The organism is Streptomyces sp. NPDC002754, from assembly GCF_053592315.1.
This window is the reverse complement of the sequence record NZ_JBSFVM010000001.1, coordinates 1-56174: the sequence shown is the minus strand read 5'-3', so window position 1 is coordinate 56174 and position 56174 is coordinate 1. Positions and strand designations below refer to the sequence as shown.

The 56174-nt window shown below is 71.8% G+C and carries 51 protein-coding genes (1 of these 51 running past the window's edge); 25 read left to right on the top strand and 26 right to left on the bottom strand.

The genetic code is table 11. The annotated features are described in order from the left end of the window. Window positions 1–138, bottom strand: the beginning of a protein-coding gene (locus ACWD2L_RS00255; RefSeq protein ID WP_351330469.1) for a hypothetical protein. Its footprint begins 150 nt before the window's first position; only the first 138 of its 288 coding nucleotides appear in the window; its start codon is at window positions 136–138; its stop codon lies beyond the left edge, outside the window. Window positions 139–150: 12 nt separating this feature from the next. Further along, on the bottom strand, window positions 151–1551 hold the full coding sequence (locus tag ACWD2L_RS00250) for an MFS transporter (protein ID WP_351330471.1): 1401 nt from the start codon (window positions 1549–1551) through the stop codon (window positions 151–153). Between the two features lie 390 nt (window positions 1552–1941). Between ACWD2L_RS00250 and ACWD2L_RS00245 the strand changes: the two genes are divergently transcribed. Both ACWD2L_RS00245 and ACWD2L_RS00240 read left to right on the top strand, forming a co-directional pair. After that, entirely contained in the window at window positions 1942–3339 is a 1398-nt protein-coding gene (locus ACWD2L_RS00245; RefSeq protein WP_351330473.1) for an MFS transporter, read from the top strand. Beyond that, entirely contained in the window at window positions 3336–4556 is a 1221-nt protein-coding gene (locus ACWD2L_RS00240; protein WP_351330475.1) for an FAD-dependent monooxygenase, read from the top strand. Before ACWD2L_RS00245 ends, ACWD2L_RS00240 begins: the two co-directional genes overlap by 4 nt. A gap of 93 nt (window positions 4557–4649) precedes the next feature. Here the strand turns inward: ACWD2L_RS00240 and ACWD2L_RS00235 are convergent, their stop codons facing one another. From ACWD2L_RS00235 to lnt, 4 genes are all read right to left on the bottom strand, one after another. Continuing rightward, the gene (locus ACWD2L_RS00235) at window positions 4650–6572 is read right to left on the bottom strand and encodes a helix-turn-helix domain-containing protein (RefSeq protein ID WP_351330476.1); all 1923 of its coding nucleotides are present in this window, start codon (window positions 6570–6572) and stop codon (window positions 4650–4652) included. A 137-nt stretch (window positions 6573–6709) separates the two neighbouring features. Further along, the gene (locus ACWD2L_RS00230) at window positions 6710–7498 is read right to left on the bottom strand and encodes a 3-hydroxybutyrate dehydrogenase (protein ID WP_351330477.1); all 789 of its coding nucleotides are present in this window, start codon (window positions 7496–7498) and stop codon (window positions 6710–6712) included. 55 nt (window positions 7499–7553) lie between these two features. Next, on the bottom strand, window positions 7554–8033 hold the full coding sequence (locus ACWD2L_RS00225) for an NUDIX hydrolase (protein ID WP_351330479.1): 480 nt from the start codon (window positions 8031–8033) through the stop codon (window positions 7554–7556). 51 nt (window positions 8034–8084) lie between these two features. Continuing rightward, a complete protein-coding gene (gene lnt, locus ACWD2L_RS00220; RefSeq protein WP_451186885.1) occupies window positions 8085–9722 on the bottom strand; it encodes an apolipoprotein N-acyltransferase in 1638 nt (545 codons plus the stop codon). A gap of 194 nt (window positions 9723–9916) precedes the next feature. On the opposite strand from lnt, the gene ACWD2L_RS00215 reads away from it, so the two are divergent. Further along, window positions 9917–11002, top strand: coding sequence for an O-antigen ligase family protein (locus ACWD2L_RS00215; protein ID WP_351330481.1), 1086 nt, complete (start codon window positions 9917–9919; stop codon window positions 11000–11002). Between the two features lie 19 nt (window positions 11003–11021). On the opposite strand, the gene ACWD2L_RS00210 is transcribed toward ACWD2L_RS00215, so the two are convergent. Together ACWD2L_RS00210 and ACWD2L_RS00205 are read right to left on the bottom strand one after the other, a co-directional pair. After that, window positions 11022–11585: a hypothetical protein gene (locus tag ACWD2L_RS00210; RefSeq protein ID WP_351330483.1), complete on the bottom strand. Its 564-nt coding sequence runs from the start codon at window positions 11583–11585 to the stop codon at window positions 11022–11024. Window positions 11586–11660: 75 nt separating this feature from the next. Beyond that, window positions 11661–12485 (bottom strand): glutamate racemase, encoded by an 825-nt coding sequence (locus ACWD2L_RS00205; protein ID WP_351330485.1) that lies wholly within the window; start codon window positions 12483–12485, stop codon window positions 11661–11663. Between the two features lie 59 nt (window positions 12486–12544). On the opposite strand from ACWD2L_RS00205, the gene ACWD2L_RS00200 reads away from it, so the two are divergent. Further along, window positions 12545–13708 (top strand): glycosyltransferase, encoded by a 1164-nt coding sequence (locus tag ACWD2L_RS00200; protein ID WP_351330487.1) that lies wholly within the window; start codon window positions 12545–12547, stop codon window positions 13706–13708. 18 nt (window positions 13709–13726) lie between these two features. Here the strand turns inward: ACWD2L_RS00200 and ACWD2L_RS00195 are convergent, their stop codons facing one another. After that, on the bottom strand, window positions 13727–14923 hold the full coding sequence (locus ACWD2L_RS00195) for a TerD family protein (RefSeq protein WP_351330488.1): 1197 nt from the start codon (window positions 14921–14923) through the stop codon (window positions 13727–13729). Between the two features lie 266 nt (window positions 14924–15189). On the opposite strand from ACWD2L_RS00195, the gene ACWD2L_RS00190 reads away from it, so the two are divergent. The 4 genes from ACWD2L_RS00190 to ACWD2L_RS00175 all read left to right on the top strand — a co-directional run bounded on the left by ACWD2L_RS00190 (window position 15190) and on the right by ACWD2L_RS00175 (window position 19889). Then, entirely contained in the window at window positions 15190–15630 is a 441-nt protein-coding gene (locus ACWD2L_RS00190; RefSeq protein ID WP_351330490.1) for a DUF6643 family protein, read from the top strand. 77 nt (window positions 15631–15707) lie between these two features. Further along, window positions 15708–16532, top strand: coding sequence for an MOSC domain-containing protein (locus ACWD2L_RS00185; protein ID WP_351330491.1), 825 nt, complete (start codon window positions 15708–15710; stop codon window positions 16530–16532). A gap of 184 nt (window positions 16533–16716) precedes the next feature. After that, entirely contained in the window at window positions 16717–17322 is a 606-nt protein-coding gene (locus tag ACWD2L_RS00180) for an Rv1733c family protein (RefSeq protein ID WP_351330493.1), read from the top strand. Window positions 17323–17483: 161 nt separating this feature from the next. Next, entirely contained in the window at window positions 17484–19889 is a 2406-nt protein-coding gene (locus tag ACWD2L_RS00175) for a right-handed parallel beta-helix repeat-containing protein (protein WP_351330495.1), read from the top strand. On the opposite strand, the gene ACWD2L_RS00170 is transcribed toward ACWD2L_RS00175, so the two are convergent. After that, window positions 19859–22264, bottom strand: coding sequence for a hypothetical protein (locus ACWD2L_RS00170; RefSeq protein ID WP_451186881.1), 2406 nt, complete (start codon window positions 22262–22264; stop codon window positions 19859–19861). The two genes, ACWD2L_RS00175 and ACWD2L_RS00170, sit on opposite strands and share 31 nt — an antisense overlap. 237 nt (window positions 22265–22501) lie before the next feature. Between ACWD2L_RS00170 and ACWD2L_RS00165 the strand changes: the two genes are divergently transcribed. Next, complete coding sequence (locus tag ACWD2L_RS00165; protein ID WP_351330496.1) at window positions 22502–23353, top strand: DeoR/GlpR family DNA-binding transcription regulator; 852 nt, start codon at window positions 22502–22504, stop codon at window positions 23351–23353. Window positions 23354–23477: 124 nt separating this feature from the next. Continuing rightward, window positions 23478–23960, top strand: a complete 483-nt coding sequence (locus ACWD2L_RS00160) for an SRPBCC family protein (protein ID WP_351330498.1) — start codon at window positions 23478–23480, stop codon at window positions 23958–23960. 132 nt (window positions 23961–24092) lie between these two features. Here ACWD2L_RS00160 and ACWD2L_RS00155 read toward each other — a convergent pair whose 3' ends face one another. Beyond that, window positions 24093–25244: a PLP-dependent cysteine synthase family protein gene (locus ACWD2L_RS00155; RefSeq protein ID WP_351330499.1), complete on the bottom strand. Its 1152-nt coding sequence runs from the start codon at window positions 25242–25244 to the stop codon at window positions 24093–24095. A 322-nt stretch (window positions 25245–25566) separates the two neighbouring features. Here ACWD2L_RS00155 and ACWD2L_RS00150 point away from each other — a divergent pair, with 322 nt between their 5' ends. Then, complete coding sequence (locus ACWD2L_RS00150) at window positions 25567–25881, top strand: hypothetical protein (protein WP_351330501.1); 315 nt, start codon at window positions 25567–25569, stop codon at window positions 25879–25881. A gap of 207 nt (window positions 25882–26088) precedes the next feature. Further along, window positions 26089–26601 carry an ATP-binding protein gene (locus tag ACWD2L_RS00145; RefSeq protein ID WP_351330502.1) on the top strand — a complete coding sequence of 171 codons (513 nt, stop codon included), beginning with the start codon at window positions 26089–26091 and terminating at the stop codon, window positions 26599–26601. A 41-nt stretch (window positions 26602–26642) separates the two neighbouring features. On the opposite strand, the gene ACWD2L_RS00140 is transcribed toward ACWD2L_RS00145, so the two are convergent. Genes ACWD2L_RS00140 through ACWD2L_RS00130 form a run of 3 tightly spaced genes read right to left on the bottom strand, consistent with a single transcriptional unit; the run spans window position 26643 to window position 30321 of the window. Then, window positions 26643–29204 (bottom strand): ABC transporter permease, encoded by a 2562-nt coding sequence (locus ACWD2L_RS00140; RefSeq protein ID WP_351330503.1) that lies wholly within the window; start codon window positions 29202–29204, stop codon window positions 26643–26645. Further along, the gene (locus tag ACWD2L_RS00135; protein ID WP_351330505.1) at window positions 29201–29983 is read right to left on the bottom strand and encodes an ABC transporter ATP-binding protein; all 783 of its coding nucleotides are present in this window, start codon (window positions 29981–29983) and stop codon (window positions 29201–29203) included. Before ACWD2L_RS00135 ends, ACWD2L_RS00140 begins: the two co-directional genes overlap by 4 nt. Further along, window positions 29980–30321, bottom strand: a complete 342-nt coding sequence (locus ACWD2L_RS00130) for an SHOCT domain-containing protein (protein ID WP_351330507.1) — start codon at window positions 30319–30321, stop codon at window positions 29980–29982. The genes ACWD2L_RS00135 and ACWD2L_RS00130 overlap by 4 nt, the downstream gene beginning before the upstream one ends. A 302-nt stretch (window positions 30322–30623) precedes the next feature. On the opposite strand from ACWD2L_RS00130, the gene ACWD2L_RS00125 reads away from it, so the two are divergent. Together ACWD2L_RS00125 and ACWD2L_RS00120 are read left to right on the top strand one after the other, a co-directional pair. After that, entirely contained in the window at window positions 30624–31283 is a 660-nt protein-coding gene (locus ACWD2L_RS00125) for a DUF998 domain-containing protein (protein ID WP_451186878.1), read from the top strand. Continuing rightward, complete coding sequence (locus tag ACWD2L_RS00120; RefSeq protein WP_451186876.1) at window positions 31237–31650, top strand: TetR family transcriptional regulator C-terminal domain-containing protein; 414 nt, start codon at window positions 31237–31239, stop codon at window positions 31648–31650. Before ACWD2L_RS00125 ends, ACWD2L_RS00120 begins: the two co-directional genes overlap by 47 nt. A 27-nt stretch (window positions 31651–31677) precedes the next feature. Here ACWD2L_RS00120 and ACWD2L_RS00115 read toward each other — a convergent pair whose 3' ends face one another. The 3 genes from ACWD2L_RS00115 to ACWD2L_RS00105 all read right to left on the bottom strand — a co-directional run bounded on the left by ACWD2L_RS00115 (window position 31678) and on the right by ACWD2L_RS00105 (window position 34570). Next, complete coding sequence (locus ACWD2L_RS00115) at window positions 31678–32937, bottom strand: ROK family protein (RefSeq protein WP_351330510.1); 1260 nt, start codon at window positions 32935–32937, stop codon at window positions 31678–31680. 67 nt (window positions 32938–33004) lie between these two features. Beyond that, on the bottom strand, window positions 33005–33649 hold the full coding sequence (locus ACWD2L_RS00110) for an alpha-ketoglutarate-dependent dioxygenase AlkB family protein (protein ID WP_351330511.1): 645 nt from the start codon (window positions 33647–33649) through the stop codon (window positions 33005–33007). Between the two features lie 45 nt (window positions 33650–33694). Continuing rightward, a complete protein-coding gene (locus ACWD2L_RS00105) occupies window positions 33695–34570 on the bottom strand; it encodes a polysaccharide deacetylase family protein (RefSeq protein ID WP_351330513.1) in 876 nt (291 codons plus the stop codon). Between the two features lie 290 nt (window positions 34571–34860). Here ACWD2L_RS00105 and ACWD2L_RS00100 point away from each other — a divergent pair, with 290 nt between their 5' ends. The 3 genes from ACWD2L_RS00100 (at window position 34861) to ACWD2L_RS00090 (ending at window position 38142) form a co-directional block, all read left to right on the top strand. Further along, window positions 34861–36516, top strand: coding sequence for a putative glycoside hydrolase (locus tag ACWD2L_RS00100; protein WP_351330514.1), 1656 nt, complete (start codon window positions 34861–34863; stop codon window positions 36514–36516). Window positions 36517–36860: 344 nt separating this feature from the next. Further along, window positions 36861–37433, top strand: coding sequence for a VOC family protein (locus ACWD2L_RS00095; protein WP_351330515.1), 573 nt, complete (start codon window positions 36861–36863; stop codon window positions 37431–37433). A gap of 40 nt (window positions 37434–37473) precedes the next feature. After that, entirely contained in the window at window positions 37474–38142 is a 669-nt protein-coding gene (locus ACWD2L_RS00090) for a TetR/AcrR family transcriptional regulator (protein ID WP_351330517.1), read from the top strand. A 48-nt stretch (window positions 38143–38190) separates the two neighbouring features. Here ACWD2L_RS00090 and ACWD2L_RS00085 read toward each other — a convergent pair whose 3' ends face one another. Together ACWD2L_RS00085 and ACWD2L_RS00080 are read right to left on the bottom strand one after the other, a co-directional pair. Continuing rightward, a complete protein-coding gene (locus ACWD2L_RS00085) occupies window positions 38191–39042 on the bottom strand; it encodes a class II fructose-bisphosphate aldolase (RefSeq protein ID WP_351330518.1) in 852 nt (283 codons plus the stop codon). 34 nt (window positions 39043–39076) lie between these two features. Then, window positions 39077–40009, bottom strand: coding sequence for an SIS domain-containing protein (locus ACWD2L_RS00080; RefSeq protein WP_351330520.1), 933 nt, complete (start codon window positions 40007–40009; stop codon window positions 39077–39079). 157 nt (window positions 40010–40166) lie between these two features. On the opposite strand from ACWD2L_RS00080, the gene ACWD2L_RS00075 reads away from it, so the two are divergent. The 3 genes from ACWD2L_RS00075 to ACWD2L_RS00065 all read left to right on the top strand — a co-directional run bounded on the left by ACWD2L_RS00075 (window position 40167) and on the right by ACWD2L_RS00065 (window position 43131). Then, on the top strand, window positions 40167–40946 hold the full coding sequence (locus tag ACWD2L_RS00075; protein ID WP_351330522.1) for a DeoR/GlpR family DNA-binding transcription regulator: 780 nt from the start codon (window positions 40167–40169) through the stop codon (window positions 40944–40946). Between the two features lie 125 nt (window positions 40947–41071). Continuing rightward, a complete protein-coding gene (locus tag ACWD2L_RS00070; RefSeq protein ID WP_351330523.1) occupies window positions 41072–42316 on the top strand; it encodes an MFS transporter in 1245 nt (414 codons plus the stop codon). A 71-nt stretch (window positions 42317–42387) separates the two neighbouring features. Continuing rightward, a complete protein-coding gene (locus ACWD2L_RS00065; RefSeq protein WP_351330646.1) occupies window positions 42388–43131 on the top strand; it encodes a maleylpyruvate isomerase family mycothiol-dependent enzyme in 744 nt (247 codons plus the stop codon). Window positions 43132–43152: 21 nt separating this feature from the next. Here the strand turns inward: ACWD2L_RS00065 and ACWD2L_RS00060 are convergent, their stop codons facing one another. The 3 genes from ACWD2L_RS00060 to ACWD2L_RS00050 all read right to left on the bottom strand — a co-directional run bounded on the left by ACWD2L_RS00060 (window position 43153) and on the right by ACWD2L_RS00050 (window position 45889). Then, window positions 43153–43818 (bottom strand): response regulator transcription factor, encoded by a 666-nt coding sequence (locus tag ACWD2L_RS00060; RefSeq protein WP_351330525.1) that lies wholly within the window; start codon window positions 43816–43818, stop codon window positions 43153–43155. Continuing rightward, on the bottom strand, window positions 43815–45062 hold the full coding sequence (locus ACWD2L_RS00055) for a sensor histidine kinase (RefSeq protein ID WP_351330527.1): 1248 nt from the start codon (window positions 45060–45062) through the stop codon (window positions 43815–43817). The genes ACWD2L_RS00060 and ACWD2L_RS00055 overlap by 4 nt, the downstream gene beginning before the upstream one ends. A gap of 101 nt (window positions 45063–45163) precedes the next feature. Then, complete coding sequence (locus ACWD2L_RS00050; protein WP_351330529.1) at window positions 45164–45889, bottom strand: TetR/AcrR family transcriptional regulator; 726 nt, start codon at window positions 45887–45889, stop codon at window positions 45164–45166. 149 nt (window positions 45890–46038) lie between these two features. Here ACWD2L_RS00050 and ACWD2L_RS00045 point away from each other — a divergent pair, with 149 nt between their 5' ends. Further along, a complete protein-coding gene (locus ACWD2L_RS00045; RefSeq protein ID WP_351330531.1) occupies window positions 46039–46497 on the top strand; it encodes a nitroreductase family deazaflavin-dependent oxidoreductase in 459 nt (152 codons plus the stop codon). A gap of 3 nt (window positions 46498–46500) precedes the next feature. Here the strand turns inward: ACWD2L_RS00045 and ACWD2L_RS00040 are convergent, their stop codons facing one another. Beyond that, window positions 46501–47739, bottom strand: coding sequence for a geranylgeranyl reductase family protein (locus tag ACWD2L_RS00040; RefSeq protein WP_351330533.1), 1239 nt, complete (start codon window positions 47737–47739; stop codon window positions 46501–46503). Window positions 47740–47882: 143 nt separating this feature from the next. On the opposite strand from ACWD2L_RS00040, the gene ACWD2L_RS00035 reads away from it, so the two are divergent. Then, window positions 47883–49244: a dipeptidase gene (locus ACWD2L_RS00035; protein ID WP_351330535.1), complete on the top strand. Its 1362-nt coding sequence runs from the start codon at window positions 47883–47885 to the stop codon at window positions 49242–49244. A 99-nt stretch (window positions 49245–49343) separates the two neighbouring features. After that, window positions 49344–50081 carry an MBL fold metallo-hydrolase gene (locus tag ACWD2L_RS00030; RefSeq protein WP_351330648.1) on the top strand — a complete coding sequence of 246 codons (738 nt, stop codon included), beginning with the start codon at window positions 49344–49346 and terminating at the stop codon, window positions 50079–50081. On the opposite strand, the gene ACWD2L_RS00025 is transcribed toward ACWD2L_RS00030, so the two are convergent. Further along, a complete protein-coding gene (locus ACWD2L_RS00025) occupies window positions 50051–51046 on the bottom strand; it encodes an NUDIX hydrolase (protein WP_351330536.1) in 996 nt (331 codons plus the stop codon). The genes ACWD2L_RS00030 and ACWD2L_RS00025 overlap by 31 nt on opposite strands. 637 nt (window positions 51047–51683) lie before the next feature. On the opposite strand from ACWD2L_RS00025, the gene ACWD2L_RS00020 reads away from it, so the two are divergent. Next, window positions 51684–52112 carry an STAS domain-containing protein gene (locus ACWD2L_RS00020; protein ID WP_351330537.1) on the top strand — a complete coding sequence of 143 codons (429 nt, stop codon included), beginning with the start codon at window positions 51684–51686 and terminating at the stop codon, window positions 52110–52112. A gap of 75 nt (window positions 52113–52187) precedes the next feature. On the opposite strand, the gene ACWD2L_RS00015 is transcribed toward ACWD2L_RS00020, so the two are convergent. Further along, the gene (locus ACWD2L_RS00015) at window positions 52188–53150 is read right to left on the bottom strand and encodes an ROK family protein (protein ID WP_351330539.1); all 963 of its coding nucleotides are present in this window, start codon (window positions 53148–53150) and stop codon (window positions 52188–52190) included. Between the two features lie 149 nt (window positions 53151–53299). Here ACWD2L_RS00015 and ACWD2L_RS00010 point away from each other — a divergent pair, with 149 nt between their 5' ends. After that, window positions 53300–54337, top strand: a complete 1038-nt coding sequence (locus tag ACWD2L_RS00010) for a LacI family DNA-binding transcriptional regulator (RefSeq protein WP_451186870.1) — start codon at window positions 53300–53302, stop codon at window positions 54335–54337. Window positions 54338–54602: 265 nt separating this feature from the next. Here ACWD2L_RS00010 and ACWD2L_RS00005 read toward each other — a convergent pair whose 3' ends face one another. Then, entirely contained in the window at window positions 54603–55901 is a 1299-nt protein-coding gene (locus tag ACWD2L_RS00005; RefSeq protein WP_351330650.1) for a DUF6986 family protein, read from the bottom strand. Window positions 55902–56174 lie beyond the last annotated feature (273 nt).

The window sequence follows — 56174 nt, the reverse complement described above, 5'->3', positions numbered from 1 at the left end:
GGGTTCGGTCGTGTTCTCCTCGTGCCGGCGGGTGGTGGTCTTCAGACGGATCTCCGGGGCTGCCTGCCGCCACAGCCGGTACAGCGGTCCGGTCGGGATCGAGAGCTGGAGCGCCACGGGGGCGAGCTGACCGTCCACCGCCCGTCGCGTCTACTGGCTCGCCCTGCTCGCCCCAGACTCCGCCGCATCACGCACCGCTGCCCCCTCCCCGGCGGTCCTGACCTCGCTCAGGTCGCGTCCCCGTGTCTCCTTCAGGATCGCGACCGTGATTGTCGTGACCAGTGCCGCAGCGGATACGTACACGGCGATCGGCGTGGAGGAGTCGAAGTCCTTCAGGAGTTCGACGGCGATGATCGGGGCGAGCGCGCCGGCGATGATCGAGGCGAGCTGGGAGCCCATCGAGGCCCCCGAGTAGCGGACCTTGGTGTCGAACATCTCCGAGATGAACGCGGCCTGCGGCCCGTACATCGCGCCGTGCAGCACCAGGCCCACGGTGACGGCGAGCGTGATCACACCGAACGACTTCGAGTCCACGAGCCCGAAGAAGGCGAACGCCCACCCCGCCATGCCGACGGACCCGATCAGGGTCACGGGCCTGCGTCCGACCCGGTCCGACAGCGCGCCCCACAGCGGGATGGTCACGAAGTGGATGGCAGAGCCGATGAGGACGGCGTTCAGAGCGGTGCTCTTGGAGAGTTCCAGGTGCGTGGTGACGTAGACCAGTACGAAGGAGGTGAGTACGTAGTACGAGATGTTCTCGCCGAAGCGGGTGCCGATGGCTCCGAGGACACCGCGCCAGTTCTTGCGGAAGACCTCCACGACCGGCGGCTTCTCCTCGACGCCCCGCTCCGCCGCGGCCTCCGCCTTCGCCTGGGCCTCCAGGAACACCGGGGATTCGCTGACCGAGACACGGATCCACAGGCCGATCATCACCAGTACTCCGGAGAGGAGGAAGGGGATGCGCCAGCCCCAGGACTGGAACGCCTCTTCCGACTGGACCGCGGCCAGCAGCGCAAGGACACCCGTGGCGAGCAGGTTGCCTCCGGGTGCGCCGGACTGCGGCCAGGAAGCCCAGAAGCCGCGGTGCTTGTCGCCGCCGTGCTCGGAGACGAGGAGCACCGCGCCGCCCCATTCGCCGCCCAGCGCGAAGCCCTGGATGAGGCGCAGGAGCGTGAGCAGTACGGGCGCGCCGACGCCTATCGACTCGTAGGTGGGCAGCAGGCCCATCGCGAAGGTGGCGCCGCCCATCATGAGCAGGCTGATCACCAGAAGCTTCTTGCGCCCGATCTTGTCGCCGAAGTGGCCGAACACCACTCCGCCGAGCGGCCTGGCGGCGAACCCGATCGCGTAGGTGACGAAGGCGATCAGGGTGCCGACGAGCGGGTCGCTGTTGGGAAAGAACAGCGTGTTGAACACGAGCGCCGCTGCCGAGCCGTAGAGGAAGAAGTCGTACCACTCGATGGTGGTGCCGATGAGGCTCGCGGCCACGATGCGGCCGATGCCGCCGGAACGGGCCTGGTCGGCCGTTCCTGCGGTCTGGGTGTCATTCATGAAGGTCACCAGTTTCACTTGCGGGGACGTGGCGATCGGGACGGCGGGCGGACGGCTTCGTGTGCCGGGCCGGCGGCTGAGCGGCGGACTGTGCGGCGGGGGCGGGAGCGGGCGAGCGGGTCTGCTCGTGTACGCCTCACGGCCGGAAACCTAAGGTCGCTGCGCTCCGACATCCATGTGTCGGCCCACTACACCGCGGGGCTTCGCAGTGGGTTCGGGGGCTACATGGCGGGGTGTCTGCTCCCCCGCGCCTCCACCCCCTACCGGGGTAGCACCTTCAACTTGGCTCCCCGGTATGACGCCTGACGCGTGGTCGGCACCACACACTCCTCGTCATCAGCACGGCGAACGCGCCGCCTCCCCCACCCGGCAATGAACGAAGGGACGCCCATGACCACGACCCTGGCGCCACCGGTCCCCATCGGGAAGACCGCAGTCGGGGCCCTCGGCCTGCTGGCGGTCGCCACAGGTGCCCTGGAGTCGGTGGTGACACCGACGCTCCCGCTTCTGCAACGTGAGTTGGACATGAGCCCCTCCGAAGGAGCGCTGCTCAGCATCGTGCTCCTGATCACCGGCGCGCTCATCACACCCGTCGCGGGCAAGTTCGGCGACCGCTACGGAGGGAAGCGGGTCCTCACGCGGCTCATGGCCGTCGTCTCGGCCGGTGGCCTGGTGTCCGCCCTGGCGCCGAACCTGCCCGTGCTGCTGCTCGGTCAGGTACTGCAGGGCGCCATGGTGGGCGCGCTGCCCCTGTCGTTCATCGTGGTGCGCAAGCATCTCCCTGCGGGAGAGTCGAAGGTGGCCATCGGAGTGGTCAGCGGGCTGTTCGTCGGCGGCGGGATGGCGGGAACACTGGCGGCGGGCCCTGTGGCCGAAGGCCTGTCCCGGCATTGGATGTTCGCGCTGCCGACGATCGCGGTCATGGGTTCCACGCTGCTGGTGAACAGACTGATGCCACATGATTCACCGGGACGGCAGGACGGTGCGGGGATCGACTGGCCCGGCCTTCTTCTCCTGAGCGGGACGCTGGTCACCCTCATGCTCGTCCTCGCGACGGCACCCGACATCGGTTCGCGGCCACTCGTGCTCGGCGCCCTCCTCCTGGTCCTGGCCGGGCTGGTGGCCGGATGGACAGCCGTGGAGCGCCGTGCGGTCTCACCGATGGTGGACCTGCGCATGCTGGCCCGGCCCGCGGTGTGGAAGTCCTGCGTACTGACGTTCGTGATCTGCGTCGGCACCTCGGTGGCGGTCTATCTCGTTCCGCAACTGTTCGCGGTGCCCACCGACGCCTACGGATTCGGGGCCAGTGCCACCCAGATCGGCCTCTTCCTGCTACCTGGCGCCCTGGTCGCCTCGCTGGCCGGGCCCATCGGTGGGATGGGTGCGCGGCGGTTCGGCTCGCGTGCGGTGGTCACCACCGGAGTCGTCATGATGGCCGCCGCGTTGCTTGCCCTGGCAGCCGTCCACACCGACACCTGGCACCTCGTCGCCGGCAAGGCACTGATCGCCCTGGCCAACGGGCTGTGCGTCACGGCGATGGTGACCAGCACCGCCACCTCCGTCGACCAAGGCGACACCGGCATCGCCACCAGCCTGGTCCTGGTGACCCGCGTGATCGGCTTCGCCGTGGGTGCGCAGTTCGCGGGTGCGCTCCTCACCGCCCGGACCCCCTCCGGGTCGGATGTGCCGGCCGAATCGGCCTTCGTCACCGGCTTCATCGTCGCCGGCGTCGTCACGGCGCTGTCCCTCTTCGTCACACGCACCATGAGCAAAGGAGCCAACGCATGACCCGCACCGAGGAGCCGACCGGCACACGAACCGCACCGAGGCGCACGGCCCTCGTCTCCGGGGCCAGTATCGCGGGCCCCACCCTCGCGTTCTGGCTGAACCGCTACGGATACTCGGTCACGGTGGTGGAGAAGGCGGCCACGCTGCGAAGCGGCGGCTACCCCATCGACGTGCGCGGCACCGCACTTGAAGTCGTCCGCAGGATGGGCATCCTGCCGCAACTGCGCGACGCGCACATCGACTTGCGCCGTCTGACCTTCTTCGAAGGAGACGGCAGCCAGGTGGCCTCGGTCCACCCGCACGACGTCACCGGTGGTGTCGCGGGGCACGACCTGGAGGTACGACGCGGGGATCTGACCGACGCCCTCTACACAGCGGTCCGGGACGACGTGGAGTTCATGTTCAACGACTCCATCGCCGCCCTCGACCAGTCGGACCACGGAGTCGATGTCACCTTCCACGGGGGCAGCAGGCGCACGTTCGACATGGTGTTCGGCGCGGACGGGATGCACTCGCGTACACGGGAGTTGCTGTTCGGCCCCGAAGAACAGTTCCATCGGTACCTCGGCTACTGCTTCGCCGTGTTCCCCATACGCAACACCTTCGGGCTCTCCCACGAGACCGTGATGTGGAACGCCCCGGGCAGAGCCGCGGCGCTGTATGCCGCGGGGGACGACGACGAAGTGCACGCCTTCTTGAACTTCGCCCGGCCGAACCCACCGTTCGACGCCTTCAGGGACCCGATAGCCCATCGCGACCTTGTCGCCGAGGTGTTCGCCGACGCCGGATGGCACGTCCCGGACATGCTGGCCGCCATGCGCGACGCCGACGACGTGTTCTTCGACGCGGTCGGGCAGATTCACCTGCCCCGCTGGTCCAGCGGCAGGGTCGCACTCCTCGGCGACGCCGCGTACGCTCCCTCGTTCCTCACCGGACAGGGCACCAGCCTCTCTCTCGTGGGCGCGTACATGCTTGCCGACTCCCTGGCGGACAACGGCCACGTCACGGGCTTCGACGCCTACGAACACCACACCCGTGAGTTCGTGACCATGAACCAGGCACTGGTCGGCAAGGGCGGCGCCACCCTCTTCCCGACGACACCCCAAGCTCTGGAGCGACGCAACGACAGACTGCGCAGCCTCACCACCATGCCCTCCCCGGAGAGGCGACCGGCCCACTCCGCCCTCACTCTGCCCGAATCGAGGCCCATGCCGTGAGCCACTGACCCAACGGACACCAAACCGAACGGACACCAACTGGCCACGCGACCACCTCCACCATCGCCTTCGCGCTCGGCCTCGCGGGCGGGGTCAGGCTATGTCGGGGGCGGACAAGCGGTGCAGGCGCAAAGCGAGCTGGATCTCCAGTGCGCGCTCCGGCGACTGCCAGTCATCGCCGAGGAGCCGGCCCACCCGCTCCAGACGCTGAGCGACCGTGTTCACGTGCACGTGCAGCGCGTCCTTGGTACGGGCCGGACTCATGCCGGACGCGAAGTAGGCGTCGAGGGTGCGCAGCAGATCGGTCCCTTTGCGCTCGTCGTAGGTGACGATGTCGCCGATCGTGCGGGCGACGAAGCCGCCGACGTCCCGGCTGTCGGCGAGCAGCAGTCCGAGGAAGCCGAAGTCCTCGGCCGCCGCACCCTGCCCCGTTCTGCCGAGCAGCCGCAGCGCGTCGAGGCAGCGCTGCGCCTCGGCGTACGCGGCGGCCACCGTCCCGACCGGGTCGGTGACCGGCGCCGATGCGCCCACGGTGACGCTGTCGTGGATCGCCTCGGAGAGCCGGGCCGCGACCTGGGACGCCAGCTCCGACGCGGCGGTGGTGTCCGCCGGGAGCAGCAGGACGGTGCCGCCGTCGCGCGCCGCGGCGAGGCCGTGCCGGGTCGCCGCGAGGTGGTTGGCCGCGGACCACAGGCGGCGGCGCGCGGCCGCCTGCTGCTCGGCGCCGTCGGTGCTCTCCAGGCGGGCGGCGAGCACCACATGGGGCGCGTCGAGGTCGGCGTGCAGCCGCTCCGCTCTCTCGCGCAGCAGCCGCGGGTCCCGGTCACGCCCGTCCAGGAGGTCGTCCAACAGCTCGCCGCGCACCCGCTGTTCGGCCTCGGCCGCGGAGCGCCGGGCGAGCAGCAGCAGCGAGGTGACCATGGCGGCGCGCTCCAGGGTGCGCTGGTCGACCGGGTCGAGGCCGGGGTGGCCGCGCAGCACGAGCGCGCCGAGCAGCTCACCGCCCGCGGCGACGGCCGCGACCCAGTCATCGCGGTGGCGCACCGCGTGCCCGTCGGCGCGGGACGCTTCGAGGGCGTGGTCGGGCGCCGCCTCCGCCTCCGTGAACTCCACGGTGCCGTCGAGGACTTGGGAGACGGCCGCGGCCACGTCGTGCACTCCGCCGCCGCGCAGCACCAGCTCGGCGAGCCGGTCGTGCACGTCGGACGCGCGCTCGATGACGCCGCTGCGATCGCGGATGATCTCGTTGGCGCGCTCCAGCTCGTTCAGCGCCTGCCGGGTCTCGCTGAGCAGGTTCGCGGTGTCGATGGCCGCGGCGGCGAGCGCGGCGAACGACCCGAGGAGCGCGATCTCCTCACGCTCGAAGACCCGCGCGCGCCGATCGGAGGCGAACAGCACCCCGATCACCTGCGCCCCCAGCATGAGCGGCACACCGAGGATGGCGACGAGCCCCTCGTCCCCCACGCCCGCGTCGATGCTGCGGGTGTGCTGGAAGCGCACGTCGTGCCCGTAGTCGTCGGTGACATACGGCCGCGCGGTCTGCGCGACGAGGCCGCCGAGCCCCTCCCCCATGCCGAGGCGCAGCTGCTGGAAGCGCGCCGCCACCGAGCCCTCGGTGACGCGCATGCAGGTGTCACCCCTGACCGGGTCGTTCAGCGTCAGATACGCGACGTCGGTGCCGAGCAGCGAGCGGGCCCGCTGGACGATGGCCTGCAGCACCGCGTCCAGGTCGCGCAGGCCCGCGAGGTCGTGCGCGGTCTCGAACAGCGCGGACAGCTCGGCCTCGCGGCGCCGTCTGCCCTCCATCTCCGCCCGTACGCGCAGCGCGAGCGCCTTGGCCGCCTCGAGCGCCGCTATCCGCTCGGGCGCCCGGCCCTCGGCCCGGGCGAGCAGCACGGGCTGTTCGTAGGCATCGGCTGAGGCGCCCCTGGCGAGCAGTTCCAGGAACGGGGCCTGCGGGTCCTCGGTGGTCACCGGGCCGGAGGCGGCGGATGAGTGCGGTTGGTGGCGCGACATGCGGACAAGGATTACCCGTCGAACGGTCGGGCCTGCCAGCCCTGTGGACAACTCGCGTCTTCTCGAAATCGCGGCCACCCGATCGAGGGACCGCAATACTCGTGAAACCCATCAACACCGGACAAATGAACCGGAGTTCAGTGGGCGGACCAGCCGCCGTCGAGAACGAGAGAGGTGCCGGTCATGAACGAGGCATGCGGCGTGCACAGATACGCGACCGCCTCGGCGACCTCGGAAGGTTCGATGAGCCGTTTGATCGCGCTGTCCTGCAGCATCACCTCGCCGAGCACCCGCTCCTCGGGGATGCCGTGCGCGGCGGCCTGGTCGGCGACCTGCTGCTCGACGAGCGGCGTGCGCACATAGCCGGGGTTCACGCAGTTCGAGGTGACACCGTGCGCCGCGCCTTCCAGCGCGGCGGTCTTCGACAGGCCTTCGAGCCCGTGCTTCGCGGCGACGTACGCGGACTTGTAGGCGGAGGCCCGCAGTCCGTGCACCGACGACACGTTCACGATGCGGCCCCAGCCCTGCCCGTACATGTGCGGCAGCGCACCGCGCAGCAGCCGGAACGGGGCCTCCAGCATCACGGTCAGCACGGTGTGGAAGACCTCGGGTGGGAACTCCACGATGGGCCGCACCAGTTGGATCCCGGCGTTGTTCACGAGGACGTCGGTGCCGACCGCCGCCTCCTCCGCGGCGTCGAGGTCGGTCAGGTCCAGGACGTACGGCTCGACGCCTTCGGCCTCCCCTGCCAGTGCCTCGAGCCCCGCCGCGTCCCGGTCCACGGCTCTCACCTTGGCGCCCGCCGCGGCGAGGCGCAGGGCGCAGGCCCGGCCGATGCCACTGGCTGCGCCGGTGACGAGTGCGGTGCGCCCGCCGAGATCCAGTTCGGGGGCGGCGGGTGCGGTCAGCGGGGTGTGCGGCGTCATGACTGGCACCCTAGGCAGCCGATCGGCGCCGCCCGATATGGGCGGCACCCATACTTCAGCGTTCGGTCATGGTCTCGAACCATGTGGGTCCCTCCGACTGGGCCTGCTTGATCCGGAACAGCGAGAACTCCTCCAGCGGCGGCAGCGCGTCCAGGGCGAACCAGGCGACGTCCAGCGACTCGTCGTCGTTGACACGCGCCGCGCCGCCGGTGGCCCGGCAGCGGAAGGCCGTGTCCATGAACTGGCACCGGTCGCCGTTGGGATACGTGATCGGCTGCAGCGCCTGCACGAGCACGACCCGCTCGACGACGCATTCGACTCCGGTCTCCTCGAAGACCTCGCGCGCGGCGACGTCCGCGGGCTGCTCGCCCGGCTCGGGGATCCCGCCGATGATCGACCACTTGCCGGAGTCGGCGCGCCGCCCGAGCAGCACCCGGCCCTCGTCGTCGAAGACGATGGCACTGACCCCCGGCAGAAGCAGCAGCTGGTGGCCCGCGGAGGCCCGGATCGTACGGATGAATTCAGGAGTCGCCATGCCGACGAGCCTACCTGTGCGCCCCAACGAACCGGCAGGCCACAAGCCCCATCAGGCGTCCGAGCGACGCCCCGCGCGGGCCCGCACGACGGCCCAGCCGAGGCCCCCGACGCCGATCGCGACGAGCAGCGCCTCAGGCCACGCGCCCACGCGCGTGGCGAGCGTTTGCGAGGTGCGCTTGGGGACGTCGGCGAGCAGGGTGGCGGGCTCGAACATGCCGGTCTGCTGCTCGAGCGAGCCATCGGCCGCGATCACGGCACTGACCCCGCTGGTGACCGGGACCATCACGGCCCGTCCGTGCTCGACGGCCCGCACGCGGTCCATGGCCAGCTGCTGGTAGGTCATCTGGCTGCGCTCGAACGTCGCGTTGTTGCTCGGCACGGACAGGATCTGCGCGCCCTCGCGGACCTGGTCGCGCACCGTGTCGTCGAACGCGGCTTCGTAGCAGGTGATGTTGCCGACCTTGGTGCCCGACATGTCGAAGACGACGGGCTTCTTACCGGGCACGAAGTTGCCCGCCCGGTCGACGTCCTTACTGAAGATCCGGAAGAAGCCGCGGTACGGCATGTACTCGCCGAACGGCTGCAGATGCCGCTTGTCGTAGACGGCCCCCGGTCCTGTCTTGGGGTCCCACTGGATGAGCCGGTTGCGGGGCTTGCCGTCCTGCGGGGTCACCACGGCGCCCACCGAGATGGGCACTCCGACGGCCTGCGCGGCCTTGGTGATCTCGTCGTAGGCGTCCTGGTTGGTGTAGGGGTCGATGTCCGAGGAGTTCTCCGGCCACAGCACCAGGTCGGGGCGCTCGACCTGCCCCGACTTGATCTTCGCGGCGAGCTTCATGGTCTCGCGCACGTGGTAGTCGAGCACGGCCCGGCGCTGGGAATTGAAGTCGAGGCCCATCCGCGGCACGTTGCCCTGGATGAGCGCCACGCGCGCGGTGCCGGCCTCGGCGGAGGTCGCCACCAGGGGCATCGCGAGCGCTCCGGCGACGACCGGGGCGACGGTGAACGCGGCCGCGACGGCGATGCCCTTGTCCTTCAGGAAGGACAGGCCCTTGAGGGACGATGCGCCTTCGGACGACGTCCGGCGCACCTTCCTGACCCGCAGCGCGAGGGAGCCGAGCCCGAAGCCGCACAGGACCACGGCGAAGCCGAGCAGCGGGGTGCCGCCCAGCGAGGCGAGCGGCAGGAACACCCCACTGGGCTGCCCGAACGCGACCTTCCCCCACGGGAATCCATCGAACGGGGCACGCGCGCGTAGTGCCTCGGACGCGATCCAGACGCCACTGGCCCACAGCGGCCACAGCGGAAGCCGCGACACATAGGCGATGCCCATGCCCGCGAGCGAGACCAGCAGTGCCTCCGCGGCGGCGAGCGCCAGCCACGGCAGGGGCCCGACGTCGACGCCGGTCCAGGAGAGCAGCGGCACCAAATAGGCGAGCCCGAAGGCGAGGCCGAGTCCGAAGCCCGCCCTCAGCCGCCGCCCGTACACGGCCACGCCGAACAGCGCGAAGGAGATCGGCGCGAGCCACGGGAGCTCACGCGGCGGAAAGCTCACGTACAGGAGCAGTCCGGCGATCACCGCGAGTGCGAGGGGAACGGACCGCCGCAGGTGGGAGCGAACCTTCGAAAGCACAGACTGCTCTGCGGGCTCGTCCGACGGGGCTACGGGAGGTGCGGTGGCGGTCACCCGGGGAGTGTACGGCGCGACACTGTCACACCGACATGACGGTCGGCGCGCCCCGCTCCGGCCCGTACGGCGGAACGTTCCTGTGCAACACCGGTCCGCCGCGGGCCACCAGCCGTTAGCGTGTGGCCGGGTTCCCGACAGCGCGGCCGCGTCCGGCCTCGCGTCCGGGGCCCGGCTACGTCGGGGGGCGACGGGTGGATGCGACGGGGTGGTCGACGGGTGCGGCGACGGACGGCACGCTGCGGGAGCACCGCGGCGCCTCGGACGCCGTGGGTGTCGCGGTTCTCGGGTGTTGTGCGGCGTGGTCGCTGATCAGCGCGACCGCGCGCGCGGGCAGACCGGAGGGGATCCTCCTGGCGGTGCTCGCCGTGATCGCGGGGTACGCGTGCGGGCGCATCGGCGGGGCGCTCGTGCCGGTCGCCGCGTCCTGCGCGGTCGGGCTCGGCGGCCTGTGTCTCGCGCTCACCGCCCCGTACGCGGCCCCCGCACCGGATGTCGTGACGCCGCTGGGCCGGGTCGGCGCGACGGCGGCGCTGCTCGCCCTGTCGGCGGGGGCGCTGTGCTGCGCGGCCTGGTCGGCGCGGCAGCCGCCACAGCGGGTCGTGCTGCACGTTCTGGCGGCGGGCAGCGTGGCGGTGGCCGCCGCCGTCGACTCGCCGGCCGGGATCACGGTGTGCGCGGGTGTCGTCCTGTGCTCGCTCGCGGCGGCCCGCCTGCGCAGCCGGGCGCTCGGCCTGACGGGCCTCGGCCTCGCGACGTCGGTGGTGGCCGGTCTCGGTGTGGCGCTCGCCAAGGGCGTCCTGCCGGCAGGATCGACGGCCTCCCTGGAGACGTGGCTCTCGCACCGGCGGATCCTGCTGTGGCACGACGCCGTGCACCTCGCAGAGGTGCATCCCGCTCTCGGCACGGGGCCCGGGCGCTTCGAAGACCTCAGCCCGACGCTCGCGCAAGCCCCGCTCTCCGATGGCAAGCCGCACTCCGCCGTCCTCCAGGTGGCGGCCGAACAAGGGCTCATCGGCGTGCTGCTGCTCGCGGCGGCCTACTGCTGGCTGCTGTACGTCCTGTGGCGCTCCGCACGCTCGACGCAGGTGGTGCTGGCGGCGGGCGCCGCCCTGACCGCGGTGGCCGCGATGGCGACGGTGGGCAACGCGCTCAGCTTCACGACCGTGACGGCGGGCGTGGGCCTGCTCGCCGGGATCGCCACGGCGGAACCGTTCACGAACGGGCCGCCGGGCGACGACGAGGCCGCCCTGGAATTCCTCCAGGGCGGCCTCGACTGAGTAGGTCGGGCGGGTCGGCTCAGACGACCGGGCCCGCGGCGGTCGGCTTCAGGCGGTCGCGGATGTGCCGCACCGCGCTCTCCGCGTCGTCCACGGTCACCGTGAACCTGCGGCCGTCGCCGAGGCGGAGCACCACGCCCTCGCCGCGCCGCACCACCACGGCCGTGCCGATCTCCGGGCGCCAGCGGTAGCCCCAGCCGCCCCACTGCCGGGGCGTGACGCGGGGCGCGACGTCCGCCTCCACCACATGGGCGAGCGGGATGCGGCGGCGCGGCAGGCCCACGTGGCCGCAGCGCACTTCGAGGTGGTCCTTGTCGACCTTCACCGCGACGTGCAGGAAGGCGAGGGTGCCGAACAGGATGAGCAGGCCCACGGCGATCAGGCCGACCACGGACATGGCCAGGGCAAGTATTCCGGTGGCCCAGGAGTTGTCCACGGCCAGCTCGATGCCCAGGGCCAGGCAGGCGAGCCCGCCGCAGGCCAGGAACCACTGCACACGGTTGTGTGCGCGGCCGGTCCAGATGTCGGTCGCGTGGGCGGAAGAGCGTCGCCCTGCGTGCTCGTCGGGGGCGTGTTCCCTCATGCCCTCGAGCCTACTCATGTTCCGCGGGTCCGGCACCGGCTTGCGCAGCCCTGTGCGTCGGGCCGGTGCGGTTGCTCACCCCGCGTGGCTCAGCGCCTGCAGATCGCGACCTTCCGCGTAGGCGAGCGCCTCCTTGGGCAGCGTGTCCTCCCGGCCGCCCAGCAGCACGGTGAGCCGGCCGCGCGTATCGGGCTCGGTCTGCAGACTCTCGCCGATCCGGCGCAGCGCCTGTGCGGCGACGGCGCCCGCGCTACTGTGCAGGACAATGGGGTCTCCCCTGCTCGACCTCTGTTGAGAGCTTGGGGAAGGGTATGCGTCGGGCTGCTGCACCGCGGCACGGATACGCTCCGCGACCAGTTCGTAATGGGTGCAGCCCAGGACAACGGCCCTTACATCACGAGGCGTGAGGGCCGCCGCCGCCGCGATGGCCCGGTCGATGCCCTCCTCGTCGGCCCACTGCACCGCGTCGGCGAGGCCGGGGCAGGGCACCTCGGTGACCTGGGCGCCGCCCCCGAAATCCCGGATCAACGTCCGCTGATAGGGGCTTCCGGTGGTCGCCGGGGTGGCCCAAATCGCGACCGGGCCGCCGCCCGCGGCGGCGGGCTTGATCGCGGGGACGGTACCGATGACCGGGATGCCTGGCTCGAGCCGGGCGCGCACCGCGGGCAGCGCGTGCACGGAGGCGGTGTTGCAGGCGATGATCAGCGCGTCCGGGCCCTGTGCGGCGGCGGCCTCGGCGACGGCGAGCGCACGCTCGGTCACGTCCTCGGGCGTGCGCGGCCCCCAGGGCATGGTCTCGGGGGCGGAGGAGAGCACGAGGTCGACGTCCGGGCGCAGTCGCCGTACCGCGGCGGCGGCCGCGAGCAGTCCGATTCCGGAGTCCATCAGCGCGATCTTCACCCCAAAACCATAGACGATGGGCCCGACAATGCCCGTGCCGGTGGGGCAGACTGCGGCGGATGGACGTCGTTGTGTGGATCACCGCGGCTTCGCTCGCCGCGTGGCTGTGGCTGCTGCTGTGTCAGGGCTTCTTCTGGCGTACGGACCTGCGCCTGCCGCCGCGCACCGCACCTGATAGCTGGCCGGATGTGTGTGTCGTGGTGCCGGCCCGCGACGAGGCGCAGGTGCTGCCCGACAGCCTGCCGTCGCTGCTCGCCCAGGACTATCCGGGGCGGGCGGAGATCTTCCTGGTGGACGACGGCAGTTCGGACGGCACGGGCGAGGTGGCGCGCACCCTCGCGGACCGATTCGGCGGGCTTTCCCTCACGGTCGACTCACCGGGCGAACCGCCCGCGGGCTGGACGGGGAAGCTGTGGGCGGTGCGGCACGGCATCGGCCTGGCACGCGCGCGTGACCCCGAGTTCCTGCTGCTGACCGACGCCGACATCGCGCATGAACCGGACAGCCTGCGGGAGTTGGTGGCGGCGGCGCGCACGGGCGGCTTCGACCTGGTGTCGCAGATGGCGCGGCTGCGCGTGGAGAGCGTGTGGGAGCGGCTCGTGGTGCCCGCGTTCGTGTACTTCTTCGCGCAGCTGTACCCGTTCCGTTGGATCGCGCGGCAGGGCGGGCGCACGGCCGCGGCGGCCGGCGGCTGCGTCCTGCTGCGTACCGAGGCAGCCGAGCGGGCGCGGATCCCGGACGCGATCCGGCAGGCGGTCATCGACGACGTGTCGCTCGCGCGGGCCGTGAAGCGCTCTGGCGGCCGCATCTGGCTCGGCCTGGCCGAGCGCGTCGACAGTGTGCGGCCGTATCCGCGCCTCGCGGATCTGTGGCGCATGGTGTCCCGCAGCGCGTACGCCCAACTGCGGCACAACCCGCTGGTGTTGCTCGCCACCGTGCTGGGACTCGCCCTCGTCTACCTGGTGCCGCCCGCGGCGCTGATCGCCGGCCTGGTCGCGGGCAGCGCGCCGACCGCGCTGCTCGGCGCGCTCGCCTGGGCGGTGATGGCGGGAACGTACATCCCCATGCTGCGCTACTACCGGCAGACGCTGTGGCTGGCGCCGCTGCTGCCGTTCACCGCGCTGCTGTACCTCCTGATGACGGTGGATTCCGCCGTGCAGCACCACAGGGGGCGGGGCGCGGCCTGGAAGGGACGCACGTACGCCGCGCCCGACCGGGGGTGAACACCGCGCTGCGCCAAGCTACTTGCGACCCCGTGTCCAGCTCATGTTCCACCCGTAGGCGCGGTCCACGGTGCGCTGCGGGCTGACGCCCCGCTCCGGGACGAGATAGCGGGCCTCGCGCTGCACGGTCAGATCGCCGCCGTCGTTCGTCAGCAGGGCGAGCGCGCACACCGTGGAGGGCACCGTGCACTCGTCCAGGGAGAAGTCGATCGGCGCTCCGTGCGCCGGTTGCAGCGTGACCGTCGCATGGAGGTCGGCGAAACTGCGCGCGCCTTCGTAGATGGTCACGAAGACGAGGATGCGGCGGAACGCGTTCGTGTGGTCGAGGTTGATGGTGAGGTTCTCGCCGGCGGCGAGGCCACCGCTGCGGTCGTCGCCGTCGAGGTGGATGTACGGGGCCCTGCCCACCGCGCCGAAGGCGTCGCCGAGGGCCTGCACCACCCCCTTGCTCCCGTCGGTCAGTTCGTACAGGGCGCACAGGTCGAGATCGAGGTTCCGGGCGCGCTTGTTCCCCCGGCCGCCGAACTGCTTGCGCATCTCCCAGTTAAGGTTCACGCGCAGGGCGCCGGACGTGCCGCCCTGCTTCGCCAGGGAGACAGTGGGTGCCGCCTTCGTCAGCGTCACTTTGGTCAGCCGCGCGGGCTGCGCGGGGGTGGGCGGAGCCGAAGGGGCGGCGGCGGGCGGCGCTGCCTTCTGCGGTTCGTCCACCGTGATGCCGTAGTCCGTCGCGAGGCCCGCCAGGCCGCTGTCGTAGCCCTGGCCCACGGCCCGGAACTTCCAGGCTCCCTGACGGCGGTACAGTTCGCCGAGGACGAAGGCCGTCTCCACCGTCGCGTCCGCGCTGTCGTAGCGGGCGAGTTCGGTCCCGTCCGCCGCGTCGACGACGCGGACGTACAGACCCGGCACCTGCCCGAACGCCCCGCCGTCCGCGGATGCCGCGAGGACCACCCGCTCGATGGCGGGCTCCACGCGCGCGAGGTCGACGAAGAGGGTGTCGGTGACAGCGCCCCCGCCGGTGGACCTGCCCTCGTACCGGACCGCCCCGGAGGCGTGCGCGGGCTGGTTGTAGAACACGAAGTCCGCGTCGGAGCGGACCTTTCCGGAGGCGAGCAGGAGCGCCGAGGCGTCGACGTCGGGCACACCGGGGCCCGCACGCCGGACCAATTCGACGCGCACGGCCGAAGCCCGCACCCCGACATTCGCGCCTTTAGCCATTGTCATGTCCGCCCCAAACGCCCGACCTCGGCTTACCGGCCAACATATTCCCTGTGGCCCAGCGACTCCCAGAGGCTCGTTCGAAGATCACTGGCCAACCGCCGGTAACCCCCGAAATCTTCGACCTCTACAGGAAAACTGCCCCGAGTGACGACCGTTTTCCCCAAGTTCGCTCGCATTGAGGACGCGCGGTCACACACGACACGCAAAAGAACCCTCTTATCGGTCTACCCCAACGACCACATCGTGGGCTTAACTTATGTGTCATGACCTCCCCCCGCTCCACATATGGCGGCGGTTACTACTCCGCGCCGTCCTTCCCGGACACTCCGATCTACGACTCACTCGTCGCGGAACGGGGTACTCCGCAGATCGCCCCGATCCGGGTTCCCTCCGCGTACGACAGCAACAGCCACCTGCCGGCGCTGCCGGCCGCGCTGCCCGCCCTGCCGTCGGCGCACTCCGCGCCCGCGCCGCAGTACGGGTATCCGCACCCGCAGGCCGCCCCGATGCAGGCGGCCCCGGCCGCGTACATCCCACAGCAGGCGCACGCCCAGCGCGGCTATCCGGGCCCGCAGGTCCAGCAGCCGCAGCGTCCCGCGCCCGGCCAGGCGACCGGCTACGAGGCGATGCGCCCGGCCACGCCGCGGCCCGCCCCCGCGCCGTACGAGGATCCGTACAACCGCCAGCAGTACCGCGGTTACTGACCCGACACGGCCGGAACGCCCCGGCCCACCCCCAGCAGCCACGGGCGATGTCCGTGGCTGCTGGCAGAATTACCGGCATGTCGCAGCCAGCACTCAGTTCGATCCATGTCCACCCGCTCAAGGCGGTTCGGGGGCACGCTCCGCGTGAGGTCGTCGTGGAGCCGTGGGGCCTGGCCGGAGACCGGCGCTGGGTGCTGGTGGGCGCGGACGACAAGATCGTCACGCAACGGCCGCATCCCCGCCTGGCGTTGGCCGCCGCCGAGCAGCTCCCCGGCGGCGGCGTTCGTCTGTCGGCCCCGGCGATGGACCCGCTGAGCGTCGAGGTGCCCGAGCCGCGGGAGACGACCACGATCGAGGTCTGGTCGGACAAGGTCGAGGCGGTCCCCGCCGACCGCGCGGCCCACGCGTGGTGGAGTGCGTACCTGGACACCGAGATACGCCTGATGCACCTGGACGACCCGGCGACCAGGCGGCCCATCGACCCCGAGTACGCGCGTCCGGGCGAGACGGTGAGCTTCGCCGACGGTTACCCGCTGCTCCTCACGACGCTCTCGTCCCTCGACGCCCTCAACTCGTTGATCGCTCAAGGTGACCATGCCGACGAGGGCCCGCTGCCGATGAACCGGTTTCGGCCGAATGTCGTCGTCTCCGAGACACCCCCGTGGGCGGAGGACGACTGGTCGCGCATCGCGATCGGCGACGTCACCTTCCGCATCGCCAAGAGGAGCGGCCGCTGCGTGGTCACGACGACGAACCAGCAGACCGCGGAGCGTGGCAAGGAGCCGCTGCGCACCCTGGCGCGGCACCGCCGCTTCGGCGACCAACTGTGCTTCGGCACAAACCTGGTACCCGAATCGACCGGCACCATGCGTATCGGGGATCCCTTGACCATCCTCGAATAACCGTCACCCGGTCGGGGAACCCGGCGCCGCGACATGCTCGTTGAGAGACAATGGCAGTGTCGGAAGCGCCGGTGGTCAGGGGCGAGCCGGGACCTGGGTCGGGTGACGTCGCTCTCTCTTCTCCCCTCCGGCATGCGGGCGCTGCCGTTCGGGGTTATGACAGACCCGGAAGGGGGTGCAGACCGTGCGAGCGTTGATCGGGCTCTGGCGCTGGCGCCACAATCCCGTGTGCCGCAGGACCGACCTGGCAGAGGCCTGGGTCGCCCTGATCGCACTGTTCCTCATCGTCGTCGCCGCCCCGGTGGTCGGCATCGTCGCGGGGTCCGTCTCGCGTGACGCTCTGTACCGCTCCGTGGAGGAGCAGCGCAGCATGCGCCACGAGGTGACGGCGACCGTGCTGCACAAGGTGGCGCAGCCGCCGCTGGACCCCGACCCGGAGACCTCCACGGCGCGTGACGCGCACACGCGCGTGGTGGCGACCTGGCGGGCCCCGGATGGTTCCACCCGGCAGGACCGCGTCGTCGCCGCCCTCAGCACCCCGCACCGCGGCGACAAGTTCACCGTGTGGACCGACGACCAGGGTCGCGCCGTCGGCCGCCCCCTCGACCGGCCCACCGCCGCCACGCACGCGGCGCTCGCCGGATTCGGTGCGGCCGTCGCCGTCACCGGCCTGGTGGAGGGCGCCCGGCGGCTCGCCCTGTGGCGCATGATGCGCCGCCGGTACGCGCGTTGGGACAGCGCCTGGGACATTGCGGGACCCGACTGGGGAAGGACCGGCACGGGCAGCTGACCGCCGTCCACAGGCTCGCCGCTCTGGTCAACTGCCGTGCTCCGCGCACGCTACGGTGGAGCCACCTTTAGGCAGGCAGAGCACAGGAAGAAGCCAGGAAACAGCGCCGCGCGAGGCGCGCACACTTCCTGCGTACGACGAGGTGGGGGCAGATCAGCGCCATGGCACAGGGCTCGGTCCAGGTGACGCACACCAGCACTTCGCGGTGGCGGCGCCGCACGGGTGAGTACGCGTCGCTGGCCGCCGCGCTTGAGGCGGCGACCGACGGCGACGTACTGACCGTGGCCCCCGGTACGTACCGGGAGAACCTGGTGCTGCGGCGGGCCGTGACGCTGCGTGGCCCCGAGGGCTCCCCCGGTTCCGTGCGGATCGCACCGGCGGACGGTGTCCCCGTGACCGTACGGGCCTCCGCTACCGTGCGTGACCTGCACGTCGAAGGGCAGGACGCGGCGTCGCCCGCGCTGCTCGTCGAGGAGGGCGCCCCGGAGATCGTCGGTGTCCGCGTGGTGACCCGGTCCGCGGTCGGCGTCGAGGTGCGCGGCGGCGCCCGGCCCATGGTGCGCCAGTGCACCGTCGACAACCCCGGCGGCATCGGCATCGCCGTCCTGGACGGCGGGGGCGGCGTGTTCGAGGAGTGCGAGGTCGTCGCCGCCGGGCAGGCGGGCGTCGCGGTGCGCGGCGGCGCGCATCCCCGGCTCGAGCGCTGCCGGGTGCACCACACGTCGGGTGCGGGCCTGTCCGCGACCGGCGAGCACTCCGGCCTGGAGGCCGTGGGCTGCGAGGTGTACGAGGTCAAGGGTTCCGGTGTGCAGATCACCGGGCGGGCCGCCGCGCACCTGACGGACTGCGATGTGCACCGCACGACGGGGGACGGCGTCACGCTCGACACGGACGCGGTGCTCACCCTCGCCGACTGCCGTGTGCACGACGTCCCGGAGAACGCGATCGACCTGCGCTCCCGGTCCGTGCTCACCCTGACCCGTTCCACCGTCAGCCGGTTCGGGCGCAACGGGCTTTCGGTGTGGGACCCCGGCACGCGCGTGGACGCCAACCAGACCGAGATCCACGACAGTACGGGCGACTATCCGGCCGTCTGGGTCAGTGACGGCGCGACCGCCGTGCTCGACTCCTGCCGGGTGCACGACGTGCCGGACGCGCTGTTCGTGCTCGACCGCGGCTCGCGCGTGGACGTCGTCGACAGCGACCTCTCCCAGGTGCGCAACACGGCCGTGTCGGTGAGCGACGGGGCGACCGCCCAACTAGACGACTGCCGCATCCGCGAGGCCGCCACGGGCGCCTGGTTCCGCGACCACGGCAGCGGCGGCACGCTCGCCAACTGCACCGTGGACGCCACGCAGACCGGCGTGATCGTCACGAAGGGCGCGGACCCCACGATCGAGCGGTGCACGGTCACCTCGCCCGCCGAAGCCGGCTTCTACGTGTCCGCGGGCGGCCGGGGCAGCTTCCACGGCTGCCGGGTCGCGGACAGCGGCGGCTTTGGATTCCACGTCATCGACGGCTGCCGTACGAGCCTCAAGAAGTGTCGTACGGAGCGGTGTTCGCGCGGCGGCTACGAGTTCGCCGAGGACGGGCCGCTGATCGAGGACTGCGCGAGCGACGAGAGCGGCGGCGTGCGCGCCGGCGCGGCGGCGGCCCCGCAGCCGGCCCTCCAGACCGCGACGCAGACCGTCGGCCTGCTCAGCGCCGTGCCCGACCAGCGGCCCGTGGCGGCGCCCCAGGAGCCCGCTCAGGAGTCCCGCACGTCCCAGCGCGTCCTCGGCGAACTCGACGCGCTCGTGGGCCTGGAGAGCGTCAAGCGCGAGGTGCGCGCGCTCACCGACATGATCGAGGTGGGCCGCAAGCGGCAGGAGGCGGGCCTCAAGGCGGCCTCCGTGCGGCGGCACCTGGTGTTCACGGGCTCCCCTGGCACCGGCAAGACGACGGTGGCACGCCTGTACGGCGAGATCCTCGCCTCGCTCGGCGTCCTCGGCCAGGGCCACCTCGTAGAGGTGTCCCGTGTGGATCTGGTCGGCGAGCACATCGGCTCCACCGCGATCCGCACTCAGGAGGCCTTTCAACGGGCCCACGGCGGTGTCCTGTTCATCGACGAGGCGTACGCCCTGTCCCCCGAGGACTCCGGGCGCGACTTCGGCCGCGAGGCGATCGACACGCTCGTGAAGCTGATGGAGGACCACCGCGACGAGGTCGTCGTGATCGTCGCCGGCTACACGGCGGAGATGGAGCGCTTCCTGTCCACCAACCCCGGTGTGGCCTCTCGCTTCTCACGGACCATCACGTTCTGCGACTACCAGCCCGAGGAACTGCTGCGCATCGTGGAGCAGCAGGCCGACGAGCACGAGTACCGGCTGGCCGACGGGACGCCGGAAGCACTGCTCAAGTACTTCACGGTGCTCCCGAAGGGGCCCGCCTTCGGCAACGGCCGCACCGCGCGGCAGTCGTTCGAGTCGATGGTGGAGCGGCACGCGGGCCGGGTCGCCCAGCTCGACGCGCTGGACACCGACGCCCTCACGCTGCTCTACCCGGAGGACCTGCCGGAGCTGCCCTGAGCCTCGGCCTGCTCTTGGTCTCCCTCCGGTCGTTGCTGCGGTACGCCCGGCTTGAGGCGGGCGAGCAGCCGGGCGCGCTCCTCGGCGAAGACCGGGTCGGCCTGGTAGTCACCGTGGCCCAGGATCGGTGCGGGGAGCGGGTGTTCGGCCGTACGCCCGTAGGCGAGCGGGTCGAGGAGTGCCTTGTGGTCGACCTGGGGGCCGCAATTGCCCGGCAGGTTGATCGGCCCGCCGATAGGGTCGGTTTTGCGGTGCAGATTGCGCCAGCAGTCGACCTGGCGGTGCAGCGAGGCCAGCGCCTCGGGCCCGAACTGGGCGGGGAACCAGCGCCCGTACAGCCGCTCGAGCGGCGATCCGTAGGTGAGCAGTCCGACGCGCTTCCTTACGGAGGGGTGCAATTGCCAGGCGGCCGCCGCCGCGAGGACGCTGCCCTGTGAGTGCCCGGACAGGATGAGCCGGCCACCGGTGGCCTGCGTCCAGGTGGCCATGCGCCAGGTGAGGTCGGGGACGGCGCGCTCGGCGTAGCACGGGGGCGCGAAGGGATGCGCGGCGCGCGGCCAGAAGGTGCCCACGTCCCACAGGATGCCGATGGTGCGGCGTGCGGAGGCGTCCTTGTAGGCGCGGCGTCCCCAGGTGACGAACAGTATGAAGCCCAGGCCGATCAGCCAGGAGCCGAGCGCCTGCGCGGAGTCCGCCGCCCCCTGTACGACCGCGTACGAACCGCGGGCCGCGCTCCCCGGCACCTTCCCTGTGGTCCAGGCGCCGACCACGGCGAGGACTCCGAGCAGCAGCGCCACCGAGGCTACGACGCCGATCATCTCCGGTGCCTTGTCGGTGAGGGCGGCACGCGCGCGTGTGCCCGCGATGCGTGCCGTACGGGCCGCGTCCGGGGGTTCGGCGGTGGCGCCCGGCTTCTCGTCGAGGTGGTAGTCGACAGCCACTTGAGCGGTCTCGCGCTTCTTGATGCGGGCCGTGCGCAGAGCGAGCGCTCCGCACAGGACGGCGAGGACGATCAGCAGCGGCGGGATGACGGAGGCCTGCCAGGTCAGCAGCATGGGCGGGCCCTTGATGAGGCCGCTGGTGCCGTCCAGCCAGTCGGCGACGCGCTGCGCCACGCCTCCGGTCATCACGCCGCCCAGCGCGCACGCGAGCATCGCGGTGGCGGGCCCGCCGAGGCCGCGCAGGGCGGTGCGCGGGTCGCGGGCCGTGCGGTAGATGGCGTGCGCGACGAAGGCCAGGGCGACCACCAGCGCGCCCTGGACGAGGACGATGCCACCGAAGCTCGTGTCCCCGGGCAGCCGGCCGGAGGACTGCCAACCGGGTCGCGACCAGGCCGCGTACACCATGGTCACGACGAGCAGGGCGAGCGCCGCGTAGGGCAGGGCGCGCACCACCGTGCGGTCCAGGGTGTCGTCGACCCGGTTCTCGCTGCGGCCGCGGTGCACGATCACACCGATGACGGCGAGGGTGCCGAGGACCAGCGCGCCCACGATCGCCCACCCCAGTACGTCGAGCAGGACCGGCCCCCCGGACTCCCGGTCGAAGCGGGCCGCGGACGTGCCGACGGCCGCGGCCACCGTGAGCAGCGCGGCCGCGGTGTGCGCCGAGCGCAGGCGGGACACCAGACGCCGCCCGTACCAGAAGCCGGGCCTGCCGAGCGCGTTGTCGATCTCGCCGTCGGTGGGCTCGGGCATGTGCGGCAGCGGGCGCTGAGCCTCGTACGCGCTCCAGGTGCGGTGCGAGAGGTACCAGAGCAGGACGGCGAGAGCGCTCGGGACGAGCGAGGCGAGGGCGAGCCGGCGGCCGGGCTGGCTCCACCAGCCCTCCGCGAGGAAGCCCAGCCAGGCCCGCTGCTCGGCGCAGGCGGGCGTGCCCGCGCACTGCCAGGCCGTCAGGTCCAGGGCGACCTCGCACGCGGCGCCGACCAGCAGCACCGTGAGCGTGAGCGACAGGAGGCGGACGAGCAGGCCGTAGAGGCGTACGGTGCGGGACCTGCGGCGGGCGTTGGGGCGCATCCAGTGCGACAGGTTCACCACCATGAAGGGGAGCAGCAGCAGCCACAGCGCGCGTGATCCGTTGCCCGAGGTGAGGTTGCACCACACGTACGCCTCGGGGACGGGCTTGCCCCGGTAGTCGTCGGGGCGCGCCTCCGCGTCGGCGTCCTCGCCGCGCCGGAAGACGGCCGCCGTCTCGTCGCCCGACACCCGCACGGGCTGCGGGTCGTCGAGCATCTCTTGAGGAGTGGTGCCGCCGACTCCGTGGACGAGGAGTTCCAGGGCGGTCTCGTCCGAGGTCATGGGCGGTGTCGCGGAAGGCGTCGGCGTCGGCTCCGCGGCGGGGCCGTTCTGTTGTTCGTGCTCGTGCGTCGTACTCATGTGTCCCCCGTTTCTGAACACGACCAGGATCCCGGCCTGGCGCCCCCACGGGCACCCCTCGTCACGGAATCTCCCCGAGGCACCCCGCCCCATTCACCCCGTGTCGCCCCCGTCGCGGCGCAGGTCGGCAGCGCGGGCGGTGGTCCCGGTGTCGGTGGCGCGTGCGAGGATGACGAGAAAGCGCTGGCCTGTACGGCGGTGGTGACAGGCGGGACGAGCCGAAGGGATCCGACGGACGTGAGCGAGAATCAGAACCTCCTCGCGGAGCAGCGCCGCGCCCTGATCGTCGACGAGGTCCGTCGGCGCGGCGGCGTCCGGGTCAACGAGCTGACCAGGAAGCTCGGTGTCTCCGACATGACGGTCCGGCGCGATCTGGACGCGCTGGCCCGGCAGGGCGTCGTCGAGAAGGTGCACGGCGGAGCGGTCCCGGTCGTCGAGGCCAGTACCCATGAGCCCGGTTTCGAGGCCAAGTCGGGCCTGGAGCTGACCGCCAAGGAGGACATCGCGCGCGCCGCGGCTCCGCTGGCCGCGCCGGGCACGGCGATCGCGCTCTCCGGTGGTACGACGACGTTCGCGCTGGCCCAGCAGCTGCTCGATGTACCGGACCTGACGGTGGTGACCAACTCGGTGCGGGTGGCCGATGTCTTCCACGCCTCGCAGCGCGGTGCGGCGTCCCGGCAGGGGGCGGCGACGGTGGTGCTGACCGGTGGCGTGCGCACGCCGTCGGACTCGCTGGTGGGCCCTGTCGCCGACCAGGCGATCGAGGCGCTCCACTTCGACGTGCTGTTCCTCGGGGTGCACGGGATAAGCCCGGAGGCCGGCCTGTCCACGCCGAACCTGGCGGAGGCGGAGACGAATCGGCGGCTCGTGCAGTCCGCGCGGCGGGTCGTCGTGGTGGCGGACCACACCAAGTGGGGGACGGTGGGGCTGAGTTCGTTCGCCTCGCTCGACCAGGTGGACACGTTGGTGACGGACGGCGGGTTGCCGGTCGAGGCGCGGGCGGAGGTCGCCGAGCACATGCGGCTCGTCGTGGCCGGGGAGCCGGAGGCTGAGGCTGAGGCTGAGCCGGAGGACGGTACAGACATCTGACGGTGCGCCAGTTATGGTGACCGGGACCGGTCACGTCACTTGGAGTACGTCAACTCGGCCACTGGTGGCGCCTGTTGGGCCGGGCGTCGCGTCCGCCGATTCAACCGTTGGGGGCTGAACCTTCATGGCACGCCGTCTTCTCCCCGTCGAGCTCGACTTCGTCGACAGTGCGCCGCTGCGGCTCGTGTTCGCCCGTGAGGTGTCGGCTTCTCCGGATGCCGTGTATCGGGCGCTCGCCGAGGATGTCGTCGGGTGGCCCGAGTGGTTCTCCGCGGTGACGCTGGCGCGGCCGTTGGACGGTGGGGCTCGGCGGGAGGTTCGGCTCAAGGGTGGGACGCGGTTCCTGGAGACGATCGTCGCCGCGGAGCCCGGTGAGGTCTACGCGTATCGCGTTGACGAGACGAATGTGCCGGGGCTGCGGGCGATGGTGGAGGAGTGGCGGATCGAAGGGGTTCCCGGTGGGGGGTCTCGGGTGCGGTGGACGTTCGCGGTGGATGCGGGGGGCGCGGTGCGGGTGGGGATGAGACTTGGGCGGGGTGGGCTCGGGAAGGCGTTTCGCGATGCGGTGGGGGCGCTTGACCGGCGGGTGGCTTCGGCGGCGGCGTGATGGTGCGGTCGACCGGGGTTGACGCCTCGGGGGCTCTGCCCCGGACCCCGCTGCTCAATCGCCGCAGGGGCTTGATTTTGCCGGACCGCCGCCCGCGAAGCCCACGCACACGCTCGATGCGCCCGCCCGGGATCAGTCCGTCCACTCCCCCGTCTCCAGTAGGCGCGTGATTGCCTCGGCGTATGGGGTGATGTTCAGGGACTGCCGGCGGAGCCAGGCGTCCGAGTAGTACTTGTCCAAGTAGCGGTCGCCCGGGTCGCAGAGGAGGGTCACGACGCTACCCGTGCGGCCCTCCGCCACCATTTCCGCGATGATCTTGAGGGCGCTCCACAGGCCCGTACCCGTCGAGCCGCCCGCTCTGCGGCCGATGGCCGACTCCAGGGCGCGGACCGCGGCGACGCTCGCCGCGTCGGGGACCTTCATCATGCGGTCGATGGCGCCCGGCACGAAGCTCGGTTCCATGCGGGGGCGGCCGATGCCCTCGATGCGGGAACCGCAGTCGCTCGTCGCGTCGGGATTGTCGGTCGTCCAGCCCTCGAAGAAGCAGGAGTTCTCGGGGTCCGCGACGCAGATGCGGGTGTCGTGCTGCATGTAGTGGACGTAGCGGGCGAGCGTCGCGGAGGTGCCGCCGGTGCCCGCGGTGGCGACGATCCAGGCGGGCTCGGGGTAGCGCTCCAGAGCGAGTTGGCGATAGATCGACTCGGCGATGTTGTTGTTCCCGCGCCAGTCCGTGGCCCGCTCCGCGTACGTGAACTGGTCCATGTAGTGGCCGCCGGTGCGAGAGGCGAGGGCCGCCGACTCCGCGTACATCGTTCGGGAGTCGTCCACGAAGTGGCACTGGCCGCCATGGAATTCGATCAGGCGGCACTTCTCGGCGCTGGTCGTACGCGGCATCACCGCGATGAAGGGGACGCCGATCAGCTTCGCGAAGTACGCCTCCGAGACCGCCGTCGAGCCGCTCGACGCCTCGATGACGGGGCGGCCCGGGCGGATCCAGCCATTGCACAGGCCGTAGAGGAAGAGCGAGCGGGCCAGGCGGTGCTTGAGGCTGCCCGTGGGGTGCGTCGACTCGTCCTTGAGGTAGAGGTCGATGCCCCACTGCTCGGGGAGCGGGAAGAGCAGCAGGTGAGTGTCGGCCGAGCGGTTGTTGTCCGCCTGTACCTTGCGTACCGCTTCTTTGAGCCACTCACGGTAGCCGAGGTCCGTGTGGTCGACGTCGAGCGTCGGGAGGGCGCCGGATGCCGCGCCCTCGCCCGTGGGCCGACCTTGTTCCGTGGTGCTCACCGCTTGGCTCCTTCTCGTCGTGCCCGACCATCGTTCCGCGCGCCGGTCCGGAACGCCGACGACAGCCGGACACCACGATCATAAGCACCTTGCGCACGCTTCTCACCTGCATAAATGCATCTTTGAGCGTCTCAAAGGAACGCCTGGGAGAGAGACGGAACACGCGCCCGGGACGCCGGGAGAATCCGGGAACGTACGTGCGAGGGGGGCGCACGAAGAAGTTGCCCCCGCTGCTTCACAGCGCGTCCACATGCGCACTGGTGCTCCTGGCCAGGTGCGTGCAGACTGCACCGCAGACACGCACTCGAGGGGGCGAAACGGCATGGCGGAGCCGGAGTTCACGGCGACGGGTGTGCGCATCGGCCGGCGCCTGCGGTCACTGACCCGGGCGGGGCAGGTCCGGATCGCGGGCGGCAGGCTGGAGTTGCTCACGAGCTACGGGAGCGAGATCGACAGCGCTCCACTGGGTGAAGTCCGGGCGGGCAGGCCGTGGTTCGGTGCCGAGGACCGGGCGATGGCCGCCGTGGACGGGCGGCGCTATCTGCTGCACCTCGGCGGACAGGGCGGCGCCGCCGGGCCACCCGCGGCCCGGCGGTTCATCGAGGCCGTCCGCGCCGCCACCTCGCACACCGGATAGCGCACCGTCTGCGCAGCGAACCCCCGGCGAAGTTGCACGCCCACGCCTCCTGAGTAACGCTGGTCACACATCACTACTCAGGGTTTACCGGCGATAACGCTGCGAACCAGCCCGCCGGACACGGAGCGGGCAGTCCTGTCACAGCGCAGTCGCACCGCTCGATCCGTTTTCGTCTTCTTCCGGACTCAATTTCGGGGAGTCGTAGCCGTGATCAGCCAGCCGAACAGGCATTGCACGGTGGAGCTCCAAGCCCTGCCGTCGCGGATAGGTCAGGTCCGCAGAATCGTATCGGCGCAGTTGCGCTACTGGCATCTCGATCCGTTGATCGAGATGGCCGCGCTCTGTGTCACCGAGCTTCTGACCAACGTCCACCGGCACGCCGAGCCGGACAAGCTCTGCACCGTGGAGATCGAGCTGCTCAGCGGCACGCTCACCGTCTCGGTGCACGACCACGACCCGAGGCTCCCCGAGGTACGGGACGCCGACCCCCTCGCCACCTGCGGCCGCGGACTCGCGATGATCGCCGCGGTGAGCGACAGCTGGGGTGTGCGGCCGCACGGCGAGGACGGCAAGGTCGTCTGGTTCGCCCTGCCGGCGCCCGCCCCCGCGATGGCCATCGCGCCGTACCCGGTGTACGCGACGCAGCCCGCGCACCGCACGGACACGCACGAGCGCACGGTGTCCCCGCATGCTCCCGCCCGGTCGGCCGTCGCAGGCTGACCGGGCGGTGATCACCAAAGGTACGTCGCACACTCGGCAGCTCACTCGGTGGCGATGGCCCGCAGTACGTCCAGGCGTGCCGCCCTGCGGGCGGGGCGCAGGCCCGCGAGGGCGCCGGCGGCGAGCCCGACGAGGGCCACGATCGCCAGCCGGCCCGGCGGCAGCGCGAACGCGAAGGCGCTGTCGCTCGCCCCGTCGGACGCCTTCACCAGGACCCAGCCGAGGAAACCGCCGAGCACGAGCCCGCCTGCCGTGCCGAACGCGGCGACCAGCACCGACTCCCAGCGGACCATCGCCCGCAGCTGCCCGCGCGTCTGGCCGACGGCGCGCAACAGGCCCAGTTCCCGGGTCCGTTCGTGCACGGCGAGGGTGAGGGTGTTGGCGATGCCGAGCAGCGCGATGACGACGGCCAGGGCCAGCAGCGCGTAGACGAGCGTCAGCATCATGTCGATGCCGGACGCGGAGGACTGTGCGTACGCGTCACGGGTCTGCACATCCGGATTGCCGTACGCCGCCGCGACCTTCTCGACCGCCTTCGTGCCGTCGGCCGCCGAGACACCGTCCTTGAAAGTGACGGAGACGAGCCTGTCGGCGTCCTGCGTGCGGTGCGGTGCCCAGGCCTCGCGGGAGATCACGTAGTCGCCCGCGAGCTCGGACTGCCCGTACACCGCGCGGACCGAGAACGGCGCCTTCGCGCCGTCGGTGAAGGCGAGCCGTGCCGTGTCGCCGACCGCGAGGTGCTGCTGGTCGGCCTCGGCGCGGGTGATCGCGATGCCGTTCTTGCCGAGGCCGTTCATCGAGCCGGTGACCGTGCCGAGGTCGAAGGAGTTCGCGAGGGCGGCCGGGTCGGTGACGGTGAGGGCGCGGCCCTTGCCGTCGACGTCGGCGACGCCGCTACCGAGGCCCACCGCCGTGGCCACCTCGGGCCGCTCGGCGATCGCGGGCGCCAGTTTCGGGCTGAGGCCGCTGCCGCCCGCGCCGAACGACGGGGTGGATACGGCTACGTCGCCCGCGAAGGAACGGTTCACGGTCTGGTCCATGGTGGCCTTCAGCGAGGCACCGAAGACGGTGAACAGGGAGACGACCGCGACGCCGATCATGAGGGCGCTCGCCGTGGCGGCGGTGCGCTTCGGGCTGCGCAGCGCATTGCGCCTGGCGAGCCCGCCGGTGACACCGCGCAGCCGGTCGAGCGGCGCGCCCAGGGCCCGTACGGCGGACGTGGACGCGACAGGGCCGAGCACGACGAACGAGGCGAGTACCAGCACAGCGCCGACGCCCGCGAGGGTGATCGACGGGGACACCAGTACGCCTGCGAGGGTCGTCGAGATCGCGGCCGCGCCCAGCACGCCACCGAGGACGGCGCGGCGCCGCGAGGCACCGGAGTCGTCGACGGCGCTTTCGCGCAGAGCGGCCAGCGGTGCGGTGCGTCCGGCGCGCAGGGCGGGCAGCAGGGCCGAGCCGACGCACACCACGATGCCGACGGCCAGCGGCAGCAGCATGGAGAGCGGGCTGACCACCAAGTCCCCTTCCGGGAACGGGAATCCGATGGCGGGAAACAGCGCCTGGAGCCCGGCCGCAATGCCGATGCCGCCCGCGAGCCCGGCGGCCGAGGCCACCACGGCGACCGCGGTCGCCTCCACCAGGGTCGCCGTGGCGATCTGCCGGCGGGCCGCGCCGAGCGCCCTCAACAGGGCGTTCTCGCGGGCACGTTGGGCCACGACGATGGCGAAGGTGTTGTGGATGGAGAAGGTCGCGACGAGCAGCGCGACGCCGGAGAACACGAGGAGGAAGGTAGTGAACAGGGTGAGGAACTGGCCGGAGATCATGTCGGTGTTCTCCTGCGCCGACTCCTCGCCGGTGATCGCCTCAACTCCCTTGGGGAGCCTGCCACTCACGGAATCGACTAGCTCCTGCTGGCTGACGCCGGGCCCCGCCCGCACCTGGATGGTGGACGCCTCCCCCGGCTTCGGGGTGAGGTACTTCTCGGCGTCGGCGCGGGTCATGCCGGTGAAGGTGGTCTGCGCCATGCCGTCCTCGCCACCGAAGGTGGCCAGGCCCACGATGGTGACCTTCACCGGGTCGGGTGTGCGCAGTGTGGTCGTGTCACCGACCTTCAGGTCGCCGGTCTTCGCGGCGCCGCGGTTGATGACGACCTCGCCGCTCTTTTGCGGAGTGCGGCCATCGGCGAGCCGGTACGCGTTGAGCTTCGGGTCGTCGATCCAGTTTCCGGCGAGGGTGGGCGGGCCCTGGCCGCCGATGGGTTTGCCGTGGGCGTCGACGAGTTGGCCCGCGCCCTGGATGTTCGGCGCCGCCGCGGCGACGCCCGGCACCTTCGCCAGATCGTCGGCGAGCGAGGCGTCCACCGGGCGGCGGGTGCCCTGGCTCTCGCCGGGGGTGGTGATCACGTTGCCGGAGCGCACGACGGCGTCGGTGCCGCTGCTGGCGCCCGCGAACATCGAGTCGAAACTCGCGCGCAGGGTGTCGCCCATGACGAGCGTGCCGGCGAGGAACGCGACGCCGAGCAGGACCGCGCTGAACGTTCCGGCGAAGCGCCGCTTGTGGGCGCGCAGCGAGGTGAGGCTGAGGCGCACGGAGGCGTTCATGACGAGCCACCGCCTTCAGTGGGAGGAGGGCCGTCGAAGGCCTTCATCCGGTCGAGGACCCGGTCCGCGGTCGGCCGTTCCATGCGGTCGACGAGGCGGCCGTCCGCGAGGAAGACGACCTCGTCGGCGTGGGCGGCGGCGACCGGGTCGTGGGTGACCATGACGACCGCGCGGGAGGCCTGGCGGGCGGCGTCGCCGAGGAGTCGGAGCACCTCGCCGCCGGAGCGGGAGTCGAGGTTTCCGGTGGGTTCGTCAGCGAAGACGACATCGGGGCGGCCCGCGAACGCCCGTGCCACGGCGACGCGTTGCTGCTGCCCACCGGAGAGTTCGGCGGGCCGGTGGTGCAGCCGGTCGCGCAGCCCGACGACGTCCACGAGCGCGTCGAGCCACTCGCGGTCGGGGCGCTCGCCCGCCAGGTCGATCGGGAGGGTGATGTTCTCGGCGACGTTCAGCGTCGGTACGAGGTTGAACGCCTGGAACACGAACCCGATGCGGTCGCGCCGCAGCAGGGTGAGGCGTCGGTCGTCGAGGGAGCCGAGGTCGGTGTCACCGATGTACGCGGCCCCTTCGGTAAGGGTGTCGAGGCCCGCCGCGCAGTGCATCAGGGTCGACTTCCCGGAGCCGGACGGGCCCATGATCGCGGTGAACCGTCCGGCGCGGAAGCCGACGCTCACGCCGTCCAGTGCGCGGACGGCGGTGTCCCCGGAGCCGTACACCTTGACGGCGTTGTCGACGCGCGCGGCGAGGGTGGTGGGGGTGAGCGTCGTGGCGGTGCTCATGACGCGCCGCCCTTGCCGGACTTGCGGTCGGTGCCGGTGTCTGTGCCGTAGTGGCCGAACTCCTCGTTCAGTACGGTCAGTCGGCGCCAGTACTCGTCCTCGTCGATCTCACCGGCGGCGAAGCGGCGGCCAAGCACGGCGATCGGCGAGTTCTCGTCGAGGCGGGTGCGTAGGCGGGGGTCGCCGGGGCCGGAGCCCCAGGGTCCGCGTCGGCCGCGCCAGACGGTGCGGCGCAGCAGGGTGACGACACCGACGATGACGGCCGCCCAGATCAGCGGGAAGAACAGGATCCACGGGCCGGGGCCGTTGCCGGGGCCGAATTCCGCGAGGGTCTGCATCCGACTCATCTCCTCTTGTTCCGGTGGCGCCGGACCGGTGTGCCGGGCGTCCACTTGTGGTGATGACTCGAGCGTCCCGCCGGGAGGGGGTCCGGGTCGTCGTACGGCCAGCGGCACTGTGTGTACCTCCGCGGGAGTACGTGAGCGGTGTGGGGCTGCTCCTGGGCGCCCGGCTGCCCCTGACACGGGTCAGGGTCGGACCAGGGGTGCGTCCGGGGCGGCCCCCATGGTGAAGGGGCGCCGTCCGGCCGGAAGATCGGGTTGTGCGGACTTCGAGACGAGACACCTTCAGCCGGCGGTTCATGTTCAGCGGCCTCGGCCGCCGGCTCGCACCCTTGGTGTGGACCACCGTGGTCGTGGCCATGATGGCGGCGCTACTGGCTCCTCGGGACACCGACCCGGGACTCAGCCAACTGTCCCTCACTGTCAGCGACTTCGCGGCGCTGGACCGCGGCGGGCCGATCGAGACCGCGATGGCCTCGCTCGGCGTGGTCTCGCTGCTGCTCCTGGTGGTGGCGAGAAAGCGGCTCGCGGCGATACGCGGGCTGCCGTCCGTGCTGCTGGCCATCTGGGGTGCGGGTCTGGTGCTCGCGGCCGTGGTGCCCACGGATCCGCTCACCACGCAGCTGACCGGTTCCGCATATGTGCACCGCTACGCGTCCGTCGCGGCGTTCGCGGCGCTGCCGACGGCCGGTCTCGTCCTGGCGGGGCGGCTCAACTCCACGGCGGGGCGTACGTCTTGGTGGCTGCGCACGCTGTCCCTGCTCGCGGTGGTCGGGGCCGGGGTGATGGCCTATTCGGCGGGGCCGGGTGGCCGGGAGCTGATCGGGCTTGTGGAGCGGCTGATGCTCGGGTGCGAGGTCATCATGGTCGGCGTGCTCGGCCGGTACGTTCAGGGCCTGGTTCCGGGCACGGGTGGGATCGAGGGGGTGCCAGAGAGCGGACCCCAGGTCACGCATTGAGTCTGCAGGCGCATCTGCTCCGCGAGCGCGATGTGCCGCGCGGCGGCCCCGTCGGGCGGCTGACGATGGACCCGGACGTGATCACCAGCGACGAGCTGCGGTCGCCGGTCACCGGTCACCGGTCACCGAGACGATCGCGTACGTCGAGAGCCGGATCGCCGAGATCGCCCAAGAGGCCCTGGAAAGCGGCGAGTTGGCGGCCCGCCTGGTGCCGCGCGAGATCGCGGCGGCGGTCGTGGCGACCGTCCAGGGTGGCTACGTGCTGGCGCGGGCATCGGGTGATGCGGCGGCGTTCGACGCGGGGGTACGCGGGCTGCTCGCGCTCCTCTCCCAGCCCGAGCGGGCGAGCCCGCCGCGTGGGCAGTAGTGGTGAGCGGGAACGTCCGCCCCGCCGTCACCCCCCGCTGAGCGCCCCCAGCGGATCGTCCAGGACCGGTTGCCAGGCCAACTCCGCTGCGCCCACCAGGCTGTTGTGGCTCAGGGTCGAGGCCAGGATCGGGACGCTGCCGCTGCGGCCCCACAGGCTGCGGTCCGCGACCACGGCGCGCAGGCGCTCGGGGTCGGCGTCGAGGAGGGTGCGGTGGAGGCCCCCGAGGACGATGCGGTCCGGGTTGAGGATGTTGACCAGGCCGGCGAGGCCGAGGCCCAGGCGGTCGATCAGCGCCTCGGTCGCCGCGCGGACGGCCGGGTCGTCCTTCGCGTCGGCCAGCAGGTCGCGGGCCTGGGAGAGGAGCGAGCCGCCGGGGTCGGGGGTGCGGCCCGCCGCGGTGAGGAAGGCGAGCGGGTCGGCCTCGACGTCGAGGCAGCCGCGACTTCCGCAGTGGCAAGGGCGGCCCTCGGGGTTCACCGTGAGGTGGCCGACCTCGAGGGCGAGGCCCGAACTGCCGGTGTGGAGGTGACCGTCGAGGACCAGGGCCCCGCCCACTCCGCGGTGGCCGGTCGCCACAAGCAGCAGGTCGCGCGCGCCGCGTCCAGCGCCGTGGCGGTGCTCGGCGAGCGCGCCCAGGTTGACGTCGTTGGCCGCGAACGCCGGGACGTCCAGGCCCGCTTCCCGTACGCAGTCGGTGAAGATCTGCCGCACCGGCGCGCCCACCGGCCAGGCCAGGTGGAGGGGATTGAGGGCCGTGCCGTCGGGTTCGGCGACCGCGGAGGGGACGGCGAGGCCCGCGCCCACGCAGCGTCGGCCCGTGGATTCGAGGAGCTGGACGCCCGCCTCCACCAGGGAACGCAGTACGTCCGCCGGGTCCGGGTCGATGATCTCGCAGCCCGGCGTGGTGGCGACGATGCCGCCGCCGAGGCCGACGAGCGCCGCCCGGTAGCCGTCGGAGTGGACCTGGGCGGCGAGTGCCACCGGTCCGTCGTCGGCCACCGAAAGACGGTGCGAGGGGCGGCCCTGGGAGCCGGACGCCGCGCTGGGCTTCGCGTCGATGCGGATGAGGCCGAGCGCCTCCAGCTCCGCGGCGACGGCGCCCGCCGTCGCGCGGGTCACACCGAGCTCGGCGGTCAGCACGGCGCGGGTGGGAGCCCGCCCGGTGTGGACGAGTTCGAGCGCGGGACCGAGCGCGCTGCGCCCCCGCTCCAGACGGGGTGGCCGCCCGGCCGTGTCGCCCGCCGTGTGGCCCCCGGCCCCGGAGGCCGCCTTGCCGCCGCCCATCAGCAACTCCTCGCCCTGATCACGCTCAGGAATGGTAGCCGGTCGGCGCCGCCCGAACCGATCCCCGCTACAACCCGCTGACCCGCAACGTGATGTTGAGCCGCCCGGTCAGGCCGAGTCCGGGCGGCGCCGTCCCCGGCTCGGTCCTCGGCACACCGTGGTACGCGAACCGCGAGTCGCCGCCGAACACGAACAGGTCCCCGCTGCGCAGCTCGACGTCCGTGTACGGCTTCGTACGTGTCTCGGTGTTGCCGAACCGGAAGACGCAGGTGTCACCGAGGCTGAGGGACACCACCGGCGCCGCCGACTTCTCGTCGCGGTCCTTGTGCATGCCCATGTGGGCATCGGTGTCGTAGTAGTTGATCAGGGCGATGTCGTACGGGTCGCCCTCGCAGGACTCACCGTAGGCCGCTGCCACCGCGCGTCGGCCGAGCGCCTCCAGCTCCCGCGGCATGGGCTTCACCGTCTCGCCGTCACCGTCGACCGCGGTGCGCGCGTACCCGTACGGAAACCAGTGCCAGCCGAGGCCGAACTGCCGCACGCTCATCCGGCCCCCGCCCGGCAGCCGCACATCGCGCAGGCCGGCGGGCGGGCGCGCCCATGTCCGGCACAGCTCGATGAGGCACCGCTGCTCCCGCTCGTCGAGCCAGTCGGGGACGTGGACGGCGCCGGGGGCGACCTCCGTGCGGTCGCGGGCGAACAGTTCGTTCATGGGTCCAGTGTTCCCGAGAGCGCGGGCGTTCCCGTAGTCCGCGGGTCAGTACGGCCGGAGCTTCCCCTTCTCCGCCGCCTTCCCCGGTCGCGTCCCCGTCCCCTTCGGGTACGCGATGTGGTCCGGGTCGCCGTCGGACGTGTAGCGGGTGAGCTTTCCCGCGGACAGCTGGTCGAGCCAGTGTTCGGAGCTGTAGTTCGCGTCCTTGCCCTTGGCGGGGGCCGAGCGGATACGCGGGATCGCGGCCGGGTCGAAGGAGTCCGCGTACGGCGAGGGGGCGGGGTTCGCGCCGACGAGGTAGACGCCCTTGTTCTTGTACGTCGTGCCAGAGGCGCTGCCGGTCAGGGCGAGGTCGGCGGGCTCGGGCTGGATGCCGTACGGGAGGGCGAGGGAGCGGACGTCCGTGCCGGGGACGTCGCGCTCAATGGAGCGCTGCCCCTCGGCGATCTGGGCGCGCGCCTTGGCGGTGCCGCTCTGCGCGAGGTTGGCGTGGTCGAGGGTGTGGTTGCCGATCTCGAAGCCGTTCTTGTTCAGCCAGGTCAGGGCCTTCTTCTGGCCGGTGGCGGCGAAGGCGTCGCCGTTCACGAACAGGGTGGCGCGGGCCTTGAAGCGCGGATGCTCCCGGGCGACGGCGCGCAGGACGCCGACCGCGCAGTCGTCGGTGGGTTCGCCGTCGGCGCCGAGGCGGAGCTGGCTGTCGGTGGAGTCGTCGAAGGTGAGGACGACCGGGTGGGCACCGGCCGGGATGTCGATCTTCCCCGTCTCATACGCGCCCGCGGTCACGGGCACGTACCCCTCGCGGGCGAGGCGTTCCAGTTCGGTGCGCAGCTCCTTGGGTGTCCGGTCGTACGCGCTCTTCGGGTGCTCGAGGATCTGGTGGTACATGAGCACCGGCACGGCGCCCAGCTCGTTGGCGTGCACCTTGTCCGGCGCCGGAGGTTTGGCCGGTTTCGCCGCCCCGGAAGGGTGTCCGGACGTCGGGGAACGGGAAGCCTGCCGGTCACCGGCGGACTCCGGGGCCTTTCCCCCCTCATCCGACGCATCGCTCCCGGTACCGCCACAGGAGACCGCGGCCGCCCCAAGGACCAGAGCAGCTAAGGCAGTTGTGCCGATCCGAAGAAGACGGTGAAGACGAAGAAGACGGTGAACGCGAAGAACACGAAGGTGACGCAGTAGACCACGACGCACGAGACCTCCTGGAGGATCTGCCGATGCGGCTCGACTGGAAGAACTGGCTCCGCTCCCCTACCTCCCCCACGTCCGGTTCCGCTTCCGGCCCCGCGGCCGGCGCCTCCCCGGCGGGCTTCCCACGCCGAAGGCCCGTCATCCTCGTCTGCGTACTGCTCGCACTGGTTCTCGCCATTGGCGGCACACTCTCGCTACGCGCCGCACACGGAACCACCCTCAACCTCGTCGGCCTGCCGAACGACGGCAAGGTGGGCGCGCAGCTCCTGCGCACGGGGGAGTTCGAGGTCACCGGCGCCGAGGGCGACCAGCTCAAGGTCACCCTCGACGGCAAGCCCCTGCGGACGCGGGCCTCGCACGGCAGCAGCCTCTCCATCGGCCTCGGTGACATCAAGGACGGCACCCACGAACTACGTGTCGTCCAACCCGGTTCGTGGCCCGCCGGTGACACCGAGGTCGTCCGAAAACTGACGGTGGACACCGAGGCGCCCCGACTCAAGGTGGCAGACACCAAGGCGGAGGGCTTCCAGCAGCCCGTCACCGTCAAGGGCACGGCGGCCGGCGCGCGGAAGGTCTCCGTCGCGGGGCACACGGCGAAGCCCGCGAAGGACGGCGCCTTCGCCGTCCGGCTCCCCCGCCCACCGGGACGTACGACGGTCACCGCGACCGACGCCGCGGGCAACACCGCACGCCACGAGGCCGAACTCACGGTGCACCGGCCGTTGTTGAAGGCCGTGCACGTCAGCGCCCAGGGCTGGGCCTCCGACGCGCTGCGGGGGCCGGTCATGAAGATGCTGAAGCAGAAGAAGATCAACGCGGTGCAGCTCGACATCAAGGACGAGCTCGGTGAGGTCGGTTACGCCTCGAAGGTGCCGCTCGCGAAGAGCGTGGGCGCCGCCAAGGGGTACTACGACGCGAAGAAGGCCATCAAGGAGATCCATGCGGCAGGGGGCACGGTCGTCGGCCGCATCGTCGCCTTCCGTGATCCGATCCTCGCCACCAAGTCCTGGAAGTCCGGGCACCGCGACCGCGTGGTGCGGACCCCCGGCGGGGGTGCCTACAACGGCGGCAGCTACGGCCAGTTGTCGTTCACGAACTTCGCGAACAAGGAGGTCAGGCGGTACAACATCGACCTGGCCGCGGAGGCCGCGAAGCTGGGCTTCGACGACATCCTCTACGACTACATCCGCCGCCCCGACGGCCCGATGTCGAAGATGTCCTTCCCTGGCCTCGGTGACACCACGCCCGAGCGGTCCGTCGCCGACGTCGTCGGTGAGACCCGCGCCGCCGTCCGCAAGCACGACGCGTTCCTCGGTGTCTCGGTGTTCGGCATCGCCGTCGACCGGCCGAAGGAGATCGCCCAGGACGTGGGTCTGCTCGCGCAGGAGGCCGACTACATCGCGCCGATGATCTACCCCTCGCACTGGGCGCAGGGCGAGTACGGCGTCTCCGACCCCAACGCCCACCCATACCCGATCACCAAGCGTTCTCTCGCCGCCTTCGCGAAGAAGACCCGGCACACCGACGCGCAGATCGTCCCCTGGATCCAGGACTTCTCCCTCGGTGTCTCCTACGGCGACAAGGAGGTCCGCGCCCAACTCGACGCGGCCCGCTCCGACGGCATCAAGGGCTTCCTGCTGTGGAACCCGGGAGTTCAGTACCACGCGGGGGCGCTGGACTGAGACGTCCCCATCCGGCCGCGTACGTGTGTGGTGTCACGGGGCCGGCGCCCGCCGTGGGAAGTACGTTCGGCTCGACCGCCTGCGACTGGTAGGCGGCCATCAGGGAGCCGCCGCCGGAGTTGCCGAGCAGGACGACGCGCTCGACGCCCGCGACCTAGGAAGTACGGCTCATTGCCGCGGAAACGGGTGTTCCAGCAGAACGGCTGACGAGAACGGCTGACGAACACCTGTGGCGTGCCGGTCGTGCTCCTGCGGCTGTGCCGCGTCGGCACCCTGGCGCGGTTCTGAATCTGAGTTTAGATTCAGAACCGGATTCACCGGTCGACGACAGGGAGGTCCGGCCCATGACATGGCGGAACCCGAAGTACGAGTTGGGCGGGGTCAACCATCTCGCCCTGGTGTGTGCGGACATGGAGCGCACGGTGGACTTCTACACACGGGTCCTCGGCATGCGCCTGATCAAGACGATCGAGTTCCCTGGCGGCACCGGACAGCACTTCTTCTTCGACATGGGCGGCGGCAACGCGCTGGCGTTCTTCTGGTTCGCCGACGCGCCCGACGCGGTGCCGGGGGTGTCCCGCCCGGTGACCGTGCCCGGCGTCGGCGAGTGGACCTCGGCGGTCGGCACCATGAACCACGTCGCGATCAACGTGCCCGAGGAGCGGTTCCTGGAGTACCACAGCAGGCTCCAGGAGGACGGGATCCTGGTCAGTCCGGTCATCGACCACGACGACAGCGAGGACGGGCGCGCCGAGAAGCTGCACGACGGCGTCTTCGTGCGGTCCTTCTACTTCCAGGACCCGGACGGCATCGTGCTCGAATTCGCCTGCTGGCGCCGGGAGATGGGCGCGCCGGGCGACGTCGCCCACACCCCGCGGACGGCGGCCGACCGGGTCTCCCCGACCACCGCCCGCTGACGGCGCGCCGGCCCAGCAGCATGTACGGGAAGGCCGCGGCATGCGGAGACACACCGTCAGACCCGCGCGCAAGGCGACGACCGTGCCCCCGCCGGGCGCCGAGCGCGCGGCGAAGGCGACCCGGAAGGGCCGGGAGACGGACGAGGCGTTCCGTGCGGCGGCCCGGACCGTGTTCGCCAGGGACGGCTACCTCAACTCCCGGATCAGCGACATCGCGGCCGAGGCCGGCAAGTCGGTGGCATCGTTCTACAACTACTACGACACCAAGGCCGACCTGCTGGCGGCGCTCGCCGAGGACTTCCACCACGAGGCGTCCGAGCGCACACAGCGGCCCTACCGCGCGGGCCTCGCACCCCAGGAGGCGCTGCGCGAGGCGGTGGCCGCGTTCTGGCACACGTACCGCAGGCACCGCGGCGAACTCGTCGGGGTGTTCCAGGCGTCGATGCTGGAGGAGGAGTTCCGCGACCGGTGGCTGGCGATCCGCGCCGAGGGGACCGGGATGATCGCGGCCGAGATCCGGCGCGCGCAGAAGGACGGGTACTGCCCCGGGGCCGACCCCGAACTGACGGCGTCGGCCCTCTCGGCCATGCTGGAGCACTCCTGCTACATCCACATGGGGCACGACGACAGCGGTACCGCGGCGGACGAGGAGCGCGCCATCGACGCGCTCGCCACGATCTGGGTCAAGTCCGTCTACTGGCGCGCGTAGGGCCTGTCGTTTGGGCTTCGTTTTCGATCAGGCCCCAGTCCCCCCCCCTCAGCCCCGCACCACCCCGATGAGTTCGCCCACCGTGCGCACCATCGCCTCGCGCGCCACCTTGAGGTACTTGCGGGAGTCGACGGCTTCCGGGTGTGCGGTGAGGAACTCGCGGATGGCCCCGGTCATCGCGATGTTCAGGGCCGTCCCCACGTTGACCTTGGAGATGCCGCCGCGAACGGCCGCCGCCAGTTCGTCGTCGGGCACTCCGGACGAGCCGTGCAGCACCAGCGGCACGTCGAGGCCGTCCGCGAGGCTCTTCAGCAGGTCGTGGTCGAGCATGGCGGTGCGGGTGGTCATCGCGTGCGAGGAGCCGACCGCGACGGCCAGCGCGTCCACGCCCGTGTCGGTGACGTAGGCACGGGCCTCACCGGGGTCTGTGCGGGCGCCGGGCGCGTGCGCGTCCAGGGGCGGCTCACCTGCCTTGCCGCCGACCTGGCCCAACTCGGCCTCCACCCAAAGCCCGCCCGCGTGCCCCCAGTCGGCCGCGGCGCGGGTGGCCGCGAGGTTCTCGTCGTAGGGCAGACGCGCGGCGTCGTACATCACCGAACTGAACCCGGCATCCGCGGCCTGCCGCAACAGCTCGTCGCTCTGTACGTGGTCCAGGTGCAGGCCGACGTCGACGCGCGCCCCCTCGGCCGCCGCGACCGCGGCGCGGGCGAGGGGCAGGAGGCGGCCGTAGCGGTAGCGGACGGCGTTCTCGCTGATCTGGAGGATGACGGGGGCGTCGGCCGACTCGGCGCCGGCGACGACGGCCTCGATGTGTTCCAGGGTGATCACGTTGAACGCGGCCACGGCGCCGCGCCGGGGCGCCGCCGCACCCACGAGGGTCCCTGTTGCTGCGAGGGGCACAGCCCCTCCCTTCTCAAGTCCTGTACCGGGGCAGTCAGTTGGCGTCAAGGATCACCGAGCGGGTGAGGTGGCGCGGGCGGTCCGGGTCGAGCCCCCTGCGGGCCGCGACGGCGACCGCGAGGCGCTGGGCGCGGACGAGTTCGGCCAGCGGGTCGAGGCGGCCCTCGATCCACAGCCCGCCGGTCGCGGCGACCTGCTCGGCGAGGCCCTCGGGCGCCTCGCCGAGCATCCACGTCGCGGTGCCGGAGGTGGTGATGCTGATGGGGCCGTGGCGGTACTCCATCGCCGGGTACGCCTCGGTCCAGGACAGGGACGCCTCGCGCATCTTCAGCGCTGCCTCGTTGGCGAGGCCGACCGTCCAGCCGCGGCCGAGGAAGGTGAACTGCTCGCAGTCCACGAGCCCCTCGGGCAGCGGCTCGGCGAGCGCCGTGCGCGCGTCGGCGACCGCCTGCTCGGAGTGCAGGCCCAGGTGCGCGCGGAGCAGCGTGAGCGCGGTGGTGGCGAAACGGGTCTGGACGACCGACTGCTCGTCGGCGAAGTCCAGGACCACCAGGTCGTCGGCGGCGTCCGCGATCGGTGTCGCCGGGTCTCCGGTGATGGCCGTGGTGCGGGCCCTGCCCCGGTGGGCGGCGAGGAGGTCGAGGACCTCGGTGGTGGTGCCGGACCGGGTCAGCGCGATCACGTGGTCGTAGGAGCGCCCGGCCGGGAACTCGGACGCCGCGAATGCGTCGGTCTCGCCCTGGCCCGCCTGCTCGCGCAGCGCGGCGGCGGCCTGCGCCATGAACCACGAGGTGCCGCAGCCGACGATCGCCACCCGCTCCCCCGAGGCGGGCAGCGCCGCCTTGTGCCGGGTGGCGAGCCCCGCGGCCCGGGTCCAGCACTCCGGCTGGCTGTTCAGTTCGTTCTCGACGTGGCTTTCCTTGACGTGGCTTTCCTTGTGGCCCGTGCGGCCTTGGTCGTTGCTCATGTCGTGCCCCCGCTCCGCGGTTGGTCACGCCTCTGGGGGCGCGCTGACTGAATGCGTGTTCCTGCAAGATATAGCCAGCTTTCGCGCACAATCAAGCATTCGTGCGCATGCCAGTTAAGGTCGTGCCACCGAACCGAACGACGAGTTGGAGCCGCCGATGTCCCGCGACGCCCGCTGGAAGTCCCTCCTGGAACTACTCGTCGAGCGCGGGCGCCTGGACGTGGAGGACGCGGCGAGCGAGCTCGGCGTCTCGGCCGCAACCATCCGCCGCGACTTCGACGGGCTCGCCGAGCAGCAGATGCTGGTGCGCACCCGCGGCGGCGCCGTCGTGCACGGAGTCAGCTATGAACTCCCGCTGCGCTACAAGGCCGCGCTCGGCGCCGCCGAGAAGCAGCGCATCGCCAAGGCCGTCGCCGAACTCCTCGCCCCTGGCGAGGCGGTCGGACTCACCGGCGGCACGACCACGACGGAGGTGGCGCGGGCGCTCGCCGTCCGGCCCGACCTCGCCTCCGGGACGCCCGCGCTGACGATCGTCACGAACGCGCTCAACATCGCCAACGAGCTTGCGGTGCGGCCCCAGTTCAAGATCGTGCTCACCGGTGGGGTCGCGCGCCCGCAGTCGTACGAGTTGATCGGCCCGCTCGCCGACGGCGTGCTCGGCCAGGTCACGCTCGACACGGCGGTGCTCGGCGTCGTCGGCCTCGACGTCACGCACGGCGCGTCCGCGCACGACGAGGCGGAGGCGGCGATCAACCGGATGCTGTGCGAGCGGGCGGATCGCGTGGTGGTCGCGGCCGACTCCAGCAAGCTGGGCCACCGGGCGTTCGCGCGGATCTGCGACCTGGCGCAGGTGGACGTCCTCGTCACGGACACGGCGGCGGAGAAGGCGACCCTTGAACGCTTCGAGGAGGCGGGGGTGCGGGTGCTCACTGTGTAGGCGGGGTCGGGTGCGGGGCGCTCACGGTGTAGGCGGGGGGCGGATGCGGGCGCTCACCGTGTGACCTACACACACCTGCGAGCAGCCCCCTTGTTCGGCCACAGAGTCCCGCCTACTCTGACTTTGTGCCGCTACTGAACAAACTACGGGCCGTCAGCGCCGACGACCCCCGCGCCGCGTCCCTTGCCCGGCTGCGCCTGGCCATCACCGCGTTCTTCGCGCTCGACGGCTTCGTCTTCGCCGGCTGGGTGGTGCGCATCCCTGCCGTGAAGGCGCAGACCGGGGCGTCCGCGAGCGACCTCGGCCTGGCCCTGCTCGGTGTCTCGGCCGGCGCCGTCATCACGATGATGCTGACCGGACGGCTGTGCCGGCGCTTCGGTTCGCACGCGGTGACCGTCGCGTGCGGCGTGCTGCTCCCTCTGACCGTGATCCTTCCGCCCCTCACGCACTCACCCCTCACGCTCGGCCTCGTCCTTCTGGCGTTCGGGGCGGCGTACGGCGGCATCAACGTGGCGATGAACAGCGCCGCCGTCGACCTGGTCGGCGCCCTTCGCAGGCCGATCATGCCGAGCTTCCACGCCGCGTTCAGCCTCGGCGGCATGGTCGGTTCGGGCCTCGGCGGACTGGTCGCGGCGCACCTGACACCCACGAAGCACCTGATGGCGATCGCCACGCTCGGCCTGATCGTCACCGCGTGCGCCGCCCCGACACTGCTGCGCCACCCGGCGCCGGTCCCGGCGGACCGTACGCCCCAGAACTCGCCGCAGAAATCGACCCAGAACTCGCCCCAGAACGACCGGCGCGAGCCGGTGCGCATCGACGGCCGCACCCGCCTCCTCGTGCTTGTCTTCGGCCTCATCGCGCTGTGCACGGCGTACGGCGAAGGGGCGCTGGCCGACTGGAGCGCGCTGCACATGGAGCAGGACCTGCACGCCCACCCTGGCATCGCGGCGGCCAGCTACTCGTGCTTCGCGTTCGCCATGACGATCGGCCGGCTCACCGGCACGACCCTGCTCGAACGGCTCGGCAGGACCCGGACATTGGTGGCGGGCGGACTGACCGGGGCGTTCGGCATGCTGCTCGGCTCGCTGGCGCCCACGGTGTGGCTCGCGCTGATCGGCTTCGCGATCACCGGGATCGGCCTCGCGAACCTCTTCCCCGTCGCGATCGAACGGGCCGGGGCGCTCGCCGGACCCACGGGCGTCGCGGCCGCGTCCACGCTCGGCTACGGCGGCATGCTCCTCGGCCCGCCCGCGATCGGCTTCATGGCGGACTGGTTCTCGCTGTCCGCGGCCCTGACAAGCGTGGCGCTGCTCGCCGCCGTCGCGGCCACGATAGGCTTCGCGACGCGGCGCGTGGCGACGAACTGAATCAATCGGCTTGCATGGATGCGTACTTCGGACGGCAGACTCAGCCCATGACTCAGTCCATGTCTCAGTCCATGCAGATTGCCGAGCACATCCGAATCGTCGACGAAGAGGGCCAATTGCTGGCCGCGGCCGCCACGGAGGCGGGCGTCGACGCCAAGGTGTCGACGTGCCCCGGCTGGCAGGTACGCGATCTTCTACGTCACCAGGGCGCGGTGCACCGCTGGGCGACCTCGTACGTGGCGGGACTCCAGAAACCGCACGGCATCGAGGACCGCTCCAACCTGGACGGCGCCGACCTGCTCGCCTGGTATCGCGAAGGCCACCGGCAGCTCGTCGAGGCCCTGACCAGCGCACCGTCCGACGTGGACTGCTGGGCCTTCCTCCCCGCCCCCTCGCCGCTGGCGTTCTGGGCGCGCCGTCAGGCGCACGAGACGACGGTGCACCGCGTGGACGCGCAGTCGGCCCAAGCGCGGATCGGCGATGAGGAACCCACCACCATCACACCGGAGTTCGCGGCCGACGGCATCGACGAGCTGCTCACCGGTTTCCACGCCCGGGAGCGCAGCCGGGTCCGCTCGGACGTGCCCCGGATCCTGCGCGTACGGGCCACCGACGCGGGCCCCGACGCCGTATGGACGGTGCGCATCACGCAGGATCCCCCGGTCACCGAGCGCGGCGCCTCGGGCGAGGCGGAGTGCGAACTGACCGGGGGCGCGGCGCGCTTGTACCTGTCGCTGTGGAACCGGCTGCCGTTCCCGGCCGTGCGCGGCGACGCCACGCTCGCCGCGCTCTGGCGGGAGAACTCGGGGGTCTGACACGCGCCGGGGTGGGGCGTCTCAGCCCAGCCACCCCGGCCGGACGAGACCCGACTCGTAGGCGCGGACGACCAGTTGGGCGCGGTCGCGGGCGCCCAGTTGCACCATCGCGCGGCTCACATGGGTCTTCGCGGTGAGCGGGCTGACGACGAGGCGTCGGGCGATCTCCTCGTTGGACAGGCCGATGCCGACGAGCGCCATCACCTCCCGCTCCCGCTCGGTCAGTTCGGCGAGCGGCGCCGCGGTCTCCGGTTCCTTCGAGCGCGCCGCGAACTCGGCGATCAGGCGCCGGGTGACGCCCGGCGAGAGCAGCGCGTCGCCGTGCACGACGGCCCGTACGGCGCGCAGGAGTTCGTCCGGTTCGGTGTCCTTGACGAGGAACCCGGAGGCCCCGGAGCGGATGGCCTCGAAGACGTACTCGTCGAGTTCGAAGGTGGTGAGCATGACCACCTTCACCGCCTCCAGGTCCGCGTCCTCGCCGATCCTGCGGGTCGCCGCGAGGCCGTCGAGCAGCGGCATGCGGATGTCCATGAGCACGACGTCGGGGCGCAGTTCGCGCACCAGGCGCACCGCTTCCTCGCCGTCCGCCGCCTCGCCCGCGACCTCGATGTCGCTCTGCGCGTCGAGCAGTGCCCTGAACCCGGCGCGGACGAGCGACTGGTCGTCGGCGAGCAGTACGCGGATCACTCCGGGGCCTCCTGAGGCGTTGCGGTGAAGGGCAGGCGGGCGACGACGCGGAAGCCTCCGTCGGCGCGCGGGCCCGCCTCGATCGTGCCACCGAGGGCGGCGGCGCGCTCGCGCATTCCGGCGAGCCCGTTGCCGCTGCCGCCCGCCCGGGCGTGGGTCGCGGGCCCGTCGTCGTCGACGGTGAGCGTCATCTCGGCGTCCCCGTAGGACAGTTGTACGCGCGCGTGGCGCGAGCCCGAGTGCCGTACGACGTTGGTGAGTGCCTCCTGCACGATGCGGAACGCGGCGAGGTCCGCGCCCGGCGGCAGCGCGGCCCGTGGCCCCTCGGTGCTGACGTCGACGGTGAGGCCTGCGCCCGCGGCCTGGTCGACGAGTTCCGGGAGGCGGTCGAGGCCGGGGGCGGGGGCGCGGGGTGCGTCGCCGGGGGTCCGGAGGGTGTCGAGGACCTGCCGCACCTCGCCCAGCGCTTCCTTGCTCGCACTCTTGATGGTGGTCAGCGCGGTGCGTGCCTGTTCCGGGTCGGTGTCGAGGAGGGCGAGCCCGACGCCCGCCTGCACGTTGATCACGGAGATGGAGTGGGCGAGCACGTCGTGCAGTTCGCGGGCGATGCGCAGGCGTTCCTCGTCGGCCCGCCGCCTGGCCGCCTTCTCACGCTCCACGCGCGCGTGCTGCCACTGTTCGCGCCGCACGCGCGCCAGTTCGGCGATCGCCATCACCGCGAGCACCCAGGCCGCGACGATGCCCTCGTCGCCCCACCCGGCGGGCCCGTCGCCGGTCGGCGGCAGGTACGCGTACAGCCAGTGGCCGATGAGCAGATGCCCCGCCCAGAGCATCCCGGCGGCTGCCCACGCCGCCCACCGGCGCCCCGCCACGATCGCGGAGAAGCACGCGAGGGCCACGAGCAGGAACACGGGTCCGTACGGATACCCGGCGCCCAGGTACACGGTCACGCACGCCGCGGTCCCGAACGCGACGAGCACGGGGCGGCGCAGGCGCCACAGCAGCAGGGCGCCCCCGGCCAGTATCAGCAGCCGCGCGAAGACGTCCAGGTCCGCGCGCTCGCCCGCCTGCCCGTGCGCGGCGAAGTTCGTCCCCACGAGCACGAACGCGGTGACGAGCAGTGTGGACCGCCACGGCCACGCCCTGTCGCCCGTTATCGGGCCTCGTCCCCAGCGGGCACGCAGCCACGGCGGGCCGTCCCACTGCAGGGGCGGCCCACCGTCGCGTACGCGCTGCTCGTCCATGCCGCCACGCTAAGCGCCGGGGGTGGCGCCTGGCGTCCGCCGTGCGAGGTGATCACGCGTACTTCCCGGGGAGTACGCGTGACGCGTCCGATGGTGTACGGCTACGCGGCGAGCCCGACGTCCCGGGCGAGCCGCTCCACGGCGTGCGCGAAGAACGCGGGGCGGTCCTCGACGACCCGGTTGAACTGGCCGAACAGCTCGAAGCCGATGAGCCCGAAGAGCTGCGCCCACGCGGCGACAAGCGCGGTCACCGTCTCCGGCGGCAGATCCGGCGCGAGGTCCGCGGCCATCCGCTCGGCCTCGGGCCGCAGCGCCTCGGAGAGCGGGGGCGGCGTCACCGCGCCGCCCTGGTGCGCGTCGCGGACGATCCCGATGAGCAGTTGTCCGACGCGCGCGGCGGCCCGCACCGTACTGTCCGGGGCCGTGTAACCGGGCACGGGCGACCCGTAGATGAGGGCGTACTCGTGCGGGTATGCCAGCGCCCAGTCCCGTACCGCCCCGCACACCGCGCTCCAGCGCTCAGTGGCCGGCGATGTCCGCACGAAGCCGACGTCGGCTTGCTCGGCGGCCGCGCCGATGGCGTCGTACGCGTCGATGATGAGCGCGGTCAGCAGGTCGTCGCGGCTGGGGAAGTAGCGGTACAGAGCCGAGGAGACCATGCCGAGCTCGCGGGCCACGGCGCGCAGCGAGAGCTTGGCCGCGCCGTCCTCTGCGAGCTGTCTGCGCGCCTCGTCCTTGATGGCGGAGGTGACCTCCTGCCGGGCGCGGGCGCGGGCTCCTTGGGCGGCACTTTTGGTTCGTGGGGGCGTACTGCGGCTCGTACTCATGGTCCGAGTGTTCCACGGATGGGGAGCGGTGCACACATTGCGGTGCGGTGCTCAAAGAAGAGAGCACCGCTCTTGCTTTGGATCACCAATCCGGTGCACACTGCTCTCAAGTGAGAGCACCGCTCTCCAAAAGGATTCCGGGAGCCACCATGAACGCACAGCCCGAGCCCTACTACCTGAAGGCCAACCCGACGGCGATCCGCATGAACAAGGCCATCGGCTGGCTGGCCCGCCGCGGGCTCAGCCTCGCGGGCTCCGCGGAGCTCTCGGTACGCGGCCGCAAGAGCGGCCAGATGCAGAGGATCCCCGTGAACCCGCATGCGCACGACGGCGCACAGTACCTCGTCTCGGCCCGCGGCCACTCACAATGGGTGAAGAACATGCTGGCCGCGGGCGGCGGCGAACTGCGAGTGGGCCGCAAGGTTCGTACGTTCGAGGCCGTCGAGATCGGCGACGACGAACTCAAGCGCGAGGTGCTGCGCACCTACCTGACGCGGTGGGGCTGGCAGGTCAACGACTACTTCAAGGGCGTCACGGCGAAGTCGACGGACGACGAACTCACCGCCGCCTCGCCGGACCACCCCGTCTTCCGCATCACGGTCAAATGACCCTCAGCGGTCGAGACGCGACAGCGCCCGCCCCGCCACCGGATGCGCCCGCACGAGCTCGCCCAGGGTGGACGAGCCCCGCGTGATCCTCGCGAACGCGTTCCACGCGGGGCGTACCGAGGTGAGCGCCGCGTGCAGCAGCCCCGGCCTACGCTCGAAGAGCGCCACCATGCTCTTCCCGACGGCCATTTCGACGCCGAGCCCGGCCTTGACGGCGAACGCGTAGTTCAGCGCCTGGCGTCGCGCGTCCACCGCGTCGTGTGCCTCGGCGACGCGCACCGCCCACTCCCCCGCGAGCCGCCCCGAGCGCAGGGCGAACGAGATGCCCTCACGGGTCCACGGCTCCAGGAGCCCCGCCGCGTCGCCACACACCAGGACGCGGCCGCGCGAGAGCGGCGAGTCCTCGGCCCGGCAGCGCGTCAGATGCCCGGACGAGATGGACGGCTCGAAGCCGGCGAGCCCGAGGCGCGCGATGAAGTCCTCCAAGTACCGCTTGGTGGCGGCGCCTTCGCCCTTCGCGGAGATCACACCCACGGTGAGCGTGTCGCCCTTCGGGAACACCCAGCCGTAACTGCCGGGAATCGGCCCCCAGTCGATGAGGACCCGCCCCTGCCAGTCCTCGGCGACGCTCCGGGGGACGGGGATCTCCGCCTCGAGGCCCAGATCGACCTGGTCCATCTCCACGCCGACATGCGCCCCGATCCGGCTCGCGCTGCCGTCGGCGCCGATCACGGCCCGCGCCAGGACCGTCTCGCCGTCCTGCAGCCCGACCGCGACGGTGCGCCGGTCGGGCACCGCGCTGCCGTGCTGCTCGACGCTCGTCACCGTGACGCCGGTGCGCAGTTCGGCGCCGGCCTTCTGCGCGTGCTCGACGAGCTGCGCGTCGAACTCGGCCCGGTTGATGAGCCCGAACAGCATCTTCTTGGAGCGCCGGGTGCGGGTGTACCTGCCGTTCAGGGAGAACGTCACCGCGTTGATCCGGTCCTTGAACGGCAGCACGAAACCGGGCGGCAGCGCGTCCCGCGATGGGCCGATGAGCCCGCCGCCGCACGTCTTGTAGCGGGGCAGTTCGGCCTTCTCCAGGAGCAGCACCCGACGCCCCGCGCTCGCGGCCGCGTACGCGGCGGAGGCGCCGGCCGGGCCCGCGCCCACCACCACGACGTCCCACACGCTCCCGGCGGGCCCCCCGTCGCCCGTCTCGTGCCCGCCCGTGCCGTCCGTCGCCGGATTCTCGCTGCTCACGACTGTCTGCTGCTCCCGTTTCGGCCATCTTGGAATGCCTGCCGCACCTGTCCCAGGCATCCTACGGCGGGCAGTGCGCGAGCCCTCTGTGGGAGGATCTTCCGCACACCCTGCACAACGTCGCACCTACGAGGAGCGTGCCCATGTCGCCGCATCCGATTGCCGAAACCGTCGCCTCGCTCATGCCGAAGGCCAAGGCGGAGCTGACCGAACTGGTCGCTTTCAAGTCGGTGGCGGACTTCGAGCAGTACCCGAAGAGCGAGAGCGAGGGCGCCGCGAACTGGGTCGCCGACGCGCTGCGCACCGAGGGTTTCCAGGATGTCGCGCTGCTCGACACCCCCGACGGCACGCAGTCGGTGTACGGCTTCCTGCCCGGCCCCGAAGGCGCGCCCACGGTGCTGCTGTACGCGCACTACGACGTACAGCCGACGCTCGACGAGGCGGCGTGGGTGACGCCCCCGTTCGAGCTGACGGAGCGCGCGGACGGCCGCTGGTACGGGCGCGGCTCGGCCGACTGCAAGGGCGGCGTGCTGCTTCACCTGTTGGCGATCCGCGCGCTGAAGGCGAACGGCGGGGTGCCGGTCAACGTCAAGGTGATCGCGGAGGGTTCCGAGGAGCAGGGCACCGGCGGCCTGGAGCGCTACGCCGAGCAGCACCCGGAGCTGCTCACCGCCGACACGATCGTCATCGGCGACGCGGGCAACTTCCGCGTCGGCCTGCCCACCGCGACGGCGACCCTGCGCGGCATGACGCTGGTCCGCGTCCAGGTCGACACCCTCGAAGGCAACCTGCACTCCGGACAGTTCGGCGGCGCCGCCCCGGACGCCCTCGCCGCCCTGGTCCGCGTGCTGGACTCGCTGCGCGCCGAGGACGGTTCGACGACGATCGACGGCCTGGAGGCGAGCGAGTCCTGGGACGGCCTCCAGTACGACGAGGAATCCTTCCGCTCCGACGCCAAGGTGCTCGACGGCGTCGGCCTGATCGGCTCCGGCACGGTCGCCGACCGCATCTGGGCGCGCCCCGCCGTGACCGTCCTCGGCATCGACAGCCCGCCCGTCGTGGGTGCGACGCCGTCGGTGCAGGCGGGCGCCCGCGCGCTGATCAGCCTGCGCGTGCCGCCGGGCGCCGACGCCTCGGAGGCCACGAAGCTCCTCATGGCGCACATCGAGGCGCACACCCCGTGGGGCGCCAGGGTCCTGGTCGAACAGGTCGGCCAGGGCCAGCCGTTCCGCGCGAACACCGGGAGCCCCGCGTACGCGGCCCTGGCCGACGCCATGCGGCAGGCGTACGACGGCCAGGAGATGCAGTACGCGGGCCAGGGCGGCTCGATTCCGCTGTGCAACACGCTCGCCTCGCTCTACCCGGAGGCGGAGATCCTCCTCATCGGCCTCAGCGAGCCGGAAGCCCGGATCCACGCGGTCAACGAGTCGGTGTCCCCCGAGGAACTGGAGCGCCTCTCGGTGGCGGAGGCCCTCTTCCTACAGAAGTACGCGGCCGCCAACTGAGCACGCACAACACGTCTCTGCCCTGAGCCAAGTCGTACGCGGCTCGGGGCACGGGGCTCGTACGGTCGCGGCATGGACACCACCGACGCGTACCCGATCATCGAGACCATCGATGTCACGCCCCGGCTCCGGCTGCTGCGGTTCGCCGTCGGCCAGGCGTATCTCTGGCGTGACGCGGCCGGGTTGACGCTCGTCGACGCGGGCGCGGTCGGCGCCGCACAGCCCATCGCCGAGGCTGTACGCGCGTGGGGGCACGAGCCCGGTGACGTACGGCGGATCGTGCTCACGCACTTCCACGAGGACCACGCGGGCGGGGCAGGGGAGTTCGCGCGGCTGAGCGGGGCGGAGGTGTCCGCGCACCGGCTCGACGCCCCGTATGTGCGCGGCGAGGCGGTGGGGCCCGAGCCGGTTCACGAGGAGTGGGAGCGCCCCCTTCACGCCCAGGCACTCGCCCAGCTCCCGCCGCCTCCGGTCGACCCTGTGCTCCCTTACTACGTAAGGGAGTTGGACGACGGTGACGTGCTCGACTTCGGCGGCGGGGCGCACGTGGTCGCGGCGCCGGGACACACCGAGGGGTCGATCGCGCTCCATCTCCCCCACCACGGCGTGCTGTTCACCGGCGACGCGATCGCGGTGTCACCGCTGGACGGGCAGGTGATGCTCGGCGTGTTCAACCTCGACAAGGAGCGGGCGATCGCCTCGCACCGGCGGCTCGCCGCACTCGACAGCGAGGTGGCCTGCTTCGGGCACGGCGATCCGGTGGTGGGCGGGGCGGGCGCGGCGCTGCGGGCGGCGGTGGCGCGCGCTCACCCCACCGGGACTCCCGCCTCCAAGTAGTGGGCGGCGCCGCGTTCGCGCGCCCTGAGGGCCCAGCGCAGCCGCTCGAAGCGCACGGGGGGCAGCAGCACGGATGCCTCGCTCTCCGTCACGAAGCGCCATGCGCGCAACTCGGGGCCCGGCAGCAGCACTTCGCGCGCCCGCGCGCCCGTGAGGCGGCCGCCGTCGAAGAGGAGGCGCAGGCCGCCGTAGCCGGGCGGGACGGGCGCCTCCCAGTCGACGACCAACAGCCGTGGTACATCGTCGAGTTGGATCCCCGTCTCCTCCGCCACCTCGCGCACCCCCGCGCGCGCGGGCGCCTCGCCGGCCTCGACGACACCGCCGGGGAACTCCCAACCCGGTTTGTACGTGGGGTCGACGAGCAGCACCCGGTCCTCGTCGTCGAAGAGCAGCACGCCCGCGGCGACCGTCTCGGCGGTGGGCTCGGGCGTCTGCACGATGTCGCAGGACGGCGCGTCCCCAGTGCGCAGGGCGGCGGCGATCCGCACGGCGGTCTCGTACGGGGACAGGGCGCCGTTGTCGACGGGGTAGGCGTCGCCGGCGAGCCAGCCGCCGAGCGCGGCCCGGTACGGCTCGACGTCGGCGGGGGGCTCATCGGCGGGGTCACGGGCGCGCAGGATCGTTTCCCCAGGAGCAAGGAGCACATGACACACAGGGATCCGCCGGGCCGCGAGCCCACCGAAGACCTCGTCGCGGTACTCCTGGCGGAACAGCCCCATCGGCACCACGAGGACGCCGCCCAGCTCGGCGAGGAGCGCGGCGGCGGTGTCGACGACAAGGCGCCGCCAGATCGGCAGGTCCTGATGGTCGCTCACCTCGGCGAGCCGCTTGGCGGGCAGCAGCCGCTCGAGTTCGCCGTCGATCACCTCGGGGTCGAAGAGCGTGCAATCGGGGAGCAGGTCGATCAACTCCCGCGCCACGGTGGTCTTTCCCGCGCGGGACGCCCCGTTGATCCAGACGATCACGGTTCCCCCTCATCCATCGGCCCCCTGTGGCTTGCCCGCAACACCCTGTCACGGAAACCAGCGGCTGATGAGGGGATCGATGTATACGGCAGCGACCTCCCGGACCGCCGCGCGGGGCCCGCCGTACGCAGAGCCCGACCGCCACCCAGGGAAGTCGCGGCAGGCGGGCTCTGCGTACCAGGCGGTCGCACGCCATGACACCGCCCGAGCGGCTCCGGGACATCGGGGGGAGCCCCGGAGCCACGCGCGGGAGACCCCACAGGACGGAGGGCGCCCACCGCTGCCCGACGGTCGACGGCCGGCCCTGATCATGACCTCCCGCACTTCTCCGAGCCAGTCAAGCGTGCACCGAGGGTGGGCGACACCGTGTGCGCACGCCTGGTGACGGTGCGGAGTTCACACGGGGTGTGCGCGAAACACACGGATGACGTCCCTAGAGGAACAGCCCTGGACGTCAAGCGATTTCGGATTTACTCACCCCTTCAAGTGACGTATGCCGCTCGGGAATCGTTACGCCACCACAGCGGGGGAAGCCTCCGGCTAGCGTGATCGGCCAGGCACCCAGGACCCCGGTGGCCTCGTTCCGCCCGCCGGTACCGCCTTCGGACCCGGCCGGGCATGTGACCCGGGGGGCCAGATGCTACAGAGTGGGCAACAGGACGGCGCTTTCAGCGCCTTCGGACCCATCGACATCACATCCGCACCGGAGGACGGCGTCCTCACGCCGCGGCTGCGCACCGTCGGTGACTGCGTCGTGGTCGAACTCTCTGGTGAGATCGACATCCTGACGTTCCACCGGATCTCCCCGATGCTCAACTCGGTGGCCGCCGGACCCTATCGCGTGGTCGTCGTCGACCTGACCGGCACCACGTTCATCGACTGCTCCGGCCTCAGGCTCCTGGAGCGCGCCGCGAACAGGGCCGGCGAGCACGACGGCCGCGTCACCGTGGTCTGCCGCGACCGCCTCACCCTGCGCCTCATCACGCTGGGCGGCCTGACCGGGCTGCTGGCGCCGGCCTGGACGGTGGGCGAGGCGGTCCGCCGGGACCGGCAACTGCCCGCGTAGCCGACGACTGCGTGCCCGGGGTGCGCCGGGGCCGGCAGCCGGCCGGACAGCGGCGACGGCGCGCCCGTCGGCGCCTCACACCGCCTGTCGGCGCGCCCCGTTCACGCCCGGGCCCACGCGCAGTGCCGCTGCCGCCGCGCCCACGAGACCGGCGTCCGTGCCCGTCGACGCCGGGACCACCGTGAGGCCCTGAACGAACGACAGCGTGGCGTAGTCGCGCAGCGCGCGGCGCAGCGGCATGAACAGGACGTCACCGGCCTTCGCCACGCCACCGCCGACCACCGCGATGTCGATCTCCACGAGCGTCGCCGTCGCCGCGATTCCGGCCGCGAGCGCCTGCGCCGCACGCTCGAAGGAGGCGATCGCCACCAGGTCACCGGCGCGGGCCGCCCGCGCCACGGCAGCGGCGGTGGCGTCACCGTCGGACCCCGGCCGCCAGCCCTCGGCGAGAGCGCGGCGGGCGATGTTGGGGCCGCTGGCGATGCGCTCGACGCAGCCGCGCGCGCCGCACGGGCAGGGATCGCCGTCGAGGTCGACGCTGATGTGGCCGATGTGACCCGCGTTGCCCGTCGGGCCGGGGTGGAGTTCACCGCCCAGGATCAGGCCGCCGCCGACACCGGTCGACACGACCATGCACAGCGCGTTGTCGTGGCCCTGGGCGGCGCCCTGCCAGTGCTCGGCGGCCGTGATCGCCACGCCGTCGCCAATCAGCTCGACGGGCAGCTCTCCGGTCACCGCGCGGACCCGGTCGACCAGCGGAAACCCGCGCCAGCCCGGCACGTTGACCGGGCTGACCGTGCCCCGCGTGCGGTCCACGGGACCGGCGCTGCCGATACCCACGGCGCGTACCCGGGGCCACAGCTCGGAGGCGGTCAGCTCACCGAGCACCTCCGCCACCGCGCCCATCACCGTTTCGCCGTCCTCCTGCGCGAGGGTGGGCCGCTGCGCTCGCAGGAGGAGGCGGCCCCGGTCGTCCACGAGGGCACCGGCGATCTTGGTGCCGCCGATGTCGAGCGCGGCGACGAGGTCCATGTGCATCAGTGTCTGTTCCCCCGGAACGGCAGGTCGGATGGGCGGCTGCGGTCGGCAACCGATCAGTGGTGGACAGTCTCTCCCGCATCTGACAACGTTGTCCAGGCCCTATGCTCGACGCCACACGCCGGGACGACAGGACAGGACAGCGCACAGTGGACCGTACCGCCCGCCGCACCGAGAACCGCTACGGCAACCGACCGACGATGAAGGACGTCGCCGCGCGGGCCGGGGTCGGCCTGAAGACGGTCTCCCGCGTCGTCAACGCGGAGCCGGGTGTCACCGAGGACACCGAGCGCCGCGTACAGGAGGCGATCGCCGCGCTCGGCTTCCGGCGCAACGACAGCGCGCGCGTCCTGCGCAAGGGACGTACGGCGAGCATCGGACTCGTCCTGGAGGATCTGGCCGACCCGTTCTACGGGCCGCTCAGCCGCGCCGTCGAGGAGGTCGCGCGGGCGCACGGGGCGCTGCTCATCAACGGGTCGAGTGCGGAGGACCCGGAGCGGGAGCAGGAGTTGGTGCTCGCGCTGTGCGCGCGGCGCGTGGACGGTCTCGTCGTGATCCCCGCTGGCATCGACCACCAGTACCTGGCGCCGGAGATCGCGGCCGGCGTCGCGACGGTCTTCGTGGACCGGCCGGCCGGGAAGATCGACGCGGACGTGGTGCTGTCCGACAACTTCGGCGGCGCGCGCGACGGCGTCGCCCACCTCGTCGCCCAGGGGCACCGCCGGATCGGCTTCATCGGTGACCAGCCCCGTATCCACACGGCGGTCGAGCGTGTGCGCGGGTACCGGGCGGCCATGGAGGATGCCGGGCTGGCCATCGCCGACCGGTGGGTCTCGCTCGGTGCCACCGAGCCCGAGCGGGTGCGGCGCGCCGCCGAGGACATGCTCACGGGGTCCGACCCGGTCACGGCGATCTTCTCGGGCAACAACCGTGTGACCGTCACCGCGATCCGTGTCCTGGCCGAGCGCGAGCGCCCCGTCGCCCTGGTGGGCTTCGACGACATCGAGCTGGGCGACCTGCTGAAGCCGGGCGTGACAGTGGTGTCGCAGGACGCGGCGCAGCTGGGCCGCACGGCGGCGGACCGTCTCTTCCTGCAGCTGGACGGGGCGGCGCTGCCGCCCGAGCGGATAGAGCTGACGACGCGTCTGATCCAGCGCGGCTCGGGCGAACTGCCTCCGGCGGACTGAGCGGGGCGGGCCGGAGCGGCTCAGTGCCGGTGCGGCCATTTCAAGCCCCGCCGTTCGAACGAGAGCCAGCGGGGTATGGGGCAGAGTCCCAATCTTTTGAGCCCCTGCGGCGATTGAGCAGGCGGTGCCGGGGTTGACGCCTCGGGGCTCCGCCCCGGACCCCGCTGGCTCTCGTTCGAACGGCGGGGCTTGAATCGGTCGACCGCCGCAGGGGCTTGGTAAGGCCGCAGGGGCCGATGGGCCGAACCAGAGGCTGAGGTTGGCCCTACTGGGCCGAAGCCGTCAGGTCGCCCCGGCGGGGGGCCGAGTAGGACTCCAGGTCGGTGCGGGTGAGGCCGGAGCGGCGGGCGACCTCGGCGACGTCGAGGGCGCCGCAGTCGAGACCACGCAGCAGGTAACCGGCCAGGGCCTTCGCGGTGGCGGGCTCGTCGGCGATGTCGCCCTCGGCCTGGTTGGCGTAGGCGGACAGTCGCGCGGCGGCGGCCTCGAACCCCTCGCGGTAGAAGGCGAAGACGGCGGCGTAGCGCGTCGGGATGTGGCCCGGGTGCATGTCCCAGCCCTGGTAGTAGGCGCGGGCGAGGGCGCGCCGGGTGAGGCCGAAGTGCAGGCGCCAGGCGTCGTGGACCTTGGCGGTGGAACCGACGGGCAGCACGTTCGTCGAACCGTCCGAGACACGGACCCCGGTGCCCGCGGCGGCGACCTGCATGACCGCCTTCGCGTAGTCGGCGGCCGGGTGGTCGCTGGCCTGGTAGGCGGCGGAGACGCCGAGGCAGGCGCTGTAGTCGAAGGTGCCGTAGTGCAGGCCGGTCGCGCGCCCCTCCGCCGCCTCGATCATGCGGGCCACCGTGGCGGTGCCGTCGCCGCCGAGGATGGACTGGCTGGTCTCGATCTGGATCTCGAAGCCGATCCGGCCGGCCTCGAGCCCGTGCTGCTTCTCGAACGCCTCCAGGATCCGCACCATGGCGGTGACCTGCTCCGGATACGTCACCTTGGGAAGCGTCAGGACGAGGCCCTCGGGCAGGCCGCCGTGCTCCATGAGGCCGGTGAGGAAGATGTCGAGGGTGCGGATGGCGCGGTCGCGGACCGCCTCCTCCATGCACTTCATGCGGATGCCCATGTACGGAGCGGCCGTCCCGTTCGCGTACGCCTCGGCGATGACGCGGGCGGCGCGCGCCGCGGTCTCGTCCTCGTCGGCGTCGGAGGCGGGCCGGTAGCCGTCCTCGAAGTCGACCCGCAGGTCTTCCACCGGCTCGCGCTCCAGCTTCGCGCGTACGCGGGTGTAGACCGGCCCGGCAAGCTCCTCGCTCAGGCCGAGGACGGCGGCGAAGGAGGCCGCGTCCGGTGCGTGCTCGTCGAGCTGCGCGAGCGCCTTGTCGCCCCAGGTGCGGATGGTCCCGGCGTCGAAGGCGTCACCGGGGACGTAGACCGTGTGCACGGGCTGACGGGTGCCGGGGTCTCCCGGGTAGCGGCGGGCGAGTTCCGCGTCGACCGGGGCGAGTGAGGCGCTGATGCTCTCGCTGACCGCGCCCGCGAGGCTCGTCGACACCTTCTCCTGCTGACCCATTCGTGCACTCTCCATATGCTCGATGTTTCCACTTCACGGAATCAACAATCCGTATAGCGAAGTTAACGGTCGGCGTGATCGGCGTCAATGGGTCCTTTTCGTCGTCCCGTCACGCGGACGGGGCCGCGCGGTGCGAACACCACGCGGCCCCGTCGGCAACCTCGACCAGTCCCGAAGGCCCTTAGCCCTTGCGGGTCTTGACCTCGTCGGTCAGGGCGGGGACGACGTCGAAGAGGTCGCCGACGACGCCGTAGTCGACGAGGTCGAAGATCG

Excerpts from the sequence above, each read along its gene's own strand:
- ACWD2L_RS00230 (WP_351330477.1), bottom strand. The coding sequence starts at position 7,498 with ATGACGCCGCACACCCCGCTGACCGCACCCGCCGCCCCCGAACTGGAT.
- ACWD2L_RS00245 (WP_351330473.1), top strand. The coding sequence starts at position 1,942 with ATGACCACGACCCTGGCGCCACCGGTCCCCATCGGGAAGACCGCAGTC.
- ACWD2L_RS00065 (WP_351330646.1), top strand. The coding sequence starts at position 42,388 with ATGCAGATTGCCGAGCACATCCGAATCGTCGACGAAGAGGGCCAATTG.
- ACWD2L_RS00090 (WP_351330517.1), top strand. The coding sequence starts at position 37,474 with ATGCGGAGACACACCGTCAGACCCGCGCGCAAGGCGACGACCGTGCCC.
- ACWD2L_RS00210 (WP_351330483.1), bottom strand. The coding sequence starts at position 11,585 with ATGAGGGAACACGCCCCCGACGAGCACGCAGGGCGACGCTCTTCCGCC.
- ACWD2L_RS00020 (WP_351330537.1), top strand. The coding sequence starts at position 51,684 with ATGCTACAGAGTGGGCAACAGGACGGCGCTTTCAGCGCCTTCGGACCC.
- ACWD2L_RS00005 (WP_351330650.1), bottom strand. The coding sequence starts at position 55,901 with ATGGGTCAGCAGGAGAAGGTGTCGACGAGCCTCGCGGGCGCGGTCAGC.
- ACWD2L_RS00185 (WP_351330491.1), top strand. The coding sequence starts at position 15,708 with ATGTCGCAGCCAGCACTCAGTTCGATCCATGTCCACCCGCTCAAGGCG.
- ACWD2L_RS00160 (WP_351330498.1), top strand. The coding sequence starts at position 23,478 with ATGGCACGCCGTCTTCTCCCCGTCGAGCTCGACTTCGTCGACAGTGCG.
- ACWD2L_RS00140 (WP_351330503.1), bottom strand. The coding sequence starts at position 29,204 with ATGAACGCCTCCGTGCGCCTCAGCCTCACCTCGCTGCGCGCCCACAAG.
- ACWD2L_RS00135 (WP_351330505.1), bottom strand. The coding sequence starts at position 29,983 with ATGAGCACCGCCACGACGCTCACCCCCACCACCCTCGCCGCGCGCGTC.
- ACWD2L_RS00050 (WP_351330529.1), bottom strand. The coding sequence starts at position 45,889 with ATGAGTACGAGCCGCAGTACGCCCCCACGAACCAAAAGTGCCGCCCAA.
- ACWD2L_RS00115 (WP_351330510.1), bottom strand. The coding sequence starts at position 32,937 with ATGGGCGGCGGCAAGGCGGCCTCCGGGGCCGGGGGCCACACGGCGGGC.
- ACWD2L_RS00175 (WP_351330495.1), top strand. The coding sequence starts at position 17,484 with ATGGCACAGGGCTCGGTCCAGGTGACGCACACCAGCACTTCGCGGTGG.
- ACWD2L_RS00130 (WP_351330507.1), bottom strand. The coding sequence starts at position 30,321 with ATGCAGACCCTCGCGGAATTCGGCCCCGGCAACGGCCCCGGCCCGTGG.
- ACWD2L_RS00075 (WP_351330522.1), top strand. The coding sequence starts at position 40,167 with ATGTCCCGCGACGCCCGCTGGAAGTCCCTCCTGGAACTACTCGTCGAG.
- ACWD2L_RS00225 (WP_351330479.1), bottom strand. The coding sequence starts at position 8,033 with ATGGCGACTCCTGAATTCATCCGTACGATCCGGGCCTCCGCGGGCCAC.
- ACWD2L_RS00080 (WP_351330520.1), bottom strand. The coding sequence starts at position 40,009 with ATGAGCAACGACCAAGGCCGCACGGGCCACAAGGAAAGCCACGTCAAG.
- ACWD2L_RS00125 (WP_451186878.1), top strand. The coding sequence starts at position 30,624 with ATGTTCAGCGGCCTCGGCCGCCGGCTCGCACCCTTGGTGTGGACCACC.
- ACWD2L_RS00150 (WP_351330501.1), top strand. The coding sequence starts at position 25,567 with ATGGCGGAGCCGGAGTTCACGGCGACGGGTGTGCGCATCGGCCGGCGC.
- ACWD2L_RS00095 (WP_351330515.1), top strand. The coding sequence starts at position 36,861 with ATGACATGGCGGAACCCGAAGTACGAGTTGGGCGGGGTCAACCATCTC.
- ACWD2L_RS00015 (WP_351330539.1), bottom strand. The coding sequence starts at position 53,150 with ATGCACATGGACCTCGTCGCCGCGCTCGACATCGGCGGCACCAAGATC.
- ACWD2L_RS00110 (WP_351330511.1), bottom strand. The coding sequence starts at position 33,649 with ATGAACGAACTGTTCGCCCGCGACCGCACGGAGGTCGCCCCCGGCGCC.
- ACWD2L_RS00235 (WP_351330476.1), bottom strand. The coding sequence starts at position 6,572 with ATGTCGCGCCACCAACCGCACTCATCCGCCGCCTCCGGCCCGGTGACC.
- ACWD2L_RS00035 (WP_351330535.1), top strand. The coding sequence starts at position 47,883 with ATGTCGCCGCATCCGATTGCCGAAACCGTCGCCTCGCTCATGCCGAAG.
- ACWD2L_RS00200 (WP_351330487.1), top strand. The coding sequence starts at position 12,545 with ATGGACGTCGTTGTGTGGATCACCGCGGCTTCGCTCGCCGCGTGGCTG.
- ACWD2L_RS00240 (WP_351330475.1), top strand. The coding sequence starts at position 3,336 with ATGACCCGCACCGAGGAGCCGACCGGCACACGAACCGCACCGAGGCGC.
- ACWD2L_RS00195 (WP_351330488.1), bottom strand. The coding sequence starts at position 14,923 with ATGGCTAAAGGCGCGAATGTCGGGGTGCGGGCTTCGGCCGTGCGCGTC.
- ACWD2L_RS00190 (WP_351330490.1), top strand. The coding sequence starts at position 15,190 with ATGACCTCCCCCCGCTCCACATATGGCGGCGGTTACTACTCCGCGCCG.
- ACWD2L_RS00100 (WP_351330514.1), top strand. The coding sequence starts at position 34,861 with ATGCGGCTCGACTGGAAGAACTGGCTCCGCTCCCCTACCTCCCCCACG.
- ACWD2L_RS00250 (WP_351330471.1), bottom strand. The coding sequence starts at position 1,551 with ATGAATGACACCCAGACCGCAGGAACGGCCGACCAGGCCCGTTCCGGC.
- ACWD2L_RS00055 (WP_351330527.1), bottom strand. The coding sequence starts at position 45,062 with ATGGACGAGCAGCGCGTACGCGACGGTGGGCCGCCCCTGCAGTGGGAC.
- ACWD2L_RS00170 (WP_451186881.1), bottom strand. The coding sequence starts at position 22,264 with ATGAGTACGACGCACGAGCACGAACAACAGAACGGCCCCGCCGCGGAG.
- ACWD2L_RS00045 (WP_351330531.1), top strand. The coding sequence starts at position 46,039 with ATGAACGCACAGCCCGAGCCCTACTACCTGAAGGCCAACCCGACGGCG.